This window comes from Mycolicibacterium stellerae (assembly GCF_003719305.1).
Lineage (GTDB): Bacteria > Actinomycetota > Actinomycetes > Mycobacteriales > Mycobacteriaceae > Mycobacterium > Mycobacterium stellerae.
Map to the genome: position 1 here is coordinate 399127 of NZ_RARC01000001.1, position 56132 is coordinate 455258.

At 67.4% G+C, this 56132-nt stretch carries 61 protein-coding genes and 1 riboswitch (2 of these 62 only partly in view); of the genes, 29 read left to right on the plus strand and 32 right to left on the minus strand.

Annotation, left to right across the window (positions count from 1 at the left end; genetic code table 11):
- Together D6M19_RS01940 and D6M19_RS01945 are read left to right on the plus strand one after the other, a co-directional pair.
- Positions 1 to 13, plus strand: partial view of a DUF2630 family protein gene (locus D6M19_RS01940; protein ID WP_123023451.1) — the end only. The gene continues 236 nt to the left of window position 1, outside the view; 13 of the gene's 249 nt are visible here — the last part of the coding sequence; the start codon falls outside the window, past its left edge; it ends in the stop codon at positions 11 to 13.
- Positions 13 to 1572, plus strand: a complete 1560-nt coding sequence (locus D6M19_RS01945) for a phytoene desaturase family protein (RefSeq protein ID WP_123023642.1) — start codon at positions 13 to 15, stop codon at positions 1570 to 1572. The genes D6M19_RS01940 and D6M19_RS01945 overlap by 1 nt, the downstream gene beginning before the upstream one ends.
- Here D6M19_RS01945 and D6M19_RS01950 read toward each other — a convergent pair.
- The 6 genes from D6M19_RS01950 to pdxH form a co-directional block, all read right to left on the minus strand.
- Positions 1569 to 4706: an ATP-binding protein gene (locus D6M19_RS01950; protein ID WP_123023452.1), complete on the minus strand. Its 3138-nt coding sequence runs from the start codon at positions 4704 to 4706 to the stop codon at positions 1569 to 1571. The two genes, D6M19_RS01945 and D6M19_RS01950, sit on opposite strands and share 4 nt — an antisense overlap.
- Positions 4707 to 4730: 24 nt before the next feature.
- Positions 4731 to 5150 (minus strand): MarR family winged helix-turn-helix transcriptional regulator, encoded by a 420-nt coding sequence (locus tag D6M19_RS01955; protein WP_123023453.1) that lies wholly within the window; start codon positions 5148 to 5150, stop codon positions 4731 to 4733.
- The gene (locus D6M19_RS01960; RefSeq protein WP_123023454.1) at positions 5140 to 6573 is read right to left on the minus strand and encodes an MFS transporter; all 1434 of its coding nucleotides are present in this window, start codon (positions 6571 to 6573) and stop codon (positions 5140 to 5142) included. Before D6M19_RS01960 ends, D6M19_RS01955 begins: the two co-directional genes overlap by 11 nt.
- A gap of 109 nt (positions 6574 to 6682) precedes the next feature.
- On the minus strand, positions 6683 to 7978 hold the full coding sequence (locus D6M19_RS01965; protein ID WP_164478290.1) for a citrate synthase: 1296 nt from the start codon (positions 7976 to 7978) through the stop codon (positions 6683 to 6685).
- 143 nt (positions 7979 to 8121) lie between these two features.
- Positions 8122 to 9420: an MFS transporter gene (locus D6M19_RS01970; RefSeq protein ID WP_123023455.1), complete on the minus strand. Its 1299-nt coding sequence runs from the start codon at positions 9418 to 9420 to the stop codon at positions 8122 to 8124.
- Positions 9420 to 10082, minus strand: a complete 663-nt coding sequence (gene pdxH / locus D6M19_RS01975) for a pyridoxamine 5'-phosphate oxidase (protein WP_123023456.1) — start codon at positions 10080 to 10082, stop codon at positions 9420 to 9422. The genes D6M19_RS01970 and pdxH overlap by 1 nt, the downstream gene beginning before the upstream one ends.
- Before the next feature lie 84 nt (positions 10083 to 10166).
- Here pdxH and D6M19_RS01980 point away from each other — a divergent pair, with 84 nt between their 5' ends.
- The 3 genes from D6M19_RS01980 (at position 10167) to D6M19_RS01990 (ending at position 12413) form a co-directional block, all read left to right on the plus strand.
- The gene (locus D6M19_RS01980; RefSeq protein ID WP_123023457.1) at positions 10167 to 11282 is read left to right on the plus strand and encodes a citrate synthase 2; all 1116 of its coding nucleotides are present in this window, start codon (positions 10167 to 10169) and stop codon (positions 11280 to 11282) included.
- On the plus strand, positions 11279 to 11902 hold the full coding sequence (locus D6M19_RS01985; protein WP_407665286.1) for a maleylpyruvate isomerase N-terminal domain-containing protein: 624 nt from the start codon (positions 11279 to 11281) through the stop codon (positions 11900 to 11902). The genes D6M19_RS01980 and D6M19_RS01985 overlap by 4 nt, the downstream gene beginning before the upstream one ends.
- A gap of 61 nt (positions 11903 to 11963) precedes the next feature.
- Positions 11964 to 12413 (plus strand): VOC family protein, encoded by a 450-nt coding sequence (locus D6M19_RS01990; RefSeq protein WP_123023459.1) that lies wholly within the window; start codon positions 11964 to 11966, stop codon positions 12411 to 12413.
- A gap of 18 nt (positions 12414 to 12431) precedes the next feature.
- Here the strand turns inward: D6M19_RS01990 and D6M19_RS01995 are convergent, their stop codons facing one another.
- Both D6M19_RS01995 and D6M19_RS02000 read right to left on the minus strand, forming a co-directional pair.
- A complete protein-coding gene (locus D6M19_RS01995; protein WP_123023460.1) occupies positions 12432 to 14117 on the minus strand; it encodes an FAD-dependent oxidoreductase in 1686 nt (561 codons plus the stop codon).
- Between the two features lie 6 nt (positions 14118 to 14123).
- Complete coding sequence (locus D6M19_RS02000) at positions 14124 to 15140, minus strand: AurF N-oxygenase family protein (RefSeq protein WP_123023461.1); 1017 nt, start codon at positions 15138 to 15140, stop codon at positions 14124 to 14126.
- A gap of 140 nt (positions 15141 to 15280) precedes the next feature.
- Between D6M19_RS02000 and map the strand changes: the two genes are divergently transcribed.
- Positions 15281 to 16045: a type I methionyl aminopeptidase gene (gene map / locus D6M19_RS02005; protein ID WP_123023462.1), complete on the plus strand. Its 765-nt coding sequence runs from the start codon at positions 15281 to 15283 to the stop codon at positions 16043 to 16045.
- On the opposite strand, the gene D6M19_RS02010 is transcribed toward map, so the two are convergent.
- Positions 16042 to 16824 (minus strand): CAP domain-containing protein, encoded by a 783-nt coding sequence (locus D6M19_RS02010; RefSeq protein WP_206428417.1) that lies wholly within the window; start codon positions 16822 to 16824, stop codon positions 16042 to 16044. The genes map and D6M19_RS02010 overlap by 4 nt on opposite strands.
- Before the next feature lie 262 nt (positions 16825 to 17086).
- Positions 17087 to 17563, minus strand: coding sequence for a CAP domain-containing protein (locus D6M19_RS02015; RefSeq protein WP_234834651.1), 477 nt, complete (start codon positions 17561 to 17563; stop codon positions 17087 to 17089).
- Positions 17564 to 17742: 179 nt separating this feature from the next.
- Here D6M19_RS02015 and serC point away from each other — a divergent pair, with 179 nt between their 5' ends.
- Both serC and sepH read left to right on the plus strand, forming a co-directional pair.
- On the plus strand, positions 17743 to 18855 hold the full coding sequence (gene serC / locus D6M19_RS02020) for a phosphoserine transaminase (protein WP_123023465.1): 1113 nt from the start codon (positions 17743 to 17745) through the stop codon (positions 18853 to 18855).
- 107 nt (positions 18856 to 18962) lie between these two features.
- Positions 18963 to 19736 carry a septation protein SepH gene (gene sepH, locus D6M19_RS02025; RefSeq protein WP_123023466.1) on the plus strand — a complete coding sequence of 258 codons (774 nt, stop codon included), beginning with the start codon at positions 18963 to 18965 and terminating at the stop codon, positions 19734 to 19736.
- Here the strand turns inward: sepH and D6M19_RS02030 are convergent.
- The 3 genes from D6M19_RS02030 to D6M19_RS02040 are packed head-to-tail and all read right to left on the minus strand — an operon-like array spanning position 19733 to position 21221.
- Positions 19733 to 20011, minus strand: a complete 279-nt coding sequence (locus D6M19_RS02030; RefSeq protein WP_234834668.1) for a DUF2537 domain-containing protein — start codon at positions 20009 to 20011, stop codon at positions 19733 to 19735. The two genes, sepH and D6M19_RS02030, sit on opposite strands and share 4 nt — an antisense overlap.
- On the minus strand, positions 19999 to 20814 hold the full coding sequence (locus D6M19_RS02035) for a TrmH family RNA methyltransferase (protein WP_123023468.1): 816 nt from the start codon (positions 20812 to 20814) through the stop codon (positions 19999 to 20001). The genes D6M19_RS02030 and D6M19_RS02035 overlap by 13 nt, the downstream gene beginning before the upstream one ends.
- Positions 20815 to 20837: 23 nt before the next feature.
- Complete coding sequence (locus D6M19_RS02040) at positions 20838 to 21221, minus strand: Rv0880 family HTH-type transcriptional regulator (RefSeq protein ID WP_407665287.1); 384 nt, start codon at positions 21219 to 21221, stop codon at positions 20838 to 20840.
- Between the two features lie 137 nt (positions 21222 to 21358).
- On the opposite strand from D6M19_RS02040, the gene D6M19_RS02045 reads away from it, so the two are divergent.
- The 5 genes from D6M19_RS02045 to D6M19_RS02065 are packed head-to-tail and all read left to right on the plus strand — an operon-like array spanning position 21359 to position 23337.
- Entirely contained in the window at positions 21359 to 21622 is a 264-nt protein-coding gene (locus tag D6M19_RS02045) for a DUF2530 domain-containing protein (protein WP_123023470.1), read from the plus strand.
- Between the two features lie 33 nt (positions 21623 to 21655).
- Positions 21656 to 22108, plus strand: coding sequence for an SRPBCC family protein (locus D6M19_RS02050; RefSeq protein ID WP_123023471.1), 453 nt, complete (start codon positions 21656 to 21658; stop codon positions 22106 to 22108).
- The gene (locus tag D6M19_RS02055) at positions 22105 to 22554 is read left to right on the plus strand and encodes a helix-turn-helix transcriptional regulator (RefSeq protein ID WP_164478291.1); all 450 of its coding nucleotides are present in this window, start codon (positions 22105 to 22107) and stop codon (positions 22552 to 22554) included. The genes D6M19_RS02050 and D6M19_RS02055 overlap by 4 nt, the downstream gene beginning before the upstream one ends.
- A gap of 5 nt (positions 22555 to 22559) precedes the next feature.
- Entirely contained in the window at positions 22560 to 22970 is a 411-nt protein-coding gene (locus D6M19_RS02060; RefSeq protein WP_123023645.1) for a VOC family protein, read from the plus strand.
- A gap of 4 nt (positions 22971 to 22974) precedes the next feature.
- A complete protein-coding gene (locus D6M19_RS02065; protein ID WP_123023472.1) occupies positions 22975 to 23337 on the plus strand; it encodes a DUF1801 domain-containing protein in 363 nt (120 codons plus the stop codon).
- A 16-nt stretch (positions 23338 to 23353) separates the two neighbouring features.
- Here D6M19_RS02065 and D6M19_RS02070 read toward each other — a convergent pair whose 3' ends face one another.
- Entirely contained in the window at positions 23354 to 24271 is a 918-nt protein-coding gene (locus tag D6M19_RS02070; protein WP_123023646.1) for a DUF3027 domain-containing protein, read from the minus strand.
- A 116-nt stretch (positions 24272 to 24387) separates the two neighbouring features.
- Here D6M19_RS02070 and D6M19_RS02075 point away from each other — a divergent pair, with 116 nt between their 5' ends.
- The gene (locus D6M19_RS02075) at positions 24388 to 26118 is read left to right on the plus strand and encodes an MFS transporter (RefSeq protein ID WP_123023473.1); all 1731 of its coding nucleotides are present in this window, start codon (positions 24388 to 24390) and stop codon (positions 26116 to 26118) included.
- The gene (locus tag D6M19_RS02080; protein WP_123023474.1) at positions 26115 to 26597 is read left to right on the plus strand and encodes a DUF2771 domain-containing protein; all 483 of its coding nucleotides are present in this window, start codon (positions 26115 to 26117) and stop codon (positions 26595 to 26597) included. Before D6M19_RS02075 ends, D6M19_RS02080 begins: the two co-directional genes overlap by 4 nt.
- Here the strand turns inward: D6M19_RS02080 and D6M19_RS02085 are convergent.
- Both D6M19_RS02085 and D6M19_RS02090 read right to left on the minus strand, forming a co-directional pair.
- Positions 26594 to 27601 carry a glutathione S-transferase family protein gene (locus D6M19_RS02085; RefSeq protein WP_123023647.1) on the minus strand — a complete coding sequence of 336 codons (1008 nt, stop codon included), beginning with the start codon at positions 27599 to 27601 and terminating at the stop codon, positions 26594 to 26596. The two genes, D6M19_RS02080 and D6M19_RS02085, sit on opposite strands and share 4 nt — an antisense overlap.
- A gap of 181 nt (positions 27602 to 27782) precedes the next feature.
- Positions 27783 to 28196 carry a cold-shock protein gene (locus D6M19_RS02090; RefSeq protein ID WP_123023475.1) on the minus strand — a complete coding sequence of 138 codons (414 nt, stop codon included), beginning with the start codon at positions 28194 to 28196 and terminating at the stop codon, positions 27783 to 27785.
- 145 nt (positions 28197 to 28341) lie between these two features.
- Between D6M19_RS02090 and D6M19_RS02095 the strand changes: the two genes are divergently transcribed.
- From D6M19_RS02095 to D6M19_RS02110, 4 genes are all read left to right on the plus strand, one after another.
- Positions 28342 to 28746, plus strand: coding sequence for a YccF domain-containing protein (locus tag D6M19_RS02095; protein ID WP_123023476.1), 405 nt, complete (start codon positions 28342 to 28344; stop codon positions 28744 to 28746).
- A complete protein-coding gene (moaA, locus tag D6M19_RS02100) occupies positions 28743 to 29795 on the plus strand; it encodes a GTP 3',8-cyclase MoaA (RefSeq protein ID WP_123023477.1) in 1053 nt (350 codons plus the stop codon). Before D6M19_RS02095 ends, moaA begins: the two co-directional genes overlap by 4 nt.
- 2 nt (positions 29796 to 29797) lie before the next feature.
- Positions 29798 to 30076, plus strand: coding sequence for a MoaD/ThiS family protein (locus D6M19_RS02105; RefSeq protein ID WP_123023648.1), 279 nt, complete (start codon positions 29798 to 29800; stop codon positions 30074 to 30076).
- Positions 30077 to 30324: 248 nt separating this feature from the next.
- Positions 30325 to 30502, plus strand: a riboswitch (cyclic di-AMP (ydaO/yuaA leader).
- Between the two features lie 9 nt (positions 30503 to 30511).
- The gene (locus D6M19_RS02110) at positions 30512 to 31795 is read left to right on the plus strand and encodes a transglycosylase family protein (protein ID WP_123023478.1); all 1284 of its coding nucleotides are present in this window, start codon (positions 30512 to 30514) and stop codon (positions 31793 to 31795) included.
- A gap of 21 nt (positions 31796 to 31816) precedes the next feature.
- On the opposite strand, the gene D6M19_RS02115 is transcribed toward D6M19_RS02110, so the two are convergent.
- From D6M19_RS02115 to D6M19_RS02130, 4 genes are read right to left on the minus strand one after another with little or no spacing between them, the layout of a single operon-like run.
- Entirely contained in the window at positions 31817 to 32245 is a 429-nt protein-coding gene (locus D6M19_RS02115) for a molybdenum cofactor biosynthesis protein MoaE (protein WP_123023479.1), read from the minus strand.
- Positions 32242 to 32721, minus strand: coding sequence for a MogA/MoaB family molybdenum cofactor biosynthesis protein (locus tag D6M19_RS02120; protein WP_407665281.1), 480 nt, complete (start codon positions 32719 to 32721; stop codon positions 32242 to 32244). Before D6M19_RS02120 ends, D6M19_RS02115 begins: the two co-directional genes overlap by 4 nt.
- Positions 32722 to 32749: 28 nt before the next feature.
- Positions 32750 to 33175: a cyclic pyranopterin monophosphate synthase MoaC gene (gene moaC / locus D6M19_RS02125; protein ID WP_234834669.1), complete on the minus strand. Its 426-nt coding sequence runs from the start codon at positions 33173 to 33175 to the stop codon at positions 32750 to 32752.
- A 59-nt stretch (positions 33176 to 33234) separates the two neighbouring features.
- Positions 33235 to 33435, minus strand: a complete 201-nt coding sequence (locus tag D6M19_RS02130; RefSeq protein WP_123023650.1) for a hypothetical protein — start codon at positions 33433 to 33435, stop codon at positions 33235 to 33237.
- Between the two features lie 57 nt (positions 33436 to 33492).
- On the opposite strand from D6M19_RS02130, the gene D6M19_RS02135 reads away from it, so the two are divergent.
- Entirely contained in the window at positions 33493 to 35742 is a 2250-nt protein-coding gene (locus D6M19_RS02135; protein WP_123023481.1) for a helicase-associated domain-containing protein, read from the plus strand.
- Between the two features lie 108 nt (positions 35743 to 35850).
- Positions 35851 to 37500: a DNA repair helicase XPB gene (locus D6M19_RS02140; protein ID WP_123023651.1), complete on the plus strand. Its 1650-nt coding sequence runs from the start codon at positions 35851 to 35853 to the stop codon at positions 37498 to 37500.
- A gap of 61 nt (positions 37501 to 37561) precedes the next feature.
- On the opposite strand, the gene D6M19_RS02145 is transcribed toward D6M19_RS02140, so the two are convergent.
- From D6M19_RS02145 to D6M19_RS02175, 7 genes are all read right to left on the minus strand, one after another.
- Positions 37562 to 37906, minus strand: coding sequence for a cupin domain-containing protein (locus D6M19_RS02145; protein WP_123023482.1), 345 nt, complete (start codon positions 37904 to 37906; stop codon positions 37562 to 37564).
- Between the two features lie 134 nt (positions 37907 to 38040).
- Complete coding sequence (locus D6M19_RS02150; protein WP_123023483.1) at positions 38041 to 39672, minus strand: monocarboxylic acid transporter; 1632 nt, start codon at positions 39670 to 39672, stop codon at positions 38041 to 38043.
- Positions 39669 to 40022, minus strand: coding sequence for a DUF485 domain-containing protein (locus D6M19_RS02155; protein ID WP_123023652.1), 354 nt, complete (start codon positions 40020 to 40022; stop codon positions 39669 to 39671). The genes D6M19_RS02150 and D6M19_RS02155 overlap by 4 nt, the downstream gene beginning before the upstream one ends.
- A 148-nt stretch (positions 40023 to 40170) precedes the next feature.
- Positions 40171 to 41916, minus strand: a complete 1746-nt coding sequence (locus D6M19_RS02160; RefSeq protein WP_123023484.1) for a sodium/solute symporter — start codon at positions 41914 to 41916, stop codon at positions 40171 to 40173.
- A complete protein-coding gene (locus D6M19_RS02165; RefSeq protein WP_123023485.1) occupies positions 41913 to 42284 on the minus strand; it encodes a DUF485 domain-containing protein in 372 nt (123 codons plus the stop codon). The genes D6M19_RS02160 and D6M19_RS02165 overlap by 4 nt, the downstream gene beginning before the upstream one ends.
- Entirely contained in the window at positions 42277 to 43068 is a 792-nt protein-coding gene (locus D6M19_RS02170) for a LytR/AlgR family response regulator transcription factor (RefSeq protein WP_123023486.1), read from the minus strand. Before D6M19_RS02170 ends, D6M19_RS02165 begins: the two co-directional genes overlap by 8 nt.
- The gene (locus tag D6M19_RS02175; RefSeq protein WP_123023653.1) at positions 43065 to 44258 is read right to left on the minus strand and encodes a sensor histidine kinase; all 1194 of its coding nucleotides are present in this window, start codon (positions 44256 to 44258) and stop codon (positions 43065 to 43067) included. The genes D6M19_RS02170 and D6M19_RS02175 overlap by 4 nt, the downstream gene beginning before the upstream one ends.
- 144 nt (positions 44259 to 44402) lie before the next feature.
- On the opposite strand from D6M19_RS02175, the gene acs reads away from it, so the two are divergent.
- From acs to D6M19_RS02190, 3 genes are all read left to right on the plus strand, one after another.
- The gene (gene acs, locus D6M19_RS02180; RefSeq protein WP_123023487.1) at positions 44403 to 46364 is read left to right on the plus strand and encodes an acetate--CoA ligase; all 1962 of its coding nucleotides are present in this window, start codon (positions 44403 to 44405) and stop codon (positions 46362 to 46364) included.
- Positions 46365 to 46448: 84 nt separating this feature from the next.
- Positions 46449 to 47042, plus strand: a complete 594-nt coding sequence (locus D6M19_RS02185) for a hypothetical protein (RefSeq protein WP_123023488.1) — start codon at positions 46449 to 46451, stop codon at positions 47040 to 47042.
- A gap of 106 nt (positions 47043 to 47148) precedes the next feature.
- Complete coding sequence (locus D6M19_RS02190) at positions 47149 to 48288, plus strand: YbfB/YjiJ family MFS transporter (RefSeq protein ID WP_206428418.1); 1140 nt, start codon at positions 47149 to 47151, stop codon at positions 48286 to 48288.
- On the opposite strand, the gene D6M19_RS02195 is transcribed toward D6M19_RS02190, so the two are convergent.
- Entirely contained in the window at positions 48273 to 49190 is a 918-nt protein-coding gene (locus D6M19_RS02195; protein WP_123023654.1) for a LysR family transcriptional regulator, read from the minus strand. The two genes, D6M19_RS02190 and D6M19_RS02195, sit on opposite strands and share 16 nt — an antisense overlap.
- Before the next feature lie 127 nt (positions 49191 to 49317).
- Here D6M19_RS02195 and D6M19_RS02200 point away from each other — a divergent pair, with 127 nt between their 5' ends.
- Positions 49318 to 50031 (plus strand): SDR family NAD(P)-dependent oxidoreductase, encoded by a 714-nt coding sequence (locus D6M19_RS02200; RefSeq protein WP_123023490.1) that lies wholly within the window; start codon positions 49318 to 49320, stop codon positions 50029 to 50031.
- Entirely contained in the window at positions 50018 to 50377 is a 360-nt protein-coding gene (locus tag D6M19_RS02205) for a nuclear transport factor 2 family protein (protein WP_327389772.1), read from the plus strand. The genes D6M19_RS02200 and D6M19_RS02205 overlap by 14 nt, the downstream gene beginning before the upstream one ends.
- Here D6M19_RS02205 and D6M19_RS02210 read toward each other — a convergent pair.
- Positions 50374 to 51363 (minus strand): LLM class F420-dependent oxidoreductase, encoded by a 990-nt coding sequence (locus D6M19_RS02210; protein WP_123023492.1) that lies wholly within the window; start codon positions 51361 to 51363, stop codon positions 50374 to 50376. The two genes, D6M19_RS02205 and D6M19_RS02210, sit on opposite strands and share 4 nt — an antisense overlap.
- A 130-nt stretch (positions 51364 to 51493) precedes the next feature.
- Between D6M19_RS02210 and D6M19_RS02215 the strand changes: the two genes are divergently transcribed.
- Both D6M19_RS02215 and D6M19_RS02220 read left to right on the plus strand, forming a co-directional pair.
- Positions 51494 to 51919, plus strand: coding sequence for a pyridoxamine 5'-phosphate oxidase family protein (locus D6M19_RS02215; RefSeq protein WP_123023493.1), 426 nt, complete (start codon positions 51494 to 51496; stop codon positions 51917 to 51919).
- Between the two features lies 1 nt (position 51920).
- On the plus strand, positions 51921 to 52517 hold the full coding sequence (locus D6M19_RS02220) for a class I SAM-dependent methyltransferase (RefSeq protein WP_123023494.1): 597 nt from the start codon (positions 51921 to 51923) through the stop codon (positions 52515 to 52517).
- Here the strand turns inward: D6M19_RS02220 and D6M19_RS02225 are convergent.
- Positions 52493 to 53983: a class I adenylate-forming enzyme family protein gene (locus tag D6M19_RS02225; RefSeq protein ID WP_123023495.1), complete on the minus strand. Its 1491-nt coding sequence runs from the start codon at positions 53981 to 53983 to the stop codon at positions 52493 to 52495. The two genes, D6M19_RS02220 and D6M19_RS02225, sit on opposite strands and share 25 nt — an antisense overlap.
- Positions 53984 to 54021: 38 nt before the next feature.
- Positions 54022 to 54567, minus strand: a complete 546-nt coding sequence (locus D6M19_RS02230; protein WP_123023496.1) for a TetR/AcrR family transcriptional regulator — start codon at positions 54565 to 54567, stop codon at positions 54022 to 54024.
- Positions 54568 to 54629: 62 nt separating this feature from the next.
- Here D6M19_RS02230 and D6M19_RS02235 point away from each other — a divergent pair, with 62 nt between their 5' ends.
- Positions 54630 to 55841 carry an FAD-dependent monooxygenase gene (locus D6M19_RS02235; RefSeq protein ID WP_123023497.1) on the plus strand — a complete coding sequence of 404 codons (1212 nt, stop codon included), beginning with the start codon at positions 54630 to 54632 and terminating at the stop codon, positions 55839 to 55841.
- Positions 55842 to 55851: 10 nt separating this feature from the next.
- Here the strand turns inward: D6M19_RS02235 and D6M19_RS02240 are convergent, their stop codons facing one another.
- Positions 55852 to 56132, minus strand: partial view of a S9 family peptidase gene (locus D6M19_RS02240; protein ID WP_123023498.1) — the final stretch only. 1543 nt of this gene lie beyond the right edge of the window; only the last 281 of its 1824 coding nucleotides appear in the window; the start codon falls outside the window, past its right edge; it ends in the stop codon at positions 55852 to 55854.

The window sequence follows — 56132 nt, forward strand, 5'->3', positions numbered from 1 at the left end:
CTACCTCGGTTGATCACGGATCCGCAGACCGACGTCGTCATCGTCGGCGGGGGTCACAACGCTTTGGTCGCCGCCTCCTATCTCGCCCGTGCCGGGCGCCGGGTGCGCATACTGGAGCGGCTCGACCACGTCGGCGGTGCGGCGGTCTCGGCGCACGCGTTCGAGGGAATCGACGCCCGCCTCTCCCGCTACTCGTATCTGGTCAGCCTGTTGCCGAAGCGCATCATCGACGACCTCGGCGTGCGGGTACGGCTGGCGCGGCGCCGCTACTCGTCCTACACGCCCGATCCGGCGACCGGTGGCCGGACCGGTCTGTTGATCGGACCGGAACCGACGTTCGCGGCCGTCGGCGCACAAAGCGACGCCGGACCTTTCGCGGAGTTCTACCGCCGCGCCAGGATCGTCACCACCAGGTTGTGGCCGACGATGACCGCCCCGCTGTTGACCAGGGACGACGCGATCAAGCTCGTTCTCGCCGGCGGCGATCCCGAGGCCGAGGAGACGTGGCAGGCCTTGATCGACCGGCCGATCGGGCAGGCGATCCGCGATGCGGTGGACAGCGATCTGGTCCGCGGCGTGATGGCCACCGACGCATTGATCGGCACCTTCGCGCAGGTCGATGATCCATCGCTGGAGCAGAACATCTGTTTCCTGTACCACCTGCTTGGCAACGGCACCGGAGATTGGGACGTCCCGATCGGTGGCATGGGCGCGGTCAGCGGAGCGCTGGCCGCCGCCGCAGCCGGCTTCGGCGCCGAAATCACCACCAACGCAGAGGTTTACGCGATCGACCCGGACGGCGAGGTGTGTTACGAGCTCGACGGTCAACCACATCGCGTGCACACCGAACACATTCTGGCCGGTGTGACGCCGACGGTGCTTGCGGAGTTGGTCGGCGATCCGAGGCCGACTTCGGCGCCTGGGGCGCAGGTGAAGGTCAACCTTCTGCTGCGGCGGCTGCCCCGGCTGCGCGACGAAACCGTCACACCCGAGCAGGCTTTCGGCGGCACCTTCCACATCAACGAGAACTACAGCCAGCTCGACGCCGCCTACGCCCGGGCGGCGACCGGCTCCATTCCCGACCCACTGCCGTGCGAGATCTACTGCCACTCGCTGACCGACCCGTCCATCCTGTCCGATGAGCTGCAGGCCGCAGGCGCGCAGACGATCACCGTCTTCGGGCTGCACGCACCTCACAGCCTGGCGACAGGCGCGGATCCCGACAGGCTGCGCGAAGATCTGACCTCGGCCGTGCTCCATTCGCTCAATTCTGTTCTCGCCGAACCGATTCAGGATGTTCTGATGGAAGACGCGTCAGGCCGGCTGTGCATCGAGGCCAAGACCACCCAGGATCTGGAACAGATCCTGGGTATGACGGCGGGCCATATCTTCCACGGCGCACTGAACTGGCCGTTTGTCGAGCACGACGACCTGCTTGACACACCTGCGCGGCGATGGGGTGTTGCGACGGCACACGACCGGATTGTGTTGTGCGGGTCGGGGTCTCGCCGCGGCGGTGCGGTGTCCGGCCTCGGCGGCCACAACGCCGCCATGGCGGTACTGGAAGGCTAGTCCATCTCCGCGGCCCACGTCATGTGGCCTTCGTAGCCGAGCTCGTTCGCCATGGTGCGATAGCGGTCCCGGTAGTCGCGGTATGCGGATTCGTCGCCGCGGGCTCGCGCCACCAGGGCCCGACTTCGAAGCACGACGATGTCTCGGACCGCCCACGCCTGGTTCGGCACGGATTCCGCCAACCTCGTGATCGCTTCGTCAGCCTCGTCCAGGTCGCTCGGCGAGCCACGCGTCACAAGTGCCTCGACAAGGACCCTCGTGCCGAAGTCGAGGTTGATGAAGTTGGCGGAGCGCAAGAGGTTGTCGGCAACTGTGCGTGCCTCGCTGATGGCTTCGCCGACCTCGCCCATCTCCAGCATCCGGATGACCGGGTACACACGCAGACCGTCAACCGTGTTCAAGGCATATTGCTCTGTTGTGCTCGTCTCGCAGCACTCCGCGATCAGCTGGTGCCCGACATCGGAGTCCGAAGAGGCGTTCAGGACAAGAGCGATGCCCATGATCATTTTGATCATGACCAGTGCGACGTCTTCTGCGGACCGCTCTGCCATCTGTGTCGCGGCGGCGAGTTCGTCGAGATCCGACTGCGCGACGGTCAACACTCCGTGGGGGGCCGCCTGATAGCAGTACGTGAGCACGGCGACGTAGCTGACGGCGTCGGACGCGCGTGCGACAGCGATCGCGTCGCGCTTGTCGTCGCGCCAGCCCGGCAGGCCGATACTCCAACGAGCCACACTGCGAAGCGCCAAGGCCATCGCGACGGGCGAGCCGAGGATGATGCTTCGGCCTTCCGACTCGCCGTCGGCCAGATCGATGACCGCCTGCGACCATCGCAGGACGTCGTCCATTTCGCCTACCTGGGTTTGCGCGACGCACGACGCAAAGGACAGCGCCACTGTCAGCGCTGGATCTCCTATCGAGTCGATCAACGCCATGTTCTCCGACGCCAACCGCGATGCCTCGCGATGCCGTCCACGCATGACGTGTTCCATCACCATACCGGCCATCCCGATGGCCAGCGCAGCCTTGTCACCCGCTGCCGTGCACAGCTCTCGCAACTCTTCGTAATGAGTCGACTCCGGTTGAATTCGACGAAAAGCGTTGCTGCACAGTAGCGAACGCGGGGCGATACGCATGGACAGAACACCGGGATCATCGGCGGGCATCGCGTCGGCCACCTCGACGGCGCGTTCCCAACTCAGCTGGGCGGAGGCGTGGTCGCGGTTGATCGACCACGCCCCTGCCCGCATGTGCCAGTCGTAGGCCACCACCAGGTCGCCCGCGGCTTCGAAATGCTCGGCGACCAGCGCGGCGTTCTGGCCGGTCTGGTCGATCGCGGCCGCGACGCGGCGATGCAGTTGTGCGCGATCGGATTTCAGCTGTGACTCATATGCGACCGCGCGGACCAGCGGATGGCGGAATGCGTACTCGGGTTGCGGGTTGAAGGCGGTCTGGTCGACGAGCTCCGCGGCGACGAGGTCAACCAACGCAGGCTCGATCTCGAGAGACACCAGCATGTCGGGCGTGAAGCGAGACCCGATGACCGCGGCGGCGTTCAGGGTGCGCTTGGCGGCAGGTGCCAACCGGTCGATGCGGGCGGCGATGACCGCCTGCAGTGTTCGCGGCACGTGGACGTTGGCCGGTGCACCGACGCAGAGGTAGCAGCCGCGACCGCCCACCAGCACGTCGCGCTCGCTCAGATCCCGGACGATCTCCTCGGCGAAGAACGGATTGCCCGCCGCGCGTTCGGTGACCAGACCGACGAGCTCTGCGACCGACGAATCCCTGCCGAGTAGACCGGCACTGAGCTCCGACATCTGGGAATCGTCGAGCGGCTCCAACGCTATGGTCTGCGACCGCGGCCCACGCGCCAATGCGCCGGTGTATTCCGGCCGGTAAGTGATCACCACCAACGAACTGGTTTGCGGAACGATCGCCAAGAAGTCGGCAAGCAACGATTCACTGACACTGTCGATCCAGTGTGCGTCCTCGATGATGTACACAGCGGGCGAACGCCTATTCAGGGCAGACGCATTGACCATCGCGGCCAGCCGCCGCCGCCGGGCGTCGGGGTTGATCTGGGGGACGGCGACGTCGGGGTCTGCGACGCACAGCACATCGGCGAAAAGGGCGAGATCCTCTTCGTCGGCATCCGGAAATCTTTCGCGCACCTGCGCACGAGCGGCAGGAGCGTCCAGCCCGGCGGCACTGGTGATATCGAGCAGCAGTTCGGCCACGGCATGCAACGGCAGGTCCGTCGTATGTGACTCGCAGTAGGTCGCGAAGACCTCAGCGCCGGCGTCCTTGGCCTGTCTTGTCAGCTCACGGACGATGCGGCTCTTGCCGATGCCCGGCGGCCCGACCAGTCCGACGATGCTTCCATTCCCTTTCATCGACCGCTGGAGAACACCGGCCAGAGCCCCCATTTCCCATTGCCGACCGACGAACGTCGGCTCGACCCGATCGCGTCGACGGCCCGTCGCCATCCCCAACAGCCTCCGGGCCGGGACTGGATCCCGTGCACCCTTGATGTGCACGAGCTCCGGTTCGCCCAACTTCGCGCTCGTGTCGACCAGCCGCGCCGTCGAGTCGCTGACCATCACGCCGCCGGGCGGCGCCACGGATTCCATCCGCTGCGCCATGCCGACCTGCTCACCGATGGCGGTGTATGACATTGGCCCGGAGCCGATCTCGCCGGTGATCACCTCACCCGAGTTCAATCCGATCCGCAGCGCCAGGCTGATGTGATCGCGAGCCTCGACCTCCGCCGCGAGGTGCTGCGCGTCGGTCTGAATATCAAGTGCCGCGCGGCACGCGCGCACCGCATGATCCTCGAGCGCGATCGGCGCGCCGAAGACGGCCATGATGCCGTCGCCAGTGAACTTGTCCACCGTTCCGCCGAAGCGCTGCACGATCACCGACGAGCGGCGAAACACCTCGCCCATGATCTCGCGCAGCCGTTCCGGACCGACGGTCGCCGCGATGTCCATCGAGCGCACGACGTCGGCGAAGAGGACGGTGACCTGTTTGTACTCGGCGTGACTGTCCGGGGAAGCGACCGGCGAACCGCAGGCGTCACAGAACCGGGCGCCGTCCCGCAGGCCTGCGCCGCATACACCGCACGATATGGCCACCGCCAAACAGGATATGGCCAGAGGCTATTCGCCGGACAGCTTGGCCAGGATGGACTGCAGGTTGCCCAACTCGCCCTCATCGAGACCCAGCAGAATCGCGGGCGCCGGGTCGTCCGTCGCGTCGATCGTTGCCATCATCTCGCGGCCGGCATCGGTCAGCGAAACCACCTTGCACCGCCTGTTGGTCGGCTCGGGTGTTCGCACCACCAGTCCGCGGTCTTCGAGATCGTTGACCGCGACGGTGGCTGCCGGTGCATCCATGGTCGCCGCCGCCGCAACCTGCTTGACGGTCATCGGTCCCCTGGCGACCCGGCGCAGCACCCTGATCCGGCTGAACGGCAGACCGCTGCGCTCCACCACCGCACGCTTCCAGCTGTCCCGGTTGTCGATCACCAGCGAGCTCATTGCTCGCCAAACCTCGTCGGCCATCGGGTTACCCGACATGTGCGCCCTCCCTGTTGACCGCGGTACCGGCAATGAGCGGTGCGAGCCGTTCGGCGGATGCCAGCGACCTCGGCGAGGTCGAGACGATGCCGAGGGTGAAGACCACGAAGCCGAGCACGATGCTGACGATCCACAGCGGCCTGGCCGCGGTCGCGAAGTCCGCGGTGTGCGCCAACGCGGCCCCTGCCAGCGAACCGCACAGCGCCACACCGATACTCACGCCGATCTGTCTGCTGGTGGACGTCACGGCCGACGCCGCCCCCGCTCGGTCAAGCGGCATGCCGCTGACGGCGGAATTGGTGATGGGCGCGTTCACCATTGCGAAGCCGATGCCGAATACGGCGAACACGATCAACAGCTGCCACACCGGAGTCGTCGCCGACAAGAACGTGAGCATCACCGCCGCAGTGATGATCAGCACGCCGGCGATCATGAGTGACGGCCGCGCACCGAACCGGCCGACGAGGCGACCGGACAGCGGCGAAAAGATCAGCGCGCCAATCGCGATCGGAAGATATATCAGGCCCGTGTGCATGGCCGAGAAGTGCCGCTCACCCTGCAGGTACAGCGACATCATGAACAGGAAGGCGCCCCAGGCCGCGAAGGCGCTGATGGCCAGCACCGTCGCCGAGGCGAACGGCACGCTTCGGAAGAAGCGCAGGTCGATGAACGGGTCGTGGCGCCGGGCCTCATAGCGCAGGAAGGCGACGAATGCGACCGCCGCGATGACCGCGACCGCGATGGTGCGGGGGTTCGACCAGCCCAATTCGGGCCCCTCGATGAGGGTGAACACCAGCCCGAACAGGAACATCACCGCAAGTCCCTGCCCGATCGGATCGATGTTGCGCATGGTCGCCGACTTGGATTCGGGCACGAAGATCGCCGTCAGGATGATGGCCGCGGCGCAGATCGGCAGGTTGATCCAGAACACGGACCGCCAGCCGATCCATTCGATCAGCAGACCGCCGACGATCGGGCCGAGCGCCATGGAGATGCCGACCACACCACCCCAGATACCGAGCGCACGCGCCCGTTCAACGCGACCGACGAATATCTGCGAAATGAGCGACAGCGCAACGGGGTTCAGCATCGAACCGCCGACCGCCTGCATGAATCGCGCGACAATGAGCAGCTCGATGCTGGGAGCCAGGCTGCACAGCAGCGACCCCAGCGCGAAGACGGTCAGCCCGATCTGGAAGACGCGCCTGCGGCCGAAGCGGTCACCAGCCGCGCCGGACAGCATCAGCAGCGACGCCAGAACCAGCGTGTAGATGTCGATGACCCACTGCAGCTGGGATGGCGATGCGCCGAGGTCGGTGCGAATGGACGGAATGGCGACGTTGACGATCGTCGCGTCCATCGACACGATCAGCAGGCTCAGGCAGCAGGACATCAGGATGATGACCTTGCGCCGTGGGCTCATCGACCGCACGATAGTTTCATTCACACAACAATTGTGAAACTACAACTCTCATGATCGCAAGGCGATCGACAGTGAGATAAGTCGCAGTCAAGCCCCGCGGTGCGAACAGCTAGCGCCCGTCGAGGGCTTTGTAGTCGCGCTCGGTGTAGCCGGTGTAGATCTGGCGCGGACGGCCGATCTTGCCGCTGCCGTCCTCGTGCATTTCACGCCAGTGCGCAATCCAGCCGGGCAGCCGGCCCACCGAGAACAGCACGGTGAACATCCGGGTGGGGAAGCCCATCGCGCGGTAGATCACACCGGTGTAGAAGTCCACGTTCGGATACAGCTTGCGCTCGACGAAGAAGTCGTCGGTGAGCGCGACCTCTTCCAGCGACTTGGCAATGTCGAGCAGTTCGTCGTCGCCGCCGAGCTTGCCCAGGATCTTGTCGGCCTGCTCCTTGACGATGCGGGCCCGCGGGTCGTAGTTCTTGTAGACCCGGTGGCCGAAGCCCATCAACTTGACGTTGTCTTCGCGGTTCTTGACCCTCTTGACGAAGTCGTGCACGTCGCCGTCCGATTGACGGATCTTCTCGAGCATCTCCAGCACGGCCTGGTTGGCGCCGCCGTGCAGCGGGCCCCACAGCGCGTTGATGCCGCCCGAGATCGAGGTGAACAGGTTGGCCTGCGACGAGCCGACCAGCCGCACCGTCGACGTCGAGCAGTTCTGCTCGTGGTCTGCGTGCAGGATGAGCAGCAGGTCCAACGCCCGCACGACCTCCGGGTCGACCTCGTAGGGCTCGGCGGGGAACCCGAATGTCATCCGCAGGAAGTTCTCGACCAGCGTCAGCGAGTTGTCGGGGTACAGGAACGGCTGCCCGACCGACTTCTTGTACGCGTACGCCGCGATGGTCGGCAGCTTGGCCAGCAATCGGATGGTGGACAGCTCGACCTGCTCGTCGTCGAACGGGTCGAGCGAATCCTGGTAGTACGCCGACAGCGCGTTGACCGCACTGGACACCACCGGCATCGGGTGCGCGTTGCGCGGGAAGCCGTCGAAGAATCGCTTGAGATCCTCATGCAGCAGCGTGTGCCGCTGGATCTGATCGGTGAACTTGTCGAGCTTTTCCTTGGTCGGCAGTTCGCCGTAGATCAGCAGATAGCAGACCTCGATGAAGTTCGACTTCTCGGCGAGCTGCTCGATCGGATAGCCGCGGTAGCGCAGGATGCCCGCGTCGCCGTCGATGTAGGTGATGGCGCTCTTGGTGGACGCGGTATTGACGAAGCCTTCGTCGAAAGTGGTGTAGCCGGTTTTCGCCAGCAGCGACCCCAGAGCGATCCCGTCAGAGCCCTCAGTGGCGCCGACGATGTCCAGGTCAAGCTCGCCACCGGGATAATTGAGGGTGGCGTGCTCGTCTTTTTCTGCCACAGGAATCCCTTCGTCACTGAGAGAACCGACCTCTGCCCCCAAAACGGTAGTCCCATTGTGGCAATCTCGCCCGCGCGGGGTGCGGGAGGGTTCAGGCTTGCTTGGCGACGCTGTCGATGAGGCCCGCGAACTGGGCGAACGCATCAGACTTCGTCGTCGTCCGGCCGGCCGGGCCCGGGACGATTGACCCGGTATCGCACGAATGCGGGCGCGAGAACCGCCGCAACCATCACACCGACCACGACGAGTCCGCCGCCGCCCGCCGCCGCGATCGTGGTGCCGACGGCAGCCGCGGCAGCGCCGTGCACCGCATCGGCCAGTCGTGGTCCGCCCGCCACCACGACGGTGAAAACGCCCTGCAACCGTCCCCGAACGTCGTCGGACGCCGCCTGCTGAAGAATCGTGTTACGAAACGCCGACGACACCATGTCCGCGGCGCCGCCAACTGCTAAGAACACCAACGCAATCCACAACATCAGCCCCGCCGCGCCGCCTGCCAGGCCACTGGCCACGCCGAAGCCGATCATCGCCACGCCCCACACCAGGATGGCGGCGACGACGGCAAGGCCCTGGCGCTGGACGCGTGGCAGCCAGCCCGAGAACACCCCGCCTGCCACCGCCCCGACCGCGATGGCCGAGGCGAGCAGCGCCATCGTGGTGCCACCCTCGACAGGCCCGCCGAAGCTTTCGTGGGCCATCTGGGGGAACAGCGCGCGGGGCATGCCGAGGATCATCGCGATCAGGTCGACGACGAACGACATCAGCACGACGGTGTTACCTGCGAGATAACGGAACCCGTCGAGCACCGCACCGAATCCCCAGCCGGACGAGCCCACTTCGCCGTTGCTCGGCGGTATCGGCGCGAGGCGGACGGTGGCCAGGATCGGGGCCACGCAGGTGATCGCGTCGATCAGATACAGAGTGGACAGATCGACCCAGCGCAGCATGATTCCGGCAAGCAGCGGCCCGACGATGGCGCCGAATTGCATGACCGTCATGTTCAGCGAGTTGGCCGCGGGCAGTTGGTCGCTGGGCAGAATCCGCGGGATCGCGGCCGACCGGGTGGGCTGGTTGATCGCGAAGAACGCCTGCTGCACCGACAGCAGGCACAGCACCACCCACACGTTGTTGAGCGCCAGCGCGGCCTGCACCCACAGCAGCACCGACGCCACCGCCAGCCCGCAGGACGCGATGATCAGCAGCACGCGTCGGTCCATGTGATCGGCCAGCGCGCCGCCCCACAGACCGAAGACCACCAGCGGGACCAGGGCGAAGATGCCCGATAGGCCGACGTATGCGGAGTTCTGCGTGAGCGCGTAAAGCTGGACAGGCACCGCGAAGATCGTCAGGTTGGCGCCGATGACAGTGGGGATGCCCGCCAGCCACAGCCTGCGGAAGTCGCGCGTCCGCAGCGGCGTGGTGTCGGCGAAAAGCCCCGCCACTAGGGCTGAAGCCGCTCGATGCGGCTCCCAGACACCCGAATCCTGTTGTGCACGCGGTTTTCCCGGCCTTGCCAGAACTCGACGACGTCCGGCGCAATGAGGTAGCCACCCCAGTTCGGCGGCACCGGGACCTCGTCGAGGTCGGCGAAACGTTGCGTGACGTCCGACAATTGGTCGAGCAGCGCCGCACGCGAGGCGATCGGGCGGGACTGCTGCGACGCCCATGCGCCCAGCTGAGACCCGCGCGGCCGGTGCCCCCAGTAGTCGGCGGTCACCTCGGCGGCCACCTTGGTCACCGGGCCACGGATGTGCACCTGGCGGCCGAGCAGAAACCATGGGAACGTCGCTGACGCATACGGCGTCGATGCGAGTTCCTCCCCCTTGGCGGAGTCGTAGTTGGTGAAGAAGGTGATGCCCGTCTCGTCCACGCTCTTGCACAACACCGAGCGCGTCGCCGGCCTTCCCTCGCCGTCCACGGTGCCGACCACCATCGCGTTCGGCTCGGCGACGCCGGCACTCTCGGCGTCGGCTAACCACTTGCGCAGCAGGGCAACCCATCCGTCGGCGAGCCAGTCGGCATCGAGGTCGGGGCTGCCGTCCTTCTCCACCGATCCGTACTCCACCCGCATCGCCGCCAGTCGCTCATTCTCCGGGGTCGCCACCCGCGTAACGCTACGCCCCAGGTGTTCGGCGGCGTGTTACCAACCGGTAGCAGCAGGCCGTGCTGCGTTTGCGAGAATCAGCCCATGACTGGGGTACCCGAGGACTTCGTCGCAGGCCTTGAAGGCGTCGTGGCCTTCACCACCGAGATCGCCGAGCCGGACAAAGACGGCGGCGCGCTGCGCTACCGCGGCGTCGATATCGAGGATCTGGTCAACCGCCAGGTCACCTTTGGCGACGTGTGGGGGCTGCTGGTCGATGGCAGGTTCGGCAAGGGACTGCCGCCCGCCGAGCCGTTCCCACTGCCGATCCACAGCGGGGATGTCCGCGTCGACGTGCAGGCCGGCCTGCCGATGCTCGCCCCGATCTGGGGCTATGCCCCGCTTCTGGATATCGACGACGCCACCGCCCGCGACCAGCTCGCCCGCGCATCTGTGATGGCGCTCTCCTACGTCGCACAGTCCGCCCGCGGTATCTACCAGCCCGCCGTTCCACAGCGCAAGATCGACGAATGCTCAACTGTGACAGGGCGTTTCATGACGCGCTGGCAGGGTGAACCGGATCCAAGGCACATCGAGGCGATCGACGCCTACTGGGTTTCCGCCGCCGAACACGGCATGAACGCGTCCACGTTCACGGCCAGGGTGATCGCGTCGACGGGCGCCGACGTGGCGGCTGCGCTGTCCGGCGCCATCGGCGCGATGAGCGGCCCGCTGCACGGCGGCGCGCCCGCGCGGGTGATCCCGATGATCGAGGAGGCCGAGCGCACCGGCGACGCTCGTGCGGTCGTCCGCGGCGTGTTGGACCGCAAGGAGAAGCTGATGGGGTTCGGCCATCGGGTGTACCGCGCGGAGGACCCGCGGGCCCGGGTGCTGCGGGACACCGCCAAACGACTCGAGGCGCCGCGCTACGAGGTCGCCGCCGCGCTCGAGCAGGCTGCGCTGACCGAACTTCGCGACCGTCGGCCCGACCGCGCCATCGAAACCAACGTGGAGTTCTGGGCGGCGGTGATCCTGGACTTCGCCGACGTGCCCGTCAAGATGATGCCCGCGATGTTCACCTGTGGCCGGACGGCCGGTTGGAGTGCGCACATCCTCGAACAGAAGAGGCTAGGAAAGCTCGTCCGCCCGTCGGCGGTTTACGTCGGCCCGCCTCCGCGCAGCCCGGAATCCGTCGAGGGCTGGAACGAGATAAAGGGCTGACCACGGTGGCGACGGCGGTCACTGCGTTCGAGGCGGCGGCGAGAAGCTTCGCCGCCCTGGTGCACCGAATCCCGGACGACCGCTGGACAAGGCCCGGCCTCGGCGACTGGGATCTTCTGTCGCTCGTCGGGCACGCGTCGCGTTCGCTCATCACGGTGAGCGCCTATCTGCAGACGCCAGCCGAGCGCGAGGACATCGCGACCCCGCAGGACTACTACGCCTGGACCGCCGACTACATGTCGAAGGCAGGGGCGGAAGCCGTCAACGAGCGCGGCAGGCAGGCCGGCCGCGACCTCGGCACCGACCCGGCCGCGACGGTCGACCGACTCGTCGAGCGCGCACTGGGCGACCTCGAGACGGCCGGTGACCCGTTGATCGCGGTCATCGGCGGGCTGGGCCTGCGGCTGCACACCTACCTGCCGACCCGGACGTTCGAGCTCGCGGTGCACGGGCTGGATATCGCACGGGCGACCGGGCTTTCGCTCGACCTGCCCGCCGATGTGCTCGACGAGGCCACTGTGCTGGCGGCGCGGATCGCGGTGCTGACGGGTCGCGGCGACGAAGTGCTGCTGGCGTTGACGGGCCGAGCCGCGTTGCCGCCCGGTTTCTCCGTCGTTTGACCGATGAGTTCTTGTCGGACCGATGGTCAATAATTTCGACCACCCTCGATAGGAGACCACCATGGCAATCGAAGTTCAGCCCGCAGTGCTGCCCCATCTGGTCGTCGACGACGCTGCCGCCGCGATCGACTTCTACGTGAAGGCATTCGACGCCGTCGAGCATGGCCGGGTGCCCGGCCCGGACGGCAAGCTGATCCACGCCGCGCTCGGGATCAACGGCGCGACGGTGATGCTCAACGACGATTTCCCGGAGATGAGCGGCGGCAAGTCGATGACGCCGAAGGCGCTCGGCGGAACGCCGGTGACCATCCACCTCGTCGTCACCGATGTGGACAAGCAGTTCCAGCAGGCCGTCGACGCAGGCGCCACCGTCGTCATGCCGGTCGAGGACCAGTTCTGGGGCGACCGGTACGGCGTACTACAGGACCCGTTCGGCCATCAGTGGTCGATGGGCCAGCCGGTGCGCGAGGTCAGCATGGAGGAGATCGAAGAGGCGATCAAGCAACACTGAGCGCTGCTTCGAAACACGTCAGCGACGCAGTCCGGCCAGCACCCGCTGCCGAAGGGGCGGCACGGGTGCGGCGGCAGCCGCGGCCAGCATCTCGGCGACCGAGGTGAACTTGTCCCGCGGCCGGTCCGCCCCACCGCGTGCGATCTCGGCCTCATCGATGGCTTGCCAGCCTGCCGCGTCGACCACCTCGGGGCGGCGGCTGCGCACCAGCTTGTCCAGCGCGGCGGGTTTGCCCAAAGGGTCGATCAGGTGACCGGCGTTGTAGTCGTCGACCAGGTGCTGCACTGTCTGCAGTGCGCATGACTTGTTAGTACCGATGAAGCCGGTTGGTCCGCGCTTGATCCAGCCCGCGACGTAGCTGCCGCGCACCGGGCGGCCGCTCTGCGGGTCGACGACCCGGCCCCCGTCGTTCGGCACCACCGCTGTGGTTTCGTCGAACGGCAAATCGCGAATCGGCTTGCCGCGGTAGCCGATCGACGTCAACACCAATCCGGTGTCGAGCCAATGGGTTTCGTCGCTGTCGGTGACGATGAACTCGACACCGCCGACCCGGTCCGCACCGAGCACGCGTTGGGGTGTGAGGCGGTAGGCGAGCCGGATCCGGGGGCGCGCCGCGGGTACCGACGCGTCGCCGAGCTTGCTCAAGATCTCCAGCTTGTTGCGCGTCAGCCGATCGTCGACCGTGGCCAGGTCGGCTTGCACGAGCTCATGGTCGGCGGCGTCGAGCACCACGTCGCACGTCGACGTCAGCCCGATGAGTTCGGGCAGTGTGAAGGCGGACTGCGCAGGCCTGCGGCGGGCTGCGATCACCACTTCGGTGACCTTCGACTGCCGGAGCGCGGCCAGCGCGTGGTCGGAGATGTCCGTGCGCGCCAACGCATCCGGATCGGTCGTCAGGATCCGCGCGACGTCGAGTGCGACGTTGCCGTTGCCGATGATCACCACCCGCTCGTGGTCCAGGTCTACAGGAAGGTCGGTGTATTCGGGGTGGCCGTTGATCCAGGCGACGATCTCGGTGGCGGTGCCGGAGCCAGGCAGACCCATCCCGTCGATGTCCAGCCTGCGGTCGTTCGGTGCGCCGACCGCGTAGAGCACGGCATGGTGGTGGTCCAGCAGGTCGGCATGCGACAGGTCCGATCCCACCTCGACATTGAGGAAGAACCGGAAGCTGCGCCGCTTGGCGATCTTGTCGAACAGCTTCGTCACGCGCTTGGTGCTCTGGTGATCGGGCGCCACGCCCGCGCGCACCAGACCATACGGAGTTGGCAACCGTTCGAACACGTTCACCCGCACACCGCGCTGGGTGAGCAGTTCGTCGGCGGCGTACATCGCAGCAGGCCCGGAGCCGACGATCGCCACCGTCAACGGATTCGCCTCGCGCGCATGGACTTTCGGCGCATCGATCACCGGCGCCAGCTTCGACGTCGGCGGCAGCTTCTCGCCCTCGGGCCGGTCGGGGTAATACGCGGCGTTGAGCGCGACGAAGGGCAGCTGGTTCTCGTCGAGCCGGGTGTCGGGTGCGATCGCGCCGACCGGGCACGCGCTCACGCACGCGCCGCAGTCCACGCAGGCGACCGGATCGATGTAGAGCATCTCGGCCGTGGCGAAGCCCGGCTCATCCGGTGACGGATGAATGCAGTTCACCGGGCAGGCGTAGACACAGGACCCGTCGCTGCAACACGACTGGGTGACGACGTGAGGCATGGGTACCTAGGCCACCGACACCAGGTGTTGACGGGCCGGTTCACTGCGATAGCGGCTGGGCGTGCCGTCGATCCTGCAGATCCGCCACATCAACTTCGCGATCGGGTTGATCAGCCCGGTGTCGTGGCAGAGCATCCGGACGTCACCGAACATGTCGCGCAGCAACTGTCTGGACTGCGGCGATCGGAAGAAGATCTCCTTGCGGACCGAGCGTGGGATGTCGAATTCCTTCCAGAACGCCCTTGGCGGAACAATGATCGCCGAGCACAGGATCCGCATGATCAACGGGACGTAGAGCGACAACCAGAACCGCTTTCGCCGTGGCAGGTGGGGAACTCTCTTGCGCAGGTATTCGTGCGCGAACGAGATGTGCCGGGCTTCCTCGGCGACGTGGATGGCCATCACCCGTTCCATGATCGGGTGCAGCGTCTTACCTTCGCGCAGAACGTTTTTCTGCGTGTGGTCGATGGGTTCCTCGCCGGCCAGAATGCCGAACCAGAACAGGATCGGTAGCGGCCCCGCGACCAACGGGATGACGGGCTGGATCCACTTGAGCAGCCTCGGCATCCCCGGCACGTCGGCACCGATGCGGTTCACCATTTCCTGGAACATCATGGTGTGATTGCACTCTTCGACCGCCTCGTGCAGGCAGTACCGATACTCCGGTGAGCCGTTGGGGGTCCAGAATGCGTACTCCATCAGGCCGCGGATCAGGATCGACTCAAAGTGCAACCCGACCTTGGCGACGTTGGCCTGTCGCCACATGCCGATCTCGATCTGGCGCGCAACCGGTTGGGCCTGATACCAAGCGTGCTGGCCGACCGGATCGGTGGCGGGCAGGATCCACCGCTCGTCGTTGTCGACAACCGCGAACTCTGGAGACTCCCAGTCGATGTCGGTGTAGGGATTGAAGTTGCGCCGCACTGACCCCTCGGACAGTGTGGACAACATGTCGGTGTATTCGGTGTCGTCGACGACGTCCATGTTGCGACGCCACCGCCTGACCGTGCGGGTCCTAGCCATCAGAAGCCTCCCCTGAGGTTTACATGCACTGGCTTAATGTCCATCGACGGTACCGCAGGTATCGCATATTGAACAGGGGCCGTTGTCGGGGTGTGGCCCATCGCGTCGCCCGTCGGATCGCGTGACGGAGGTCACAGCAAGTGGTGGAGCTGAAGACAGAAGCTGAGGTAGACGCGATGGCTGCGGCGGGTGCCGTCGTCGCCGAGGCGCTAGCGGCGGTCGCCGAGCATGCCCGCCCAGGCCAGTCCACGACCGAACTCGACAAGGTCGCCGCCGACGTCCTGGCCCGCCACGGCGCCGACTCGCCATTCCTCAACTACCACCCGGCGTGGGCCCCGCGGCCTTTCCCCGCGGTGCTGTGCGTCAGCGTCAACGACGCCGTCGTGCACGGCATCCCCAACGGTCAGGTGCTCGCCGACGGCGACCTGGTCTCGATCGACTTCGGCGCGACCCTGCGCGGATGGTGCGGCGACAGCGCGCGAAGCTTCATCGTCGGCACGCCACGGCCGCAAGACGCCTCGCTGATCCAGGCGACCGACAACGCACTTGCGGCAGGCATCGCGGCGGTGCGGCCCGGAAATACGTTGGGCGACATCGGATATGCGATCGCCTCGGCGGCGCGAGGAGCGGGCTACGGCCTGCTGGCCAACCATGGCGGACACGGCATCGGCCGCGCGATGCACGAGGATCCGCACGTGCCGAACGAAGGGCGCGCGGGCATGGGCATGCGGCTGCGGCCGGGGTTGGTGATCGCCATCGAACCGATGTTGATCGCCGACGGCACCGACGACTACGTCCATGACCCCGACGGGTGGACCCTGCGGACGAGATCGGGCGCGCGCGCCGCGCACAGCGAGCACACCGTCGCGGTCACCCGCGACGGTTCCCGCGTGCTGACCGGCTAGTGCTTGCCGAAGACGGTCACCGCGGTCAGCTTGCCGTTGACAACGGGAGCGGCAACGCCCACATCCGTGAATTCACAGGTGAGGATGTTCGCCCGGTGTCCGGGGCTGTTCATCCACCAGGTCACGGCGGCGTCCGCGGTCGCACCGCCTCCGGTACCCCAGTAGACGTTCTCCGCCCAGCGTCCGACAGGGGCATAGCCGGCATCCGCAATACGCGAACCCGGATTGGAGCCGTCGGAACCGTCATGGCCAGTCACGCCACTGCTCTGCATGTCGTTGGCATGCCGACTGGCGGCTGCGTTCAGTTGCCCGTTGGATGCGAGTGGACCGCACCCGTTCGCGGCGCGCTGCGCGTTGATTCCGCCGAGCACGGCGCCGCTCTGGTCACTGCCGCCCGGGTTGTTGCCTCCGCCTCCGCCGCCACCGCCTGCGTTGGCGTTATTGGGCTTCAAGCCGCCCGTCGCGCCCACGCCCGCGTTGGCGTTTTGCTGCCAAGTTTCGGTGCGCCGCGCCGGCGTCACACAGATGGCGTCGCCGTCGTACCCTTCGCGCCACACCAAGCCATTGATGCAAGTGAGCGGCCCGTAGGGCCCGCCGCCTGCATAGCCGGCATCCTTGTTCGCGTTCTCCTGTTGGACGAGCGCAGCGATCGCCGGCGGGACGCAGACCATGTCGGTGTCGTTGGTCTTGCGCGGCACCTGACCGGCCACGTCGCCCTTTACGCAGCCGCCGTCGGCTTGGGCCGGAACCGTGAGGAGCAGGGATCCGAATACGGTCACCGCCAGCGCACAGATTGGCAAGATTGCCTGTGAAGTTGCCGTGTACTTCATATTTGCCCTCCTATGAGGCTGTCACGCGAGCAAGACGTCGCGCGGACAAGGTCACAGTAGGACCGCGGCAAGTTAACTGATATAGGGTGTTTCCCTACGTTTTTCAGACGAGCCACCCACAGGCAGGCGGTCGGCGCGCGCAGCTTCATCGTCCGCGCGCCACGGCCGCAAGGCGCGGGCGTCGGGCGCGAGACAGCTCCGCGCGCTGGGTTCACGCCCTGCCGAAGTCCCCCGCCGCGGTCATCTTGTCCCCGCTGCTCACCGCCGAGAACCCGGCCTCGGTGAACCGGCAGTCAGTGATGATCGCGCGGTGGCCCGGGCTGTTCATCCACGACGCAACCGCAGCGGTCGGGCTACCGCTTGCACCGGAACCCGAGAAGACGATCTCGCCGAGCGCGGCATACGGCGCGTAGCCCGCGTCCGTGACGCGCTGGGCAACCGATGAGCCATCCGAGCCGGTGTGGCCCACCGTTCCGGTCTCGAGCACGTCGTTGGCGTGCCGCGCGGCGGCCGCGGTCAGCTGCGGATTGGCCACAACGGGGCCACAGCCGTTCTCTGCCCGCGTTGCGTTGATCTGGCTCAGCACAGCGCCGCCCTGATCAACACCCGCCGGTTCATCTGCCTTGGCGGGCACCGCGGCGAACATCGAACCGAAGACCGACACCGCCGCACATACCGAAAGCGACACCGAAGTTCTTCCTCTACTGACCATGTCCCCCCAATCGGACTCGAACCGCAGCCCCCCGACCGGTATCTCAGTATTGACCGCCGGATGTCGCCGATGCAGCGTTTCCTCACTCTTTGGGCGTCCTCGTCCCGGCCCCTCCCCGCAGGAAGTGCACAAATGCGGTCACTACTCTTGACCGCATGGCCGAACTGACGATTCCCGCCGACCTCAAACCCAGCGATGGACGATTCGGCTGCGGGCCGTCGAAAGTGCGGCCGGAGCAACTGCAGGCGCTTGCCGCCGCCGGTGACCTGTTCGGCACTTCACATCGGCAGGCGCCGGTGAAGAACCTGGTCGGCCGCGTCCGCGACGGGGTGCGTCAGCTGTTCTCGGCGCCCGACGGCTACGAGGTCATCCTGGGCAACGGCGGCTCGACCGCGTTCTGGGACGCCGCGGCGTTCGGGCTCATCGACAAGCGTTCGCTGCACCTGACCTACGGGGAGTTCAGTGCGAAGTTCGCCTCCGCGGTCGCCAAGAACCCGTTCGTCGGCGACCCCGTGATCGTGAAGGCCGACGCGGGAAGCGCCCCCGAGCCGCAATCCGATCCGTCCGTGGACGTCATCGCGTGGGCGCACAACGAAACGTCGACCGGGGTCGCGGTGCCCGTGCAGCGCCCCGAGGGTTCCGGCGACGCGCTGGTCGTCATCGACGCCACCTCGGCGGCAGGCGGCCTGCCCGTCGACATCACCGACGTCGACGCGTATTACTTTGCGCCGCAAAAGAACATGGCCAGCGACGGCGGGCTGTGGGTCGCGGTCGTCTCCCCCGCAGCGCTATCGCGCATCGATTCGATCGCCGCGTCGGGGCGCTGGGTGCCCGACTTCCTTTCATTGCCCATCGCCGTCGAGAACAGCGTGAAGAACCAGACCTACAACACCCCCGCGATCGGCACGCTGATCCTGCTGGCCGAACAGCTCGACTGGATGCTCGACAACGGCGGGCTGGACTGGGCAGTAAAGCGCACCGCGGACTCGTCGCAGCGGCTGTACTCGTGGGCCGAGGCGTCGCCGTTCGCCACGCCGTTCGTCACCGCCCCCGAACATCGCTCGCAGGTGGTCGGCACCGTCGACTTCTCCGATGACGTCGACGCCGCAGCGGTGGCCAAGGTGCTGCGGGCTAACGGCATCGTCGACACCGAGCCGTACCGAAAGCTGGGCCGCAACCAGTTGCGGATCGCCATGTTCACCGCCGTCGAACCCGACGACGTGACCGCGCTGACGCAATGCGTCGACTGGGTGGTGGAACGGCTCTGACCTGGGTGGCTCGGGCGTGTCGGCCAGGTAACAAGCCGATAACACAGTAGGGTGGGCTGCTAATCGGGCACGGCGTCCCGGCGCCAAAGAGCCCGGAGGAGGTCGGCATGCGGGAACTCAAGGTCGTCGGACTCGACGTTGATGGCAAACGCATCATCTGCGAAACCGACGACGCAAGCGAGAAGTTCATCCTGCGCACCGACGACCGGTTGCGCGCTGCCGTGCGTGGCGATAGATCCGTTGCCAGCCAATCCCAATCCGATGCCGAGGTTCCAAACGTGCTGCGTCCCAAGGAGATTCAAGCCAGGATTCGCGCGGGCGCATCCGTCGAGCAGGTCGCGGAGTCGGCGGGCGTCGACGTGACCCGGGTGGAGCGGTTCGCCCACCCCGTTCTACTCGAACGGTCGCGTGCGGCCGAACTGGCTACTGCGGCGCACCCCGTCCTCGCCGACGGTCCCGCGGTACTCACGCTGCTGGAGACCGTCACGTCGGCGCTGATCGCGCGCGGCCTCGACCCCGACTCGGTCAACTGGGACGCCTGGCGCAACGAGGACGGACGCTGGACGGTGCAGCTGTCGTGGCGGGCCGGACATTCCGACAACACCGCACATTTCCGGTTCACCCCCGGCGCCCATGGCGGCACCGTCACCGCATTCGACGACGCCGCCTGCGAGTTGATCGATCCCGACTTCGCAAGGCCGCTGCGGCCGGTCGCGCCGGTCGCGCCGCTGGCGATCGAAGAACCCGAGCCGCCGGTGCAGGTCGAAGAGGCGCCAGAGCCGCCGAAGCCGGCCCGCACGCCGCGCGCCCGCAAGGGCAAGCCGCCGGTTCCGGCCTGGGAAGACGTGTTGCTCGGCGTGCGATCCAGCGGCCAGGGCTAGCCCAAGGTCAACGCGAGCAGCGCCAGCCAGGCGCCTGCGACGCCGACGCCGAGCCCGAGCACGAACCAGCGCAAGACCGGTGTTGTGCGCCATCCCCACACCGTCGGCGCCAGACCGCCGACGGCGACCAGGTTCAACCCGGCCGCCAGCAGCGGATGTACGCGGATCAATCCCATGCTCAGCACCACCACCGCGCCCGCGGTCACCACTGCGACGAATCCCGCCACCGTCAGCCCGGTTCCCCACGGCGTGGCGTCGTCAGTCACCGGCCCAATCTAACCCGCTCGTAGAACGCCAGCGCGGCGGCGGTCGCCACGTTCAGCGAATCGGTGCCACGTGACATCGGGATCCGAACCCGGATGTCGCTGGCCCGCATCGTCGTCTCGGTCAGACCGGGCCCCTCGGCGCCGACGAGAATCGCCACGCGGTCGTCGGCGACCGTCGCCATCGCCTCGGACAGCGTGGCGGCATCACGGTCGGGCGTCATCGCCAACAGCCGAAAGCCGTTGTCCCGCAATATGGCCAGATCTGCGGGCCATGCCGCCGCCCAGGCATACGGCACCAGCAACGCATGGCCCATCGACACCCGCACCGCGCGCCGGTACAGCGGGTCGGCGCAGCCGGTGCCGAACACCACCGCGTCGACGTCAAGGCCGGCGGCGTTACGGAAAATCGAACCGAGGTTCTCGTGGTCGTTGACGCCTTCGAGCACCGCGACGGTGCGCGCGCCGTCGCACACCTGCTCGACCGTCAGCTCGCCTGGCCTGGGTGCGGCGGCGAGCACCCCGCGGTTGAGGTGGAACCCGACGATGTCGGCCATCACTTCGGCGCTCGCCCGGTAGTAGGGCGCGTCGGTGGCATCGAGGTCGGCGGCCAGTTCTCGCAGCCGTCGGTCGGTGCCGAGCATGGCGCGCGGCCGAAACCGGGACGCCAGCATCCGCTGCACCACAAGCACGCCCTCGGCGATCACCAAACCCCTGCCGGACGGCAGATCGGGCCTGCGGTCGACGCTGTTGAGGTCGCGGAAATCGTCAAGCCGCGGGTCGGCGGGGTCGTCGACATCGATCACCGAACCCATTCCGGCTCGCTCGTGCCCAGCGCTCACGCGCTTTCGTCGACGAGCGCCGACATCAGGTCGGCGGCCACGAGCAGGGCCTTCCGTTGGTCCGCATCGAACTGCGAAAGCCGCGCCTTGAGCCATTCCTGGCTGGCTTTGCGCTCGGCTTCGATCAGTTCCGTACCGGACGGCGATACCGACACCAGAATCTGGCGGCCGTCAGCGGGATGCGCGCTGCGCGCCACGAACCCGAGCTCGGCGAGTGAGGCAATGACGCGGGTCATCGACGGCGGCCGGACTCTTTCCCGCGTAGCTAACGCCCCCGGCGTCATCGCGCCCTCTTTAGCCAGGGTCGATAGCGCCGATAACTGCGATAGCGAAACTGGGGAATCCGGACGGCGAAACCGCAATTGGCGTGCCAAACGCATGACCGCCAGCGATAAGTCACTCGCCAATCGGGACTCCGCATCCTTCACAAGGCAAAGAATAGCCAGAGGATGTTGCTGCGCGTAGCAAAACAGGGCGGGCTTTCGTTCTGAATACCCGGCGGGCTAGGTTGTCGTCAATGAGCGCAGAACCTCCCGAGCCCGGTCAGCCGGAACCGCCTGCCCTGCCCACGATCCTGCTCGAACCGTGGCCGGTCATCATCGTGGTCGCGGTGGGCTGGTTGGTAGCCGCGATCCTGGCATTCACGGTCGCGGGGCTACACGATTGGCGGCCCATAGCGGTGGCCGGACTCGGGGTCGGTGTCCTGGGCACGTCGATCTTCCTTTGGCAGCGTCACGCCGTGCGCCGCGGATCCCGCGGCGCGCAGAGCGGCCTGCGCTGAACTCCACCAGAGAGCCGTCGAAAGGAGAAAGCAGTGGTGCAGCCGCTATTGCAGACACAGATCGATATCAACGCTCCGGTCGACAAGGTGTGGGCCTTGATCTCCGATTTCAGCCGAATGCCGCAATGGAGCCCGCAGTGCCGGTTGATGAAGGCGTTCGGCCCGCTGCGGCCGGGCACCCGAACGATCAACGTCAACCGCCGCAACTTTCTGTACTGGCCGACGACGAGCACGGTCACCGAAGTCATTCCGGATAAGAAGCTGGCGTTCCGGGTGAACACCAACAACACCATTTGGAGCTATGAACTGGAGCCGACCGAAAACGGCACCCGGGTGGTGGAGAGCAGGCACGCCGAGAACGGCGTGAAGGCCGTCCCGAACCTCACGGTGCAGACATTGTTCGGCGGCGTACCGAATTTCGAACGCGAACTCATCGACGGCATGAACACCTCGCTGGCACGCATCAAGGCGGCGGCCGAAAGTTGACCGGCACGCCGGCCGAGCAGCAGCGTCTGCGCGACCTCAAGCTGTTGCGCAGCGTCCGCGACCGGATGGATCGCGAATACGCGCAGCCGCTCGACGTCGAGGCACTCGCCCGCGGCGTCAACATGTCGGCGGGCCACCTGTCCCGACGATTCAAGCTCGCATACGGCGAGTCGCCCTACTCCTATCTGATGACCCGGCGCATCGAGCGGGCGATGGCCCTGCTGCGTGGTGGCGATCTCAGCGTCACCGAGGTGTGCTTCGCGGTGGGCTGCTCATCGCTTGGCACCTTCAGCACACGGTTCACCGAGCTGGTGGGCATGTCGCCAAGCGCGTACCGCGAACAGACCGCGGGCGCCACGCCCGCGATGCCGTCGTGCGTGGAGAAGCAGGTGACTCGACCGATCAGGAATCGAGAAGCGCCTGCCGCGCGACTGCACCTAGCGTGAGCGGCATGGACATCACAATCAACGCGAGCTTCCTGCCCCACGAAGATCCCGAGCAGTCACTGGCGTTCTATCGCGACGCTCTCGGGTTCGAGGTCCGCAAGGACGTCGGACGCAACACGATGCGTTGGATCACCATCGGCCCTGCCGGCAGGCCGGATATGAACATCGTGTTGACGCCGCCTGCCGCTGATCCTGGCGTCACCGAGGACGAACGGCGGGTCATCGCCGAGATGATGGCCAAAGGCACCTACGCCAGCATCATGCTGGCCACCACCGATCTCGACGCCGTATTCGAGCGGGCACAGGCCAGCGGCGCCGACGTCATGCAGGAGCCCACCGACCAGCCGTGGGGCTCGCGCGACTGCGCCCTGCGTGATCCCGCGGGCAACACCGTCCGCATCCAGGAGGTGAGCTGAGGCAGTGAGTGAGGCCGCCGAGAAGATCGACGCCCGAATCGAGGAACTTGGTGACTGGCGGGGCGAAACGCTCGCGCGGATCCGAGAACTCATCAAGAAGGCCGAGCCCGATGTCGTCGAGGAGTGGAAGTGGCGGGGGGTTCCAGTCTGGTACCACGACGGAATGATCTGCACCGGTGAGGTTTACAAGAGCTACGTCAAGGTGACGTTCGCGAAGGGCGCGTCGCTGAGAGATCCGTCGGGCTTGTTCAACTCCAGTCTCGACGGCAACACTCGCCGGGCCATCGACATTCACGAGAACGACGGGCTCGACGAGAAGGCGTTCAAGGCGCTCGTTCGGGCCGCGGTCGAGTTCAACACGCGATAGGCCGCACTCGGCCCCGTTACGTCGAGGGCTGATCGCTCTCGTCGCCCGGCGCGGACTGCTCGTCGTCGCCTGCGGGCTGCTCGGACTCGTCGGTCGGCGCTGCCTGCTCGTCGTCGCCGGCTTCCGGTTCCTCGGCGGTGTCCGATACTTCCGGTGCCTCAGCGGCGCTGGCTTCTGGCTCCTCAGCGGCGCTGGCTTCCGGTGCCTCGACGACTTCGACAACACCATCGTCAAAGGGGTCATAGAGCGGTGAGCCGGCTCCTGCGGGTGCCGGGGTGTCCGAGTGAGCCCCACAGCCGTATTCGGCATCGACCACACGGCCGTCTGCGGAGAACTCGTTGGCGCACGCGCCGAACATCAATCCGAGGGCCCCCGACAGCGGCAGGTAAAAGCCGCAGTCCCGACACACCCGGCGGGTGGATCGGGCCATCGCCGAGCCCGGCCCGAAGTCGCCGTCGTGCCATCTCTGGGCGGCCTCCACACGACCCAGTTGGCTCAGCAGCCGCCGTCGGCCCAGACCCAGCTCGTAGGCGACCTCGTCGATCGCAGGGTCACCGGTCGCGGAAAAGCCGGGCACGAGGCGTTCGTCCTCGGACGGCGTGGCGAGCAGGTCGCCTGGACCGAGGTCACCTGGGCGCAGACGTTCATTCCAGGGCACCCACTGTGGCGCCAGCAGCGCCGTCGGCCCCGGCACCAACACCACCTCGCTGATCGTCGCGTGGTCGGCACCGGGATGCGCGGCCACCACCACGGCCCACTGCCAGCCCTGATAGCCGGGCAGGTTGGCCAGGAACCGATGGGTGGCGGCAGTGGGGTCGTCGAACGTCGCGCCCAGATACTCGCCGACGGCGTCGCCGCTGTGCTCGACGATCGCCGCGCGCGCCAAGTCGACGGCGCCCGTCAGCACCGCTTCCAAGTCCGCCGACGGCTCCATCGCCGACGCAGCCGAGCCGTCCCCGGTGGATTCCGTCACGCTGTCCACGTGCTTAATAGTGCCTGACCGGCGAGCGCACAGCCACACCCGGTCGGCTGCACGACGCCGTCATCGCAATGGGGGAGAATCTTTTTGTGAGCGGATCAGGGCGTGACCCCCGAGACCGGGGTGGCCAGCATGATCCGCGTTACTACCCGCCTCGCCCGCCCGCCCACGACGCAGACGAACACCCCGGGATGGCGAACTACCCCAGCGACGGCGTGAATCACCGACGCCAGCGCCGCTCGTCCACACCCAGCGCCAACCGGTATTTGCCCGACCTCGAGGCGCGGTCACCCAACCGCGGTGAGCCGCCCCCCGGTGTCGGTGGAGCCGCGGGGCGCAGCGGTCACAGCGGCCCCCGGTCGGCGGCCCAACGCAGCCGGGACATGGGGTCGAAGATGTACGGCCTCTTTCACCGCGCCGCCACCGCCGACGGTGCCGACAAGTCGGGCCTCACCGCGCTGACGTATCCGGTGATGGCCAACTTCGCCGTCGACTCCGCAATGGCTGTCGCACTGGCCAACACCCTGTTCTTCGCGGCGGCGTCCGGCGAGAGCAAGAGCAAGGTCGCGCTCTACCTGCTCATCACGATCGCGCCGTTCGCGGTCATCGCTCCGCTGATCGGTCCGGCGCTTGACCGTTTACAGCACGGCCGCAGGCTCGCCCTTGCCATGTCGTTCACGCTGCGCAGCGCGCTTGTGGTGGTGCTGATCGCCAACTACGACGGTGCGACGGGCAGCTTCCCGTCCTGGGTGCTGTATCCGTGCGCGCTGGGAATGATGGTGTTGTCCAAGTCATTCAGCGTGCTTCGCAGCGCCGTGACCCCACGTGTGCTGCCGCCGACGATCGACCTGGTGCGGGTCAATTCACGGCTGACGGTCTTCGGCCTGCTCGGCGGAACCATCGCCGGCGGCGCTGTCGCCGCCGGCGCGGAGTATCTCTTCAACCTGTTCCACATGCCCGGGGCGCTGTACGTGTGCATCGCCATGACGGTGGCAGGCGCCGTGCTCGCGATGCGCATCCCGAAATGGGTGGAGGTCACCACGGGTGAGGTCCCCACCACCCTGAGCTACCACGGCGGCGCGGATGAACCCGCACCTCTCGTCCGCGGCGCCAAACTGCGCCGCCATCCGCAGCGGCGCTCCGAAACCCGCGACGCACGACAACCGCTGGGCCGCAACATCATCACCGCGTTGTGGGGCAACTGCACCATCAAGGTGATGGTGGGCTTCCTGTTCCTCTATCCCGCGTTCGTGGCCAAGTCGCACGAGAAGAGCGGCTGGGAGCAGCTGATGATTCTCGGCCTGATCGGTGCGGCGGCGGCGATCGGTAATTTCGGTGGCAACTACGCCAGCGCCAGGCTGCAGCTCGGGCATCCGGCGCAGTTGGTCGTGCGCAGCACGACAGCGGTCACGTTGGCCGCGCTTGTTACCGCGCTGACCGGAAAGCTGTTGGTGGCCGCGTTGGCGGCGTTGGTGACCTCTGCCGCGAGCGCGATCGCGAAGGCCTCACTGGACGCGTCGCTACAAGATGATCTGCCCGAGGAGTCGCGAGCGTCGGCGTTCGGGCGGTCGGAATCGCTGTTGCAGCTGGCGTGGGTGGCCGGCGGCGCGACAGGTGTGCTCGTGTATACCCAACTGCACATTGGCTTTACCGTGATCTCGACCATGCTGATACTCGGTCTCGCGCAGACGCTTGTCAGCTATCGCGGCGACTCCCTGATCCCCGGTCTCGGCGGCAATCGCCCCGTCGTGGCGGCGCAAGAAGGCGGCTGGACTGATCCGGCCGGGGTGCCGCGGGAGTGAAGAAAGGCTTGGCGGTTCTTGTCGCCGTCGCCGTGCTGGCGTCTGTCGCGACCGGCGTACTGATATGGCGGTTGAGTCGAACTCCCGCGCCCGAACATCCGCAGATAAGCGCCTACACCCGCGGGCAGTTGGTGCGCGTGGGGCCGTATCAGTTCTGCGATGTGCTCAACCCCACCGACTGCGAAACCCCGCGCAGCGACGGAGTACTCGACGTCGACGCGCGCAACGCGGTGCAGTTGTCGGTGCCGCCCGCGATCGCAGCTGCACCATGGGTTTTGGTGCGGTCATACGAAGGCTCCGACGTCGTCAACGAATTCCGGTCCGGCAGCACATTCGCGGTCACCATCCCGACGATGGACCCGCACCGCGGCAGGCTGTTCGGCTTCGCGGTGCAACTGCCGACGCTGGTGCGCGACGAGGCGGGCAACGAGTTTCCGTGGACGCACGCGGAGTGGTCGGTGCGGGCCGCCTGGCCCTAGCCGGCCCCGTGCCCGGCGGGTACCCGCTCGCCTTCGGGCGTCGGCCCCGGCGGTGAGCCGTCGCCGAACGGCCTGCCGCCCAACACTTCCCGGCCGTGCGGTGTCAGCCAGTTCGACAGATCCGGCCCCTTCGGCACTATACGCGTCGGGTTGATGTCGGTGTGCACGATGTAGTAGTGCTGCTTGATCTGGACGAAGTCGGTGGTGTCGCCGAAGCCGGGGGTCTGGAACAGGTCTCGCGCATAGCCCCACAACGCGGGCATCTCGTCGAGCTTGGAGCGGTTGGCTTTGAAGTGGCCGTGATAGACGGGATCGAAGCGGGCCAGCGTGGTGAACAGCCGGACGTCGGCTTCGGTGATGGTGTCCCCGACCAGGAACCGCTGATTTTCCAGCCGCTCGTTGAGCCAGTCCAGCGCGGTGAACAACCGGTCGTAGGCCTTGTCGTAGGCCTCCTGTGAGCCGGCGAAGCCGCACCGGTAGACGCCGTTGTTCACCTCGGTGTAGATGCGCTTGGCTACCTCGTCGATCTCGTCGCGCAGCGCATCGGGATACAGATCCGGTGCGCCGTCACGGTGATACGCCGTCCACTCGCCGGACAGGTCGAGCGTCATCTGCGCGAAGTCGTTGGTGACGACCTGCCCGGTCAGCACGTCGACGATCGCGGGCACCGTGATGCCCTTCGGGTAGTGAGGGTCACGGGCGAAATAGGCGTCCTGCAGCCGCGGGATCTTGAGCACCGGGTCGACGCCGCCCGGGTCGAGGTCGAAGGTCCAACTGCGTGCATCGTGGGTGGGCCCGCAGAAACCGATCGACAGCACATCTTCCAGGCCGAGCAGCCGACGGACGATGATCGCACGGTTGGCCCACGGGCAGGCCCGCGCGACGATCAGCCGATAGCGGCCGGGTTCGACGGGATACCCGTCGCGGCCGTCGGCGGTGATGCGGGTGGAGATGTAGTTGGTGTCGCGAGTGAACTCGCCACCGCTGGAGACATATTCAGCCATGGCACCAGCATGCCCGCATGCGGCGAACGTGCCGCATTCGCCCAGCATGCCCGCATCCGGCGAACGTGCCGCATTCGCCCCGCATGCCCGCATCCGGCGAACGTGAAGCTACTGTGGGAAATCGCGAGGATTTTCGCGCTGGATGCACGCTCGGCGAATTACTGGCCGTCGCCTCGGCGAATTACTGGCCGTCGAGTTCGCGAGCGACGGCCTTGACCACCTCGGACACCCGGCGCGCGACCTTGCGGTCGGGGTAGCGGCCCTTGCGCAGCTCTGGCTGCACCGCCCCCTCCAGCAGGGTGATCATGTCCTCGACCATGCCGTGCAGCTCGTCGGGCGTGTGCTTGTGCTCGGCGGCGGCCGCCTCGCGACGGGTACGGGTCAGGCTCGGCGGCGAGTCGAGGATCTTCAGGCTCAACGCCTGCGGGCCACGGCGACCGGCGGCCATGCCGAACTCCACCTTCTGTCCCGCTTTGAGTCCCTCGACGCCGGCAGGCAGCGCGGAGGAACGGACGTAGACGTCCTCACCTTCCTCCTGCGACAAAAAGCCGAAGCCCTTCTCGACGTCGTACCACTTAACCCGGCCGGTCGGCACTGGTCTCACCTGCTCGTCTCGGTAACCCACATAATGAAAGCGTCCCGCCTTTTCCGCAGGGACGCGCTGGAGAGATCCTACTCGGAGGCCGCGACGACCAGCACCCCTATTACTCGGTAGGCTGAAACCCACGCTGGAGGAAGAGATGCGCCTGATCCTGAACATCATCTGGTTGGTTTTCGGCGGCCTGTGGCTGGCGCTTGGTTACCTGCTGGCCGCACTCATCTGCTTCGTGCTGATCGTCACGATCCCCTTCGGCTTCGCATCGCTGCGCATCGCCTCCTACGCACTGTGGCCGTTCGGCCGCACCGTGATCGACAAACCGGGCGTCCGGCCGGGAGCGCTGATCGGCAATGTGATCTGGGTGCTGCTGTTCGGTATCTGGCTGGCCATCGCGCACGTCGTCACCGCCGTCGCGATGGCGATCACGATCATCGGCATCCCGCTTGCGCTGGCCAACCTAAAGCTCATCCCGGTCTCGCTGGTGCCGCTGGGCAAGGAGATCGTGCCCGTAGACGACCTGAAGCCACCCGTGCGAGCCGCTGCGTGACCATCATCGCGCTCGGCGTTCCTTCGGTGTCCCGCCGCGTGGGGCCTGCTCCGGTAGGCGGGCCGCTGGTCGACACCTACGGCCGGGTGGCCACCGATCTGCGGGTGTCGCTGACCGACCGCTGCAATCTGCGGTGCACGTATTGCATGCCCGCCGAGGGACTCGACTGGATGTCGGGCGAGCAGTTGCTGAACACCGACGAGCTGACTCGCCTGCTGCGCATCGCCGTGACGCGGCTCGGCGTCACCCGCGTTCGATTCACCGGCGGCGAACCGCTGCTGGCCAAGCATCTCGAAGAGGTCGTCGCGGCGACCGCCGCGTTGCGGCCTCGACCTGAAATCACCTTGACCACCAACGGAATTGGGCTACATCGCCGGGCCGCAGGCCTCAAGGGTGCCGGCCTGAACCGGATCAACGTGTCGCTCGACACCGTCGACGCCGAGCATTTCGCGCACATCACCCGCCGAGACCGGCTTGCCGACGTGCTTGCCGGTCTTGCCGCGGCACACAGGGTCGGCCTGCAGCCGGTCAAGGTGAATGCCGTCCTCGACCCGATGACCGGGCTCGAGGACGCGGTGTCGCTGTTGCGATTCAGCCTCGAGCACGACTACCAGCTGCGCATCATCGAGCAGATGCCGCTCGACGCCGGTCACGAGTGGTCGCGCGGCAAGACGCTTGGCGCCGACGAGGTGCTGGCCACCCTGCAGCGTCACTTCACGCTGACACCGGACCCGGCCCCGCGCGGCTCCGCGCCCGCGCAGCTCTGGCTGGTCGACGGCGGCCCGGCGACCGTCGGCATCATCGCGTCGGTGTCGCACGCGTTCTGCTCGGCCTGCGACCGCACCCGGCTGACCGCCGACGGCCAGGTGCGCAGCTGTCTGTTCTCCCGCGAGGAGACCGACCTGCGCGCACTGATGCGCTCGGGCGCTGACGATGACGCCGTCGAGGGAGCATGGCGCGCCGCGATGTGGGCAAAACCTGCGGGCCACGGCATCAACGACCCCGACTTCGTGCAGCCGGACCGGCCGATGAGCGCGATCGGCGGATGACCATGGAAGCCACGACTACGCCGACGGCGACCTTGACGCTGACCGTGCGTTACTTCGCCGCGGCTCGTGCCGCTGCAGGCGTCGAGACCGAAACCGTGCAAGTCGCGCCCGGAACGACGGTCGCCGCGCTCGTCGACACGCTCGCCGCACGCGGTTCGGAGCTCGCCCTGGTGCTGCGGCGGTGTTCCTTCTTATGTGACGGCATCGCGGTCCGCGACGACACGGCCGAGCTGACAAACGGCCAGATAATTGATGTGCTCCCGCCCTTTGCGGGCGGGTAAAAGTGATTTACATCACATAACAAAATGGTCACAAGCTGGCTACAGACTGGTGGAGCGCGGTATGCACCAGCAGAAACGCCCGAAACTCCTGCGCTTTTAGAGCCTCATTAGGATTTGCCGTGAGGCGAAACGCCGCAACGCGCAAAAGATGACTGCAACGCGCAGACCCATTAGGTTCTTCCGCAAGCCAGTCGACCCTAATCGGCTGGCCCTTCCTGCCCGATAGCGCCGAGCTCCATCCGTTGGGCAGGGATTCAACGAACAAGTATGGATGGAGGCGGGGGACCCACCGGTCCACCGAAAGGACCAGGAGCCGCTTGCGGCCCCTTGGGGTGAAGCCGAAACCGTTCTCACCAACGGCCAGGCCGGGCAACCTCTCCAGCCCGAACCCGACAGCTGACCTCGCGGGCGCATTAGAGAGGACCTAACGCACCCATGAGCAGTGGACGGCACCGCAAGCCCACGTCATCGGCAAAATCAGTCGCAAAAGTCGCCTTCACGGGCGCAGTCATCGGCAGCGGAGGCCTCGCTTTCGCCGGGCATGCTGGCGCCGCAACCGACGGTGAATGGGACAAAGTCGCAAGCTGCGAATCAGGCGGTAACTGGGCGATCAACACCGGCAACGGTTACCAGGGCGGGCTGCAGTTCTCCCCCGGCACCTGGACATCGCACGGAGGCGGCGAGTACGCGCCCTCCGCGCATATGGCCACCAAAGAAGAGCAGATCGCGGTCGCCGAGCGTGTCCTTGGCACTCAGGGCCGCGGCGCGTGGCCGGTCTGCGGCCGCGGGCTGTCCAGCTCGACGCCGCGCAACGTGATCGACGACGCTCAACAGGCTATCGACGGCGCCATCGACGCCGTGGGGTTGAACGGCGAGCTGCCGCCACCTCCGCCGTTCGACCCGTTCGCACCGCCGCCACCACCGGAGGCTGCTCCCGTCGACGCGCTGGCCGCCCCGCTGCCACCCGCGCCGGAACTCCCGCCGCCACCGGCGCCCGAGCTTCCGCCTCCCCCGGCCGCCGAGTTCGTCTCACTCGACGCACCGCTGCCCGACGCCTCGCAGATGCCCGACGTCCCGCCGCTGCTGGACACGCCGCTGCCGAACGCCGACCCTGTCGAACTACCGATCGTCAACGCGTCGCTCGAGCAGCCTGCACCGGACTGGGACGTCGCGCCCGACGCCCCCGCCGATGGCCCGCAGCAGTGGGCGCTGCAGATGGCACCGCCGCCGCTGGAGCCCGCACCGCCGCTGCCTGGTCCAGCACCCGTCGATCCGCTGGCCGCACCCGCACCCGCACCCGATCCGATGGCAATGGTGAATTCGGTCGACATCCCTGCGCCCGCTCTCGACGCGGCCAACCAGGCGATGACCGGCGAGCTTCCTGCTCCGCCTGCAGAGGTCCCGCACCTGGCCAGCCCGGAGAATCTGCCGCCGGGTGCCACGATGGATGAGTCGACGCTGCCGGCCCAGAGTGCAAACGTCACGTACCTCAAGGAACTGTGGCATGCGATCCAGACCCAGGACATCACGGGTAAGGATGCGTTGCTCGCGCTGACCCAGCGTCCGATGACGACTCCGGAACCGGGATCGGAGAACCTCAACGCTCCTGGGATCGCTCCCGCGCCGGTCGGCGACGTTGCGCCCGCTCCGCTCGGAGCCGAGGTTCCGCCCGCACCGCTGCCGGGCGAGCCTGTGCTGCCCGCACCGCCTGCCGCCTAAGCCCAACGCCGGCACCGCCGGCTAGGCCGAACCCACCCATTCGTCGGAGCCGTCGGCGAAGAACTGGTGCTTCCACACCGGTAGCCGTGCCTTGACGCTGTCCACCAACCGGGCGCAGGTGTCGAATGCCGCCTGCCGATGGTCGGCCGCAACGGCGGCCACCAACGCGGCGTCGCCGATCTCGAGGGCGCCGATGCGGTGGCTGACCGCGATCGCCCGCACGCCCGCGCAGTCGGCCGCGATCTCCGCGGCGACATCCGCGAGCGTCTGCTGCGCCGTGGGGTGCGCCGAATACTCCAGCCGCGTCACCGTGTGCCCGCCGTCGTGATCCCGCACGACGCCTGCAAAGCCGACGACGGCCCCTGCGGCCTGATGCGCGACGAGACCCTCGTGCTCGGCGAGTTCGATGGTCTGCTCGGTGAGGGCAGCGCGCAGCACGACGGCCTTCACCGGGGGTGGTCCCTACCCGCAAGCTGATCGAGCGCGTGCTCGAGGACGTCGTTGAGCACGCCGAGACCGTCCTTGACACCACCGGTCGAGCCCGGCAGGTTCACGATCAGCGTGCCGTTCCTGACGCCGCAGACGCCGCGCGACAGCACCGACGTCGGCACGTGCGGCAGCCCTGAGAGTCGGATTGCGTCGGCCAGACCGGGGATCTGGTAGTCGACGATGTCTGCGGTGGCATCGGCGGTCCGGTCCGTCGGCGAGATCCCGGTGCCGCCGGAAGTGATTATCACACTGACGTTTTCGCCGACCGCCGCGAAAAGCGACCGCACCACTCCGCTGCCGTCGGCGACTACGACGGGAGCGGGCGTGACGATGCCGCGCTGGTTCAGCCAATCGACGATGATCGGGCCGGTGCGGTCCTCGTAGACGCCGGTCGCCGCGCGGGTCGACGCGATGATCACCCTCGCGGTACGCGTCACGTCCATCTGCTCTTCGCGCGAGCGCTCATCACCTGGTCCACGTCCCTGCTTTTCCGCCCTCTTTGCGCAGCACCCTGATGTCGTCGATACGCGCCGCCGGGTCGACGGCCTTGAGCATGTCGTAGAGCGTCAGCGCCGCAATGCTGACCGCCGTCAAGGCCTCCATCTCGACACCGGTTCGGTCGGTGCTGCGCACCGTCGCGGTGATGCCGACCTCGGCTTGGCCGATCTCGAAGTCGACATCGACACCGGTCAACGCCAACTGATGACACAACGGGATCAGGTCGCTGGTGCGCTTGGCCGCCAGGATGCCCGCAACCCGTGCGGTGGCCAGCGCATCACCCTTGGGTAGCCCACCGGTCGCAATGAGCTCGACGACGTCGGCGCGGGTGCGCAGCGTGCCCGCCGCGACGGCGGTCCGCGTGGTGGCATCCTTGCCGGTCACGTCGACCATATGGGCCGCGCCCGAATCGTCGAGGTGCGACAGCCGGCCCCCGCGAGGCTCGACCACCGTTATCTGTTGACGACGGTGACCGGGTGCGTGTACGGCAGATCCTCCGAAGGCAGCGGGAACGTCAGGTCGCCGAAGGGCGACAACGCGCCGGTGCGGTCGGCGGCCAGCTCGCTGACCGCGTGATCGTCGTCGACATCGGTGGTCGGCCAGCCGTTGTCGATGTAGCGGGTCTTCTGCTTCTTGTCTGCCACGCCCCATATTGTGGCAGGCGCCGCGACTGGTGGCGAGACCGGCGGGCTGCTTTACGCTGGTCAGTAATGTCTGAACAGAATCCGGGTGTCCCGTTGGGCGCCTGGCTAGCCGATTTGCCTGACGAGCGGCTGATCCGGCTGCTCGAGCTGCGGCCCGACCTGACCCAGCCGCCGCCGGGCAGCATCGCGGCACTTGCTGCCCGCGCGCAGGCCAGGCAGTCCGTCAAGGCCGCCACCGACGAGCTGGATTTCCTGCACCTCGCGGTGCTCGATGCGCTGCTGACACTGCAGGCCGAGACCACGCCGGTGCCGCTGACCAAGCTGATTTCGCTGATCGACGGCCGCGTCGGTGAGGACGCTGTCACCACCGCGATCGACGACCTGCGCGAGCGCGCTCTGGTGTGGGGCGACAGCGAGGTCCGGGTGGCCGCCGAGACCTCGGCGGGCCTGCCCTGGTATCCGGGCCAGGCCATCATGGAGGACGCCGAGCACACCGGCGACGAGATCGCCGACCGGCTCGCAGTCGTCGACGATGCGCAGCGCGATCTGCTGCGGCGGCTGACGGAGGGTTCGCCGATGGGTAGGACCCGCGACGCCGCGCCGGGCACGCCGCCGGACCGGCCCGTGCAGCGGCTGTTGGCGGCGGGCCTGCTCCGCCAGGTCGACGCCGAAACCGTGATCCTGCCCCGACTGGTGGGTCAGACCCTGCGCGGCGAGGTCCCCGGACCTGTCGGGCTGACGCCGCCGGACCCGGTGGTGTCGACGACGTCCACAGCGGACGTCGACGCGGTCGCCGCGGGCGCCGTCATCGACCTGTTGCGCGAAGTCGAGTTGGTGATCGAAACACTCGGCGCCACACCGGTCCCCGAGCTTCGCAGCGGCGGCCTTGGCGTACGCGACGTCAAGCGGCTGACGAAGGTGACCGGGATCGACGAGCAGCGGCTCGGCCTTGTCCTCGAGATCTCGGCCGCCGCGGGGCTGATCGCGGCGGGCCTGCCCGACCCCGAACCACTCGACGGCACCGGGCCGTACTGGGCGCCTACCGTGTCAGCCGACCGGTTCATCGAATCCCCCGTTGCTGTGCGCTGGCACCTGCTCGCCTCGACCTGGTTGGACCTTCCCGGTAGGCCGGGCTTGATCGGCGGCCGTGGCCCGGACGGCAAACCTTATGCCGCCCTTTCTGATTCGCTCTACTCCACCGCCGCACCGCTGGACCGCAGGTTGTTACTGAGCGTGCTCGCCGACCTGCCGAACGGCGCGGGCGTCGACGCGGCGACGGCGTCGAGTGCGATGGTCTGGCGACGCCCCCGGTGGGCGGTGCGGCTGCAGCCGCAACCGGTGGCCGACCTACTGACCGAGGCGCACGCACTCGGTGTCGTCGGCCGCGGCGCCATCACCGGCCCGGGACGCAAGCTGCTCGCAGGTGATGCAGGCGCCGCCGATGCGATGGCTGTGGTGCTGCCCAAACCAATCGACCACTTCCTGCTGCAGGCCGACCTGACCGTCGTCGTGCCCGGCCCGCTCGAACGCGACCTCGCCGAGCAGCTGGCGTCGGTGGCGACAGTGGAGTCGGCGGGTGCGGCCATGGTGTACCGGATCAGCGAGGCGTCGATCCGGCGCGCACTGGATACCGGCCGCACCGCGGGCGAACTGCACGCCTTGTTCGGTCGTCATTCCAAAACTCCTGTGCCGCAGGGGCTTACCTATCTCATCGATGACGTGGCCCGCAGGCACGGGCAGCTGCGGGTCGGGATGGCCGCGTCGTTCGTCCGCTGTGAGGACCCCGCGCTTCTTGCCCAGGCGGTCGGTGCGCCCGCCGCGGAACCTCTCGAGATGCGGCTGCTCGCCCCGACGGTGGCAGTGTCACAGGCGCCGATCTCGGAGGTGCTCGCGGCGTTGCGTACTGCGGGTTTCGCCCCCGCGGCCGAGGATTCCACCGGGGCGATCGTCGACATCCGCGCCCGCGGGGCGCGGGTGCCCGTCCCCGCGCAGCGCCGTGCCCCACGACAGCCGACGCCCCCGCCGGGCCAGACGTTGAACGCGATCGTCGCGGTGCTGCGCAAGGTGGCAGCGACGCCGTTCGCCAGCATGCGGATCGACCCGGCGGTGGCCATCTCGCAACTGCAGGAGGCGGCCCGACTGCAGAACTCGGTGGTGATCGGATACGTCGACCCCGCTGGGGTGGCGACTCAGCGGGTGGTGGCGCCGGTGACCGTGCGCGGCGGCCAGCTGACCGCCTACGACCCGGCGACGGGCCGGGTCCGCGACTTCGCCATCCATCGCGTCACGTCGGTGGTGTCGGCCGACGAGGCCTAGCCCCCTGCACCGCGAGCGTGCATGTCTGCGCACGACACGCCGCCTAAAAGCGGCAGGTCACGCACGCTCGTCGAAGCCGCTGTCCGCCGAGTCGGGATAATGGACAGAATGACCGATGGCCCATTGATCGTGCAGTCCGATAAGACGGTCCTGCTCGAAGTCGACCACGAGCAAGCGGGCGCCGCACGCGCCGCGATCGCTCCGTTCGCCGAGCTGGAACGCGCGCCCGAGCACATCCACACCTACCGCATCACGCCGCTGGCGCTGTGGAACGCGCGGGCCGCGGGCCACGACGCCGAGCAGGTCGTCGATGCGCTGGTGTCGTTCTCGCGCTACGCGGTGCCGCAGCCGCTGTTGGTCGACATCGTCGACACGATGGCCCGCTACGGCCGCCTTCAGCTGGTGAAGAGCCCGGTGCACGGGCTGACGCTCGTCAGCCTCGACCGCGCCGTCCTCGAGGAGGTGCTTCGGCACAAGAAGATCGCGCCGATGCTTGGCGCTCGCATCGACGACGACACCGTCATCGTGCACAACAGCGAGCGTGGTCGGATCAAGCAGATGCTGCTCAAGATCGGTTGGCCCGCAGAGGATCTGGCTGGCTACGTGGACGGCGAGAAGCATCCGATCAGCCTCGATCAGGAGAACTGGCATCTGCGCGACTACCAGGAAATGGCCGCCGACTCGTTCTGGCAGGGCGGCTCGGGTGTGGTCGTGCTGCCGTGCGGCGCAGGCAAGACGCTCGTCGGCGCTGCCGCGATGGCGAAGGCGGGCGCGACGACGCTGATCCTGGTCACCAACACCGTGGCGGGCAGGCAATGGAAGCGCGAGCTGATCAACCGCACGTCGCTGACCGAGGAAGAGATCGGCGAGTACTCCGGCGAGAAGAAGGAGATCCGGCCGGTCACCATCGCCACCTACCAGGTGATCACCCGCCGCACGAAGGGCGAATACCGCCACCTCGAGCTGTTCGACAGCCGTGACTGGGGCCTGATCATCTACGACGAGGTGCACCTGCTGCCCGCGCCGGTGTTTCGGATGACGGCCGACCTGCAGTCGCGGCGCCGCCTTGGCCTGACGGCCACCCTGATCCGCGAGGACGGTCGCGAGGGCGACGTGTTCAGCCTGATCGGGCCGAAGCGCTATGACGCGCCGTGGAAGGACATCGAGGCTCAGGGCTGGATTGCGCCCGCGGAGTGCATCGAGGTGCGGGTGACGATGACCGACAACGAGCGGATGCTCTACGCCGTTGCCGAGCCAGAAGAACGGTACAAGCTCTGCTCGACGGTGCATTCGAAGATCGCGGTGGTGAAGTCGATCCTCGAACGCCACCCCGATGATCAGACGCTGGTCATCGGCGCGTACCTCGATCAGCTCGACGAGCTGGGCATGGAACTCAACGCCCCGGTGATCCAGGGATCGACCAAAACCGCGGAACGCGAGGCGCTGTTCGACGAGTTCCGCCGCGGCGAGATCTCCACGTTGGTGGTGTCGAAGGTGGCCAACTTCTCCATCGACCTGCCCGAAGCCAATGTGGCGATACAGGTTTCGGGGACATTCGGGTCGCGGCAGGAGGAGGCGCAACGGCTGGGCAGGTTGCTGCGGCCCAAGGCCGACGGCGGAGGCGCGATCTTCTATTCGGTGGTGTCGCGCGACAGCCTGGACGCCGAATACGCCGCGCACCGCCAGCGCTTCCTGGCCGAGCAGGGCTACGGCTACGTGATCAAGGACGCCGACGACCTACTGGGCCCCGCTATATGACCGTCCGTGCGCCTTCGTACGCGGCGTCGGCGTGTCACGTACGAAACCGCACCATCAGCCACTAGACATGCGGGCCAACGGCTTTCGCGACGGTCAGTAGCACTGCGGAGTCCTCCAGCGCCGCCAGGCCGTGCCTGGAGTCCGGGATGATGATGTGGTCACCGGCCGAACCCTCCCACTGCGCCTCTTGATTGGTGAGCCGCACCCGGCCGTGCAGAACGTGCAGCGTGGCTTCGCCGTTGGCTTCGTGCTCGTCCAGTTCGCTGCCCGCCCTCAGCGCGATCAGGGTCTGGCGCAACGAATGCTCGTGGCCGCCGTAGACGGTGTGCGCGCTCCGGCCGCTGCTGGCCGCGCGCGCGGTCTCGAGATGCTGACGCGCGAGGGCGGTCAGTGAAACCTTGTTCATAATCCGCATCCCCATTCAGCCGATCGGATATGCCATCAACATCACCATTCTCGTCATCGGCAGCATCGGCAAGGCCGGACCCGCGAAACGGCGGCGACCGCTGTGTGGTCGCCGCCGTCGTCGCCCCCGTCGAACTAGTGCGAGACCGCCTTCTCGGCCCCCACCCCGGTCAGCGACCGCACCTCCAGTTCGGCGTTGATCCCCGGGTCGGGCACATCCTTGGCCGTCAGCGTGCCGACGACACCGAGCACGAACGCCAGCGGGATCGACACGATGCCCGGGTTGGCAAGCGGGAACCACGCGAAGTCCAGGCTCGGCAACATCGCCGTCTTCGAACCCGACACGGCAGGAGAGAAGACGATCAGCACGAGGGTGGTGATGAGCCCGCCGTACATGCTCCACAACGCCCCTCGGGTGTTGAACCGCGTCCAGTACAGCGAGAAGACGATGGTCGGCAGGTTCGCCGCTGCGGCGATCGCGAACGCCAGCGCGACAAGGAATGCGACGTTCTGCCCGTTCGCCAAAATACCGAGCCCGATGGCGGCGACACCCAGCACCACCGCCGTGATGCGGGACACCCGCACCTGCTCGTCCTCGGTGACCTCGTGGCTCTTCATCACGCTGGCGTAGACGTCGTGCGCGAAGGACGTCGACGCGGTGATCGTCAGCCCGGCGACGACGGCAAGGATCGTCGCGAACGCGACCGCCGAGATCACGCCGAGCAGGACAACGCCGCCGAGCTCGAACGCCAGCAGCGGCGCGGCCGAGTTCTGGCCGCCTGCGGACGCCAGGATCCGGTCGGGGCCGACGATGGCCGCGGCGCCGTAGCCGAGCGCGAGCGTGAACAGATAGAACGCCCCGATCAGCGCGATCGCCCACACCACCGAACGGCGTGCTTCCTTGGCCGTGGGCACCGTGTAGAAGCGCATCAGCACGTGTGGCAGGCCTGCGGTCCCCAGCACGAGAGCGATGCCGAGTGAGATCAGGTTGATCTTCGACGTGGTCGATCCGCCGTACTGGGCGCCTGGCGCCAGCACGTCGCGGTTGGCGACCGCCTCGCTGGCCGAGCCGGAGATGGCCTGCTGCGCCGAACCCAGGATGGCGGAGAAGTCCATCCCGAACCTCGCCATCACCATCACGGTCATCACCGCTGCGCCGGTGATCAGCAGCACAGCCTTGATGATCTGCACCCATGTGGTGCCACGCATGCCGCCGATCAGGACGTAGCAGATCATCAGCACCCCGACGACCGCGATGACGATGCTCTGGCCGGACCGGCCCTTGACGTCGAGAAGCAGCGCCACCAGACCACCCGCCCCGGCCATCTGGGCCAGCAGGTAGAACAACGACACGGTCATCGTCGACGTCGCGGCGGCCAGCCGTACCGGCTTCTGCTTGAGCCGGAAGCTCAGCACATCCGCCATGGTGAATTTGCCTGTGTTGCGCAACAATTCGGCGACCAGTAGCAGCGCCACCAGCCAGGCCACCAGGAAGCCGATCGAGTAGAGAAAGCCGTCGTAGCCGTAGACGGCGATGGCCCCCGCGATGCCGAGGAAGCTTGCGGCCGACAGATAGTCGCCCGCGATCGCGATGCCGTTCTGCGGACCGGTGAATTCACGTCCGCCGGTGAAGAACTCTGCGGCACTGGACTTCTTGCGGCCTGCGCGGATCACCACGAAAAGCGTGATGACGACGAAGGCCGCGAAGATCGCGATGTTGGCGACCGGGTTTCCGACGGCCGGGGCTTCGGCGGCAAGCAGGTTCATGATTCCTCGCTCTCGAGTTCTGCACGGATCGCCTCGGCCCGCGGGTCGAGCTCCTTGTTTGCGAACCGGACGTAAAGCCCGGTGATGACGAAGGTCGTGATGAACTGGCCGAGCCCGAGCAGCAGGCCGACGTTGACATTGCCGAACACCGGGGTGGCCATGAAGTCCGTGGCGAAGGCGCCGAGCACGACGTACAGCCCATACCAAACCAGGAAGAACGCGGTCATCGGAAACACGAAGCGGCGCAACTTGCTTCGCAATTCCTGGAATTCGGGACTCTCTTGGACGGCGATGTACTGCGCTCTGCGTGCGGATAGCGCGTCTTGTTCTGGTAGATCCGTGAGGGACACCATGGACTCCTGCCTCGTCTGTGAGCCGGCTTGTGCCGGTGGCTTCTTGAGACCTTCCTCACATCGCGCGGCGCTGTCGACAGCCATACGGCCAAGCCATCGAGCGGTGCGGTGAACGGTCGATCGGGCGCGACGAGCGGTGCGGCCGTCAGTCGCCGGGAGTCCGCTCGACGCTCATGCCGAGGCGTTCGGGCAGGTGCATGCGGGCGAACACCCGAGCCGTGTCGGCAGGCACCGCGGCCCGGGTCAGCCTGCTGGCGACGATCATGGTGACGAATGCCAGCGGCACGCTGATCGCCGCGGGGTAGCCGGCCAGCATCGCGGGCCAGCCGCCGAGCATGTGCTCGTCGATTCCGCCTGCCAGGGTCAGGCCGGCAGCCGCGCCGGAGACGACGCCGCCCGCCGTCAATCCGCACAGGGCGCCCGCGGCCGTCAGCCCGCGCCACCAGATTCCCAGCACCAGAAGCGGGCACAGCGTGGACGCGGCGACGGCGAACACCAACCCGACGTTGCGGGACAGCTCCAAGGTCGACGCCGCCAGTGCCAGCGGCAGCGGCAGCAGACCCCCGATCAGCGCGGCGATCCTGAAGTCGCGCACCCGCCCGCGCAACACATCCGTCGCCAGCGCCCCTGCGATGCTCACCAGCAGACCCGACGACGTCGCGAGGAAAGCCGCGATCGCACCGGCGGCCACCAGCGCGCCGAGCAGACGCCCGACCGGCCCTGCGATGGCCGCTTCGGGCATCAGCAACACCGCGGCGTCGGCACCTCCGGTGATCAGAAGTTGCGGAACGTAGAGCCGGGCGAAGACGCCCATCAGCGTCGGGAAGGCGTAGAAGAAGGCCAGCAGGGCGATGACGGCCAACGCGGTTCGCCTGGCCGCCCGGCCGTCGGGGTTCGTGTAGAACCGCACCAGCACGTGCGGCAGTCCCATGGCGCCAAGGAAAGTCGCGACGATGATGGACAGCACCTGATACAGCGGATGCCCGCCGCCCAGTCCGCCGCCGGATCCTGCCCATTCCTCGCCGGTGCTCGGTGCGCCTGCGACGACGGGCGTCGCGGCCCCCGCAGCGAGTTTCAGCGTGCTGTCGAGACCGAGCGTGTGCCTGCCTGCCGACGGTATCGGCGCGTCCCGCACGGGTCGGCCGTCGAGGGTGCCCGAAACGGTGATCCCTGCGGGGGCGTCGACCTGGACCACGACGTCGGTGTTGATCGCGACGGTGGTCGGCCGCGCCACCGCGGGTGGTAGCGGCCCGCCGAGGGGGACCGGGTCGGCGAGGAAGAGCGCCGCCAGCGCGAGTGCCGGAACCGCGATCGCGGTCAGCTTCAGCCAGTACTGGAACGCCTGTACGAACGTGATGGAGCGCATCCCGCCGCCGACCACGTTGCCGATGATGATCGCGGCGACCGCAACGGGCCCGACCCACACCGGCAACCCGAGCAGGATGTTGATGGTCAGGCCCGCACCCTGATACTGCGGCACCAGGTAGAGCACGCAGATGACGACGACGAACAGCATCGTCACGGTCCGCAGTCGCGCAGAGCCAAGCCGGAAGTCGGTGAAGTCCGGCACGGTGTATGCGCCGGAGCGGCGCAGCGGCGCCGCGACGAACAACAGCAGTCCGAGGTAGCCGGCGGTGAAGCCGACCGGGTACCACAGCGCGTCGGCGCCGTACTTGGCGACCAAGCCGGCGACGCCGAGAAACGATGCCGCAGAGAGGTATTCGCCGGAGATCGCCGCCGCGTTGGAGCGGGCGCCGACCGTGCGGGATGCCACCAGAAAGTCCGAGGTGGTGCGCGATCGCCGCCCGCCGTAGACGCCGACGGCGACGGTGGCCATGGCCGCGGCGAGCAGGGCCGTGGCGGTAAGCGGGATGGACGAATGATCGGTCATGGTTCTTCGTCGACCACCCGGATGAAATCGCGCTCTGCCTGTTCGGCCAGGCGTACGTAGAGCCTGCCGACGCCGTACACCAACGGGTACATCAGCACCGCCAACACCAGCCAGTTCAACCGGACGCCGAACACCGCCGTGGATGCCAGAGCGGGAAAAAGGCTGCCCCCGACGGGAACCGCGACGATCACACACATCACCACCGCCGCCAGTCGCACCGCGAGGCCGAGCTGTGCTCGAACCAGCCCGCGCACGAGCGCGTCGCCGACCTCGGTCTGCTCCTGCACCTCCACGCGGGTGCGCACCATGCGCGCGCCGCGACGGTGTGCGAGGACGACCCTTTCGCGTTGCGGTCGTCCGCTAGTCATCGCCGCGCTCCGGTCGGTAGCCGCGCATCGGATCGCGGATCAGCCGGTCCCGAAGCTCTCGCGCCTGGCGTCGGCTCACCGGCAGCTCCACGGCAGGCGACGCACCGTTGGCCCGTACCCGCACCATCACCGACCCGGCGCTGGTGCGCATCCCGGTGACCATCGACAGCGAAACCAGATAGGAACGATGTACCCGTTGGAAACCGGCTTCGGCCCAACGGGATTCGAGCGTGCTCAACGGTATGCGCACCAGGTGGGCGCCGGAAGCGGAGTGCAGCCGTGCGTAGTCCCCCTCCGCCTCCACCCACCCGATGGTGTCCCTGCGGATCAAGTGGGTCACGCCTGCCACCTCGGCGGGGATCACGTCCGCGTTCGACTCGGCGGCGTCGTTGGCCGGCCTGGCCTGCTCGGCCACCCGGGTGGCCGCGACTCGCCGCACTGCCTCATCGAGACGGTCGCGTCTGATCGGTTTGAGTAGGTAGTCGACGGCGCCGACGTCGAAGGCCGCGACCGCTTTGTCGTCGTGTGCGGTGACGAACACCACCGCGGGCGGCTCGGCGAAATTGCCGAGCACCGAAGCGAGTTCGAGGCCCGACAACCCTGGCATGTTGATGTCGAGGAAGATCGCGTCGATCCCGCCCTCGCCGAGCTCGCGCAGCGCGGCGGTGGCATCGGCCGCGCCGCGAACGGTTCCGATGGCGGGATGTTGGCGCAGCAGGTAGGTGAGCTCGTCGAGTGCGGGCGCCTCGTCGTCGACGGCCAGCACCGTCATCGCGTCGCTCATGCGCCGACCCTGACGCCCGGCCGGAACTTGGGCACTCGCATCATCACCTTGGTGCCCGCGCCTGCCGCGGTCTCGACCACAAGACCGTAGTCATTGCCGAACGCGGCCCGCAGACGATGGTCGACATTCGTCAGCCCGACGTGGGCCCGCTCGTCGCCCGACCCCGGCTCGGTCAGCACGTCGGCGTGCCCGGCCCGCAGCGTCTCGGGATCCATCCCGACACCGTCGTCCTCGACGGTGATCGCGCAGTCCGACCCTTCGTCGCGGGCGACGATCTCGATCGAGCCGCCGCTTCGTCCGGCCAGCCCGTGCCGGACGGCGTTCTCCACCAACGGTTGCAGCATCAGGAACGGCACGACGACGTTGAGCACCTCGGGCGCCACGTCGAGCTTGACCGTCAACGAGTCCCCGAACCGGGCCCGCTCGAGGCGAAGGTAGCGGTCGATGTTGCCCAGCTCGTCGGCGAGGGTGGTGTACTGCCCGGCGGCGCGGAACGAATACCGCGTGAAGTCGGCGAAGTCGAGGATCAGTTCGCGGGCCCGGTCCGGATCGGTGCGCACGAACGAGGCGATCGTGTTCAGCGCGTTGTAGATGAAGTGCGGGCTGATCTGCGCCCGCAGTGCGATCACCTCGGCACGGTCCAGCCGCGCGCGGGAGGCGTCCAGCTCGGCGAGTTCGATCTGGCTGGCCGCGTAGCGGGCCACCTCGCCGACCGCGCCGAGCATCCCCGGCGCGGGCGTGTGCGCCGTCACCACGACGAGCACCCCGATCACACCCCCGTCGTCGGCGAGCAGCGGCTGGGCGATCACCGCGGGTTGGCGCCCGGTCAGCACCCGGCGGTGGCCGGAGATCGCGTCGTCGACGGCGCGCCCGCACGCGTCGAGGACGTCGCTGGTCCACACCGCGTCGTCGGGCGGATCGCGGGACAGCAGCCGACCCTCGCCGTCGTACAGCACGACACCGTCGGTTCCGGTGAGCTTGCGCAGGTGCGGCGCCGCCGCGCGCGCGGACTCCGGCTCCAGGCCCTTGCGCAGCGCGCGCGCCGCAAGCGATGCCGTGTGCAGCGCCTCGTGCACTGCCCGTTCGGTCGGGGTGGCCACCACGCGGCGGGTGCGCACGACGAAGGCCGCCGCGATCAGGCCCGCGACGGCCAGCACCGCCACGAGGGCGATCAGGTACACGCCGGACATCTCACCTCTTTTGAACCACGGTGCGACCATGGACTCGACCGTTCGGCCGACGGCATTGACCGGTCGGCGCTCGTCATGCGCCGCTCGCAGACTACTGTGACGCACGCCCGTTGATCAGGCATTTCGTGACTACGCTCACAGCGCATGACCGACACATGCACCGAAGCTCCCTCGACGTATGCAGCTTCTGCGGAGTTCGCCGCACAGGCCAACGCGACGGCCGACCTCTACGACCACGCCAACCGGGACCGGTTGGGATTCTGGGCCGCGCAGGCCGACCGGCTGTCCTGGCAGACGCCGTTCTCCCAGGTGCTCGACTTCTCCGACGCGCCGTTCGCCAAATGGTTCGTCGACGGCAGGCTCAACGTCGCCTACAACTGCGTCGACCGGCACGTCGAGGCGGGCCTCGGCGAGCGGGTCGCGATCCACTGGGAGGGTGAGCCGGTCGGCGATCGGCGCACCATCACCTACGGCGAGCTGTACACCGATGTGTGCCGCGCCGCCAACGCGCTGACCGGGCTCGGCCTGCGAGCCGGCGACCGGGTGGCGATCTACATGCCGATGGTTCCCGAGGCGGTCGTGGCGATGCTGGCGTGCGCACGGCTCGGGGTGATGCATTCGGTCGTGTTCGCCGGGTACTCCGCCGCCGCGCTGAAGGCCCGCATCGACGATGCCGAGGCCAAGCTCGTGATCACCACCGACGGGCAGTATCGGCGCGGTCAGGCCGTGCCGTTGAAGGAGTCCGTCGACGAGGCGATTTCGGCGGGCACCGACGCGAGCACCGTCGAGCATGTGCTCGTGGTGCGGCGCACCGGTATCGAGACTCCGTGGAGCGAGGGCCGCGACGTGTGGTGGCACGACGTCGTGAACTCGGCGTCGCCCGAACACACCCCCGAGGCGTTCGACTCCGAACATCCCCTCTTCCTGCTCTACACCTCGGGCACCACCGGCAAGCCGAAGGGCATCATCCACACATCCGGCGGATACCTGACCCAGACGGCATACACCCACCACTACGTCTTCGACATCAAGCCGGAGACCGACGTGTACTGGTGCACAGCCGACATCGGGTGGATCACCGGACACAGCTATGTCGTGTACGGGCCGCTTGCCAACGGCGCAACGCAGGTCCTCTACGAGGGAACGCCGGCTTCGCCGGACGAGCACCGCCACTTCGAGATCATCGAAAAATACGGTGTCACCATCTATTACACCGCGCCGACCCTGGTGCGCACGTTCATGAAGTGGGGCCGCGACATAGCCGACGCCCACAACCTGTCGAGCCTGCGGCTGCTCGGCACGGTCGGCGAGCCGATCAACCCCGAGGCGTGGCGCTGGTATCGGGATGTGTTCGGCGCCAACGAAACTCCGATCGTCGACACCTGGTGGCAGACCGAGACCGGTGCGGCGATGATCTCGCCGCTGCCAGGGGTGACGGTGTGCAAGCCGGGTTCGGCGACCAGGCCCCTGCCCGGCATCTCGGCGCGGGTGGTCGACGACAACGGCAACCTGATCGAGCCGAGCCCAGAGCTGGGCGAGCACGCGTCGGGCTATCTGGTGCTCGACGCGCCGTGGCCGTCGATGCTCCGCGGCATCTGGGGGGACCAGGACCGGTTCCGCGAGACGTACTGGTCGCGGTTCGCCGAGCAGGGCTGGTACTTCGCCGGTGACGGCGCGCGCTACGACCTCGACGGCAACATCTGGGTGCTCGGCCGCATCGACGACGTGATGAACGTGTCCGGGCATCGCATCTCCACCGCGGAGGTGGAGTCCGCGCTCGTCGGTCATTCGCACGTGGCGGAGGCGGCCGTCGTCGGGGCCAGCGACGAGCACACCGGCCAGGCGATCATCGCGTTCGTGATCCTGCAGGCCGACTCGGCCGACGGCGGTAAACACATGGTCGACGAGCTGAGGGCCGAGGTGGCGCGTGAGATCTCGCCGATCGCCAGGCCGAAGGAGATCCACGTGGTGCCAGAGTTGCCGAAGACCCGCAGCGGCAAGATCATGCGGCGGCTGCTTCGTGACGTCGCCGAGGGCCGCGAACTCGGCGACACCTCGACACTCCTCGATCCGGCAGTGTTCGAGGCGATCCGGAACGCCAGGTAGCGCGGCCGCGGCGGTGCCCGCGATGGGACCCAGTTCACCGGGTGACGACGCGGACGCCGGTGCGAGGCGCTAGCCTCGTGACCCATGACACGACGCAGGAGAATCGCCTCTGCGGCGATCGCCAGCACGCTCATCGGATTCGGCGCGTTGGGCATGGCCAGCGCGGTTGCCGATCCGGCGCCGCCCCTGATACCGGGCGAGCCCGTTCCGCCAGGCCAACCGGTGATCGAGCCCGTTCCCGCAGGCGACCCCGTCGGCGGCGACGTGATCGCGGCGCCGCCGCCGGCCGGACCGCCGATGGTGCCGGAGATCTCCAATCCCAAGTACGGATCGGGCAATTCCAGCGGTCCGTTGGGATTCCTCAAGGACGCCTGGAACCAGGCCAAGGACCCCTACAACTTCGCCGAAACGCCGGAAGGCGAGATGCCGGGCGGCGCCCCGCCGCCACCTGGGGCCGGCCCGGCGCCGCAGCTGCCGCCAGGGTTCAAATCGCTGAACGCCCCGGGATCGGAAGCACCGCCGACGGCACCGCAGGAGGGTGGTGGGCCGCCGCTGCCCGAGGGCTACTACCCGATCAGCGGGCCGCCGCCGCCCGGCTACTTCGATGCGCCGCCGCCCGCTGCCGACGCACCGCCGGGGATGGCGCCGATTCCGGTTGTGCCACCGCCGACGCCCTAGGCCTTAATCCCGGTTAGCTGCGCGCCCGGCCCTATGAGGTCGGGCCTCACAGCTGCGAGCAATTCGGTCGTGGCGCACTGCGCGCACGGCAACGCATCATCGGCTGATGCACGCGAATTGGGCCCACGTCGGTAGGGGCGCCGCAGCGCTGGGGGCGGCCATGGGTATCGGGCGGTTCGCATACACACCGATCCTTCCGCTGATGACCGCGCAGGCGGCGGTCACCCCGCAGTTGGCTGGAAATCTGGCGACCGCCAACTATGTCGGATACCTCGCGGGTGCATTGGCGGGCACCGCGTCGCACCGGCTGACTCGGTCGGCGATGGCGTTGCGGGCTTCGTTGGTCGTCTTGGTTGCGACGCTGGCCGCAATGCCGTTCGCACCCAACGCGGTTGGCTGGCTGGGCCTGCGGGCCGTTGCGGGTTTCACCAGCGCGGTGGTGTTCGTGATCGCCGTCAACTCGATGCTCGACCACCTCGGCGATCACGCGCCGCACCTGCCGGGCTGGGGTTTCGGCGGCGTCGGTGTCGGCATCGCCCTGTCCGCTGTGCTCGTGCTCGCCATGCCGACAGCGGGATGGCAGTCGGCATGGTGGCTCGCCGCGGTATCCGCCGCGGTGCTCACCGCGTGCGCGTGGTCCGTGGGCGGAAACGAAAGTGCGGCAATAGATTCCACAGCGGCGACTGCGCCGCGCGAGCAGCGCGGGCGTTTTGACCGCCGGTTCGCGGTGCTGTTCGTGAGCTACACCCTCGAAGGTTTCGGGTACATCGTCGCCGGCACGTTCCTGGTGGCGGCCATCAAACAGACCTCGTCGGGCTGGCTCGGCGACGGCGCCTGGCTGTTGGTCGGACTCGCCGCTGCCCCGTCGGCAGCACTGTGGGCCGCCCTCGGTGCTCGGTGCTCGCATCCGAAGCTGCTGGTGGTCGCGCTGACGCTGCAGGCGATCGGGATCGCATTGCCTGCCGTTGCGGGTGGCGCGACGGCCGCACTCGTCGGTGCGGTGCTTTTCGGAGGAACGTTCATCGGGGTGAGCACGATGACGCTGGCCGCGGGACGGCTGTTGAAGTTTCCCGGTGCGGTCGCCCTGCTGACAGCGGGCTACTCTGCGGGCCAGATCATCGGGCCCGTCGCGGTGGGGCCTCTGCTGCACCACGGCTTCGGTTACGCACTGTTGGCTGCCGCGCTGACCGTCGTCGCCGCTGCGGTCGCCGCAGCGCTGCTGCGCATTCCTCAGCCGGCGCGGTGAGGATCACCGGCGGGCAACCATGTTGACTCGCCGTCGAGGGACAGGTCGCCGACGTCGGCGGTGAAGGCCTCGATCACGGCCAGTACGGCCGGATTCGTCTCGCCGCGACGCCAGACCAGCGACCACGTCCACAGAGGTGTCGGCGCCACCACAGGGCGGCGAACCAGGTCGCCGGGTTCGGGGCCGTCCTGTGCCTTCGGGTTGTTGAGCACCGGCCTACGCAGCCGCCGCACATGCTCGAAGAACGGTTGACCTGTCAAGCCGCCGTCGTCGACCGTCAGTGTCCGCGCCCCGGTGCCGGCGGCGAACTGCGCGCCGTAGGAATTCCAGGACGACCATGTCGACTCATCGACGTCCAGCAGCACCACTGTGTCGTTTGCCGCGACCGGCGACGAATCGGAGCCGACGTCGACAGCGTAGAGCCGATCCACTCCGACGAGATGCGCCGCCAGAGATAGGGATTCGAGATCGGCGTCTTGCACCCAGCAGATCGCGAGATCGAGGCTGCCGTCGGCGACCCTGGCGGCCTGTGTGTGCGACGGCAACACCCAGGTGTCGACACGCAGCCGTGCCACCCCGGCGGCCCGCTCCGCCCAGTCGGCGGGGCACCACTTCACGTAGCCGATACGGACCGGTGCTGACGTCGCCAACCCCGCGGCCTGCCTTCGCAACTCGTCGGCCTGCTCAACAAGCGCGCGAACGTGCGGTAGCAGCGCCGCACCGCCTGCGGTCAAGGTCACCGAGCGGCGATCGCGATCGAACAGGCTCACCTTCAGGTCGCGTTCGAGTGCCTTGATCTGTTGGGAAAGCGACGGGCCTGCGATGTGCAGCCGATCGGCGGCACGCCCGAAGTTCAGCTCCTCGGCGACGGCGAGGAAGTAGCGCAGCTGACGCAGCTCCACGCCGCAAGCGTAGAGCAGCGGGAGGTTCGGCCTATCACCTGAGAGCAAACCGATCACACCGGCGCGCCATCGATTCCGGCTGGCCCGCGTTGAGCAGGACACCACACACGCACATTAGGAGCCGGACATGAACAACTCACAGCGCGTCGCCATCATCACCGGAGCCTCACAGGGCATCGGCGAAGGGCTGGTCTCCGCATACCGCAAGCTCGGATACGCCGTCGTCGCCAACTCGCGCACGATCGCCGAAAGCGACGATCCGATGGTCCTGACGGTGGCCGGTGACATTGGTCAGCCCGGGGTCGGCCAACGGATCGTCGATGCCGCGCTGAAGCGGTTCGGTCGGGTCGACACGGTGATCAACAATGCGGGAATCTTCGTCGCCAAACCCTTCACCGACTACACCGACGACGACTACGACGCCGTCACCGGTGTGAACCTGCGCGGCTTCTTCGAGGTCTCCCGCGCCGCGGTGCGCGCCATGCTGGCGCACGGCGAAGGCGGGCACGTGGTCAACGTCTCGACCAGCCTCGTCGACCATGCGAACTCGCGGGTGCCGTCGGCGTTGGCTTCGCTGACCAAGGGCGGACTGAATGCGGTGACCAAAGAGCTGGCGATCGAGTTCGCCGACCGTGGCATCCGAGCCAACGCCGTCGCGCTCGGCATCATCGCCACCCCGATGCATGACCCGGCGTCCTACGATGCTCTCGCGGAGATGCATCCGATGGGGCGGCTGGGTGAGGTCGGCGACGTCGTCGACGCCGTCGTCTATCTGGAGAACGCACCGTTCGTCACCGGCGAGATACTGCACGTGGATGGTGGTCAGAGTGCGGGACACTGAGATACTGCGCGAGGTCCTCGACCGGTGGAAGGCCGGGATCGACGCGGGAGCCCCGCAGCGAATCGCCGAGGTATTCACCGAGAACGCCATCTTCCAGGGCCTGCACCCATACAGCGTCGGCCGCCAGGGCGTTGTCGACTATTACTCGGCTCAGCCACCCGGCATGACGGTCACCTACCGGCTGCTCGAAACACGCAGACCGGCAGACGATTTGGTGCTCGGCTACGCCAGCGTCGACTTCGCATTTCCCGATCGGCCCACAGTCGACGTCTACCTGGGCGTGCTCCTCGAACGCGGTGACGATGGCTGGCGTATCGGCCACTACCAGGTGTCGCGCCTCGGCTAGCTCAGCTCCGGGATGACCTTCTGCTCGAACAGCTCGATGCCGCTGCGGTCATATGCTGCCTCGGGGAAGTAGAGGATCGCGTACTCGCAGCCGAGATCGCGCATGCGCTTCAACTTCTCGACGACCTGCTCGGGGGTACCGGAGGCGGAGTCCGGTGACTTGATCATGTTGAGCATGTTGTCGACCGCCTGCTCGTTCGCGACGCCGACTTGCTTGTCGCGAATCCGGGCGATGCGGTCCTCCACGTCTGCCTCGGATTCGCCGATGACGGCGTTGAAGTTCGACGAGCGCACGATCGCGTCGTAGTCGGTGCCGACGTCGCGGCAGTGATCGGCCAGCACCTGCGACTTGTGGGCGAAGACGTCGGGCTCGGAGCTGAAGTTCGTGTACCGCGCGTAGCGCGCCGCGATCTTCAACGTCACCTTCTCGCCGCCGCCCGCTATCCACAGCGGAGGACCACCGTCCTGCAACGGCTTAGGCGCGACGATGGCGCCGTCGACGTCATAGTGCTTGCCACCGAATGTGACTCGTCCGTCGCGCCAGGCATCGCGCATGATCTGGACACCTTCGTCGAGCCGGGCCAGCCGCACACCCGCCGAAGGGAACCCGTACCCGTAGGCCTTCCACTCGTGCTCATACCATCCGCCGCCGATACCCATCTGGACCCGGCCGCCCGAGATGATGTCGGCGGTGGCGGCCACCTTCGCCAGGTAAGCCGGGTTGCGATAGCTCATCGCCGTACACATCTGGCCGAGCTTGATGCGCGACGTGGTGGCGGCATAGGCAGACATCAGCGACCACGCCTCGTGGGTCGCCTCATCGGTGGGCATCGGCACGGTGTGGAAGTGGTCGTACACCCACAGCGAGTCCCATGCGCCGTTGTCGGCGTAGGTGGCCAGCTCACGCATCACCGGCCAGTGGTTTTCGGTGGGAATGTCGACGAGGTCGAGTCGCCAACCCTGCGGGATGAAGAGTCCAAAGCGCATGGCTCTCGACTCTATGCCCCCGACCTGACGGCCAGTTCTGCACCATGGCTGTCCTCGCCGCGGGAATCGCAACCCGGGTGCAGAAGTCGGCGCGGGTGCGTTGTCCGGGCGCGCGGCTAGCCTGGGCACCATGGCCCTATCCAAGGAAGAACGCGAACAGTTTCTGGCCGAACCACACGTTGCGGCGCTCTCGGTGAGCGCGGGTGACATGCGCGGACCACTGACGGTGCCGATCTGGTACCAGTACAGCCCCGGCGGCGAGCCGTGGATTCACACCGGCGCCGGTTCCCGCAAGCACCGGCTCATCGAGACCCAGGGCGAGTTCACGCTGATGGTCGACCGCGTCGAGCCCACCGTGCGCTACGTCGCCGTCGACGGACCCGTCAGCCGGATCGAGCCGGCAACCGACGATCAACTGGTTGAGATGGTCAAGCGCTACCTGCCGCCGGAAGCCGTCGACGGCTACCTGGAGTTCGCGCGCCGTGAACATGGCGAGGGCGTCGCCATCTACATGAAGCCCCAGCACTGGAACTCCTCGGACCTGGGCTCGATCTGACGTGGGGTCTCGGCAGTTCCTGTTCCGAACCCTCTACCGACTCGGGTTCACTCCGTGGGACGGCCATCCTCTGCCGACGAGCCTGACGAACCTGATCGAGGGTGACCAGCCCCTGCCCCCGGGGAAGGCCTTGGACATCGGTTGCGGCACCGGCGACAACTCGATCTATCTGGCCGGGCACGGCTGGCAGGTCACCGGCGTGGACTACGTGGCGCGAGCGGTCGAGCGGGCGCGGGCGAAAGCGGCGGCCAACGGCATCGACATCCGGTTTGAGCAGGCCGACGTCACCCGCCTCTGCGAGGAGGGCATCGGATCGGGCTTCGACCTGATCGTCGACAACGGCTGTCTGCACGGCATGAACGACGAAGACCGACACGACTACGTGCGCGAGGTGACGGCGGCCGCCGCGCCCGACGCGCGGCTGCTGCTCGTCGAGTTCATCCCCGGAAGTTCCTTCGGCGTAGCCGGCATCGAACCCTCCGAGGTGGCACAGCGGTTCGAACCCGCATGGACACTGCTGGCATCCAACGCAGAGCCGGCGATGAAGCGCAAGGGCAAGGACTCCGGCCGGTACTACCTGTTTGCGCGCGCTTCGTAGAGCGCGGCGACCGCGGGCAGGCTCACCTTCAACGCCGGATTACGCGGAAGTTCGTCGACGATGGCGAACGCGACGGGCACGTTGTAGACCGGCAGCGACCGACGGACCAGCTCCTTGAGCTCGTCGTCGGAGGGCGTCGGCTCGCCGGGGACGGCCTCGATGGCGGCGAACGGCACCTGACCCAGCCGTGCGTCGGGCACTCCCACCACGCACGCGTCGCGCACGGCCGGATGCGAAATCAACACTCGGCGAACGGTTTCCGGCAACACCTTGAACCCGCCGCGGTTGATGGCGCCATCGGCCCTTCCATGCAGGGTGACGAACCCGTCCTCGTCGATCGACGCGATGTCGGTGGTGCGGATCCAGTCGTCGCCGATCGAGGTGATCTTCGCCTCCAGCAGCCCGCGCTCGCCGGTGGGTAGCTCGGCCCCGGTGTCCTCATCGACGATGCGCAATTCGGTATCGGGTAGCGCCCTGCCGACGCTGTCGCGCTTGGCTGCGCCGAACTCAGTGTCCATCTCCGGCGTCCAGGCACACAGCGACCCGGCGAATTCGGTTGCGCCGTAAGCCAACTTGACCGGAATGCGGTAGCGGGCCTCGAACTCGTCTCGGGTCTCCGGGTCAAGTGGACCCGACGCGCTGATCAGAAACTCCAGCGAGGCAAGGTCCTCCTTGGGTACATCGGCATCGAGCAGCATGCGGATCACGGCCGGCTGCACGCCAGACCGTTTGATGCGGTGCGTCTTCACCGCGTTCACCCAGCCGTCGACGGTGAACCGCTCCAGGATGACGATCCGCCTGCCGTTGTAGGCGCCTGCGATCAGTTGGCAGACCCCGATGCCGCCGAACTGCCAATACGAGAATTCGGGCGGGGCGCCCGGCGGGGCCGCCTCTCCGCTGGTGACGCTGAAGACGGTCCGTTCGAGCACCTTCGTCTTGATGGACTGCCGTTTGGGCGGGCCGGTAGTGCCGCTGGTCAGAATCTGCAGTGCCACACCGGGTTCCGCCTCGGCATGCGGGCGGCTGCCGTCGCGGCGCTCCAGCCCCTGCACGGGTGCCACCATGGGCGATCGCATCGAAAGGGCGACCCCAGCGCTGCCCGCCCGCTTTGCCGCAGCGACGACCTCGTCGGCCCAGTCCTGCTCGTCGGCGACGACGGCCGACAGCGCCAGCGTCTCGATGTCGCGGCCGATCGACTCCGGCGATTGGAACGAATAGATCATCGAGACGGCCCGACCGGCTGCCATGAATCCCATGATGGCGGCGGCGTGCGGCAGCCGATTGCGCACCACCAACCCGACCGGTGCATCGTCGGCGACCCCGGCATCGCGCAGCACCGACGCGATGGCGTCGGCATACCCGGTGACCTCGTTGCCCGAGAACCACCGGCCCTCGTAGGAGATGCACTGACCGTCGCCGTAGCCGGCGAGTCCGGCCGCGAACTTCTCGGTGAACGGTTCGGTCACGCCTCGACGATAGCCAAGCCCGTCGACGGCCCCGCCGCTCAGATCCCCAACGCCGCCATCGCGCCGTCCACCGTCGCCCTCCGGAGCTGCTCATAGGAGGTGTCGGGGAACTGCAGGCAGCAGTCCTGAAGCCCCCCGAAAGCGATCACGGCTCTGGTGGATTGCCGCAGCGTCGGCCTGCTCCCGAAGACCAGTTTGCACAGCCTCTCCCGCCAGGCCAGCATCATGTCGATCAGGCCAAGGTCGGCCAACGTCGACAACTCGGAGACCAGGACCACCAGGTCGGCGCGGTGCCTGAAATGGAAGTCGAAGTAGCCCTCGAGCAGTTCTCGGGGTGTGGCGCGCGCCGACCCGCGGCGGCGTTCATGCTCGGCGACGAAGCACTCACCCTCGTCGACCAAGGGTTGCAGGATGCTGCGCACGAGTTCTTGGCGTGAACTGAAGTGGTAGTAGAGCGCGGGTTTGGTGATTCCCAAACGATTTGCGATGTCCTGCAGGCTGGTGCGCTGGACGCCTTTCTCCGCGAAGAGTTCTCTGGCAACGACCTGGATGCGCTGTCGGGTCTCGGTCGGGGGCCTGGCCACGTAGCCACCATAACTTACTTAACGATAGGTAAGCTCACGGTCGCGACAACGAAGGAGAAGTCATGCGAATCCTGATATCCGGGGCCAGCATCGCCGGTCCCGTGCTGGCCTACTGGCTGACCCGAAGCGGCTTTGACGTCACCGTGGTCGAACGCGCGCCTGCGCTGCGCAAGACCGGAGGCCACGCCGTCGACCTGTTCCGTCCGGCGATGGAGATCTCGGAACGGATGGGTGTGCTGCCGCGCATCGAGGAACACGCCACAGGAACCACCGTGCTGAGTGCGTACCGGCCGTGGGCGGTCAAGCCAGCACGTATCGACTACCTCAAGCTCATCGGCGCGTTTTCCGACCGGCACGTCGAGATCATGCGCGACGACCTCAGCGAGATCTACTACGACGCCAGCCGTGACGGCGCCGAGTACGTGTTCGGCGATCAGATCACCGGCATCGACGACGACGGAGGAGTCTCGTTCGAGCATGGCACGCGACGGCGGTTCGACCTCATCGTCGGTGCCGATGGGCTGCATTCCGGGGTGCGCAGGATCGTGTTCGGCGACGACGTGCCCGAACGCTTCCTCGGCGGATACCTCTCGGTGGTTTCGGTGCCGAAACCCCTTGCCCTCGTTGGCGAAATGGACGGCTACTTCGATCCCGACCGAGTCGCGATGATCTACACCGCCGACCACCTCGACGACGCACGTGCGGTGTTCATGTTCCGGCCGACGCAGCCGTTGGACTACGACCACCGCGACACTGCGCGCCAGCAGGCCCAACTGCGTGCCGCGTTCAGCGGAATGTCCGCACAGGTCGACAGCTGGCTCGAGGAAGTCGAGCACACGCCTGCGTTCTACTTCGACGCCATCACCCAGCTTGAGCTCACCGGCTGGTCGCGGGGTCGGGTAACGCTTGTCGGCGACGCCGGTTACTGCCCAGGCCCCGCCGTCGGCGGCAGCACCAGCCTCGCCGTCTACGGCGCCTACGTGCTGGCGGGCGAGATCGCGACTGCGGCAGGCGATTACGCCTCGGCTTTCGCGGCCTACGAAACCACGATGATGCCGTCGGTGGTCGGCAGCCGTTCACTGGCGAGGGCCAACGCCAAGACCCTCGTGCCGGGCAGCCGCTGGGGCGTGCGGGCACTCGTCGGCGTCGCGCGTGCGGTGTCTGTGCTCCCGCTCGGCGTCACCCAGGCCCTCGCTCGGCTCAATCGTAAAGGCGTGAGGCTGTACGACACGATGCCGCTGCCCGACTATCCGGCGGTGACCGCCCGCACCTAAACGGGAGAGGTCATTGCGCGCGGCCGCCGAGGTGTTTGGCGAGGAAGCGGTCGGCGCGGTGGTAGAAATCGAGGCGGTTCTCGGGCTTGGTCAGGCCGTGCCCTTCGTTCTCGTACATCGCGTACTCGTGGTCGATCCCGTGTTCCTGCATGGCCGCGACGATCTGCTCTGACTCTGCCCGTTTGACGCGCGGATCGTTCTCGCCCTGCGCGATGAGGATCGGGATCGCGATGTCGTCGACTCGTGACAACGGCGACCGCGACCACAGGAAATCGGGGTCTTCACCGACGC

Excerpts from the sequence above, each read along its gene's own strand:
- D6M19_RS02060 (WP_123023645.1), top strand. The coding sequence starts at position 22,560 with ATGGACATCACAATCAACGCGAGCTTCCTGCCCCACGAAGATCCCGAG.
- D6M19_RS02135 (WP_123023481.1), top strand. The coding sequence starts at position 33,493 with ATGTCTGAACAGAATCCGGGTGTCCCGTTGGGCGCCTGGCTAGCCGAT.
- D6M19_RS02160 (WP_123023484.1), bottom strand. The coding sequence starts at position 41,916 with ATGACCGATCATTCGTCCATCCCGCTTACCGCCACGGCCCTGCTCGCC.
- D6M19_RS02175 (WP_123023653.1), bottom strand. The coding sequence starts at position 44,258 with ATGTCCGGCGTGTACCTGATCGCCCTCGTGGCGGTGCTGGCCGTCGCG.
- D6M19_RS02075 (WP_123023473.1), top strand. The coding sequence starts at position 24,388 with ATGGGGGAGAATCTTTTTGTGAGCGGATCAGGGCGTGACCCCCGAGAC.
- D6M19_RS02085 (WP_123023647.1), bottom strand. The coding sequence starts at position 27,601 with ATGGCTGAATATGTCTCCAGCGGTGGCGAGTTCACTCGCGACACCAAC.
- D6M19_RS01960 (WP_123023454.1), bottom strand. The coding sequence starts at position 6,573 with ATGAGCCCACGGCGCAAGGTCATCATCCTGATGTCCTGCTGCCTGAGC.
- D6M19_RS02000 (WP_123023461.1), bottom strand. The coding sequence starts at position 15,140 with ATGGCTAGGACCCGCACGGTCAGGCGGTGGCGTCGCAACATGGACGTC.
- D6M19_RS02045 (WP_123023470.1), top strand. The coding sequence starts at position 21,359 with ATGAGCGCAGAACCTCCCGAGCCCGGTCAGCCGGAACCGCCTGCCCTG.
- D6M19_RS01955 (WP_123023453.1), bottom strand. The coding sequence starts at position 5,150 with ATGTCGGGTAACCCGATGGCCGACGAGGTTTGGCGAGCAATGAGCTCG.
- D6M19_RS02040 (WP_407665287.1), bottom strand. The coding sequence starts at position 21,221 with ATGCGTTTGGCACGCCAATTGCGGTTTCGCCGTCCGGATTCCCCAGTT.
- acs (WP_123023487.1), top strand. The coding sequence starts at position 44,403 with ATGACCGACACATGCACCGAAGCTCCCTCGACGTATGCAGCTTCTGCG.
- serC (WP_123023465.1), top strand. The coding sequence starts at position 17,743 with ATGGCCGAACTGACGATTCCCGCCGACCTCAAACCCAGCGATGGACGA.
- D6M19_RS02170 (WP_123023486.1), bottom strand. The coding sequence starts at position 43,068 with ATGAGCGACGCGATGACGGTGCTGGCCGTCGACGACGAGGCGCCCGCA.
- D6M19_RS02105 (WP_123023648.1), top strand. The coding sequence starts at position 29,798 with ATGGAAGCCACGACTACGCCGACGGCGACCTTGACGCTGACCGTGCGT.
- D6M19_RS02110 (WP_123023478.1), top strand. The coding sequence starts at position 30,512 with ATGAGCAGTGGACGGCACCGCAAGCCCACGTCATCGGCAAAATCAGTC.
- D6M19_RS02140 (WP_123023651.1), top strand. The coding sequence starts at position 35,851 with ATGACCGATGGCCCATTGATCGTGCAGTCCGATAAGACGGTCCTGCTC.
- D6M19_RS02215 (WP_123023493.1), top strand. The coding sequence starts at position 51,494 with ATGGCCCTATCCAAGGAAGAACGCGAACAGTTTCTGGCCGAACCACAC.
- D6M19_RS02200 (WP_123023490.1), top strand. The coding sequence starts at position 49,318 with ATGAACAACTCACAGCGCGTCGCCATCATCACCGGAGCCTCACAGGGC.
- D6M19_RS01995 (WP_123023460.1), bottom strand. The coding sequence starts at position 14,117 with ATGCCTCACGTCGTCACCCAGTCGTGTTGCAGCGACGGGTCCTGTGTC.
- D6M19_RS02185 (WP_123023488.1), top strand. The coding sequence starts at position 46,449 with ATGACACGACGCAGGAGAATCGCCTCTGCGGCGATCGCCAGCACGCTC.
- D6M19_RS02150 (WP_123023483.1), bottom strand. The coding sequence starts at position 39,672 with ATGAACCTGCTTGCCGCCGAAGCCCCGGCCGTCGGAAACCCGGTCGCC.
- D6M19_RS02235 (WP_123023497.1), top strand. The coding sequence starts at position 54,630 with ATGCGAATCCTGATATCCGGGGCCAGCATCGCCGGTCCCGTGCTGGCC.
- D6M19_RS02095 (WP_123023476.1), top strand. The coding sequence starts at position 28,342 with ATGCGCCTGATCCTGAACATCATCTGGTTGGTTTTCGGCGGCCTGTGG.
- D6M19_RS02210 (WP_123023492.1), bottom strand. The coding sequence starts at position 51,363 with ATGCGCTTTGGACTCTTCATCCCGCAGGGTTGGCGACTCGACCTCGTC.
- D6M19_RS02165 (WP_123023485.1), bottom strand. The coding sequence starts at position 42,284 with ATGACTAGCGGACGACCGCAACGCGAAAGGGTCGTCCTCGCACACCGT.
- D6M19_RS02190 (WP_206428418.1), top strand. The coding sequence starts at position 47,149 with ATGCACGCGAATTGGGCCCACGTCGGTAGGGGCGCCGCAGCGCTGGGG.
- sepH (WP_123023466.1), top strand. The coding sequence starts at position 18,963 with ATGCGGGAACTCAAGGTCGTCGGACTCGACGTTGATGGCAAACGCATC.
- moaC (WP_234834669.1), bottom strand. The coding sequence starts at position 33,175 with ATGGTCGACGTGACCGGCAAGGATGCCACCACGCGGACCGCCGTCGCG.
- D6M19_RS02070 (WP_123023646.1), bottom strand. The coding sequence starts at position 24,271 with ATGGAGCCGTCGGCGGACTTGGAAGCGGTGCTGACGGGCGCCGTCGAC.
- D6M19_RS01990 (WP_123023459.1), top strand. The coding sequence starts at position 11,964 with ATGGCAATCGAAGTTCAGCCCGCAGTGCTGCCCCATCTGGTCGTCGAC.
- D6M19_RS02145 (WP_123023482.1), bottom strand. The coding sequence starts at position 37,906 with ATGAACAAGGTTTCACTGACCGCCCTCGCGCGTCAGCATCTCGAGACC.
- D6M19_RS02035 (WP_123023468.1), bottom strand. The coding sequence starts at position 20,814 with ATGGGTTCGGTGATCGATGTCGACGACCCCGCCGACCCGCGGCTTGAC.
- D6M19_RS01980 (WP_123023457.1), top strand. The coding sequence starts at position 10,167 with ATGACTGGGGTACCCGAGGACTTCGTCGCAGGCCTTGAAGGCGTCGTG.